The sequence below is a fragment of the Campylobacter sp. RM16190 genome (assembly GCF_012978835.1).
GTDB lineage: Bacteria > Campylobacterota > Campylobacteria > Campylobacterales > Campylobacteraceae > Campylobacter_A.
In genome coordinates, this window is the sequence record NZ_LIWS01000004.1 from 1 (window position 1) to 53,650 (window position 53,650).

General features: G+C 37.6%; 77 protein-coding genes (1 of these 77 cut by a window edge). 37 read left to right on the forward strand and 40 right to left on the reverse strand.

Going from position 1 to position 53,650, the window contains the following annotated elements:
- Positions 1-328: 328 nt before the first annotated feature.
- The 8 genes from CDOM16190_RS05170 to CDOM16190_RS05205 form a co-directional block, all read right to left on the reverse strand.
- Positions 329-667, reverse strand: coding sequence for a M15 family metallopeptidase (locus tag CDOM16190_RS05170; protein ID WP_170019179.1), 339 nt, complete (start codon positions 665-667; stop codon positions 329-331).
- Positions 668-1,078 carry a phage holin family protein gene (locus CDOM16190_RS05175; protein WP_211437418.1) on the reverse strand — a complete coding sequence of 137 codons (411 nt, stop codon included), beginning with the start codon at positions 1,076-1,078 and terminating at the stop codon, positions 668-670.
- A complete protein-coding gene (locus CDOM16190_RS05180; protein ID WP_169976237.1) occupies positions 1,075-1,326 on the reverse strand; it encodes a hypothetical protein in 252 nt (83 codons plus the stop codon). Before CDOM16190_RS05180 ends, CDOM16190_RS05175 begins: the two co-directional genes overlap by 4 nt.
- Positions 1,327-1,442: 116 nt before the next feature.
- The gene (locus CDOM16190_RS05185) at positions 1,443-1,835 is read right to left on the reverse strand and encodes a DUF1353 domain-containing protein (RefSeq protein WP_170019180.1); all 393 of its coding nucleotides are present in this window, start codon (positions 1,833-1,835) and stop codon (positions 1,443-1,445) included.
- Positions 1,828-2,310, reverse strand: a complete 483-nt coding sequence (locus CDOM16190_RS05190) for a hypothetical protein (RefSeq protein ID WP_170019181.1) — start codon at positions 2,308-2,310, stop codon at positions 1,828-1,830. The genes CDOM16190_RS05185 and CDOM16190_RS05190 overlap by 8 nt, the downstream gene beginning before the upstream one ends.
- Positions 2,310-3,845, reverse strand: coding sequence for a hypothetical protein (locus tag CDOM16190_RS05195; protein WP_170019182.1), 1,536 nt, complete (start codon positions 3,843-3,845; stop codon positions 2,310-2,312). The genes CDOM16190_RS05190 and CDOM16190_RS05195 overlap by 1 nt, the downstream gene beginning before the upstream one ends.
- Positions 3,845-4,726, reverse strand: coding sequence for a hypothetical protein (locus CDOM16190_RS05200; RefSeq protein ID WP_170019183.1), 882 nt, complete (start codon positions 4,724-4,726; stop codon positions 3,845-3,847). Before CDOM16190_RS05200 ends, CDOM16190_RS05195 begins: the two co-directional genes overlap by 1 nt.
- Positions 4,726-10,113, reverse strand: coding sequence for a coiled-coil domain-containing protein (locus CDOM16190_RS05205; RefSeq protein ID WP_170019184.1), 5,388 nt, complete (start codon positions 10,111-10,113; stop codon positions 4,726-4,728). Before CDOM16190_RS05205 ends, CDOM16190_RS05200 begins: the two co-directional genes overlap by 1 nt.
- 46 nt (positions 10,114-10,159) lie before the next feature.
- Here CDOM16190_RS05205 and CDOM16190_RS05210 point away from each other — a divergent pair, with 46 nt between their 5' ends.
- A complete protein-coding gene (locus CDOM16190_RS05210; RefSeq protein ID WP_170019185.1) occupies positions 10,160-10,402 on the forward strand; it encodes a hypothetical protein in 243 nt (80 codons plus the stop codon).
- Here CDOM16190_RS05210 and CDOM16190_RS05215 read toward each other — a convergent pair.
- The 3 genes from CDOM16190_RS05215 to CDOM16190_RS05225 are packed head-to-tail and all read right to left on the reverse strand — an operon-like array spanning position 10,389 to position 11,493.
- Positions 10,389-10,697 (reverse strand): phage tail assembly protein T, encoded by a 309-nt coding sequence (locus tag CDOM16190_RS05215; protein WP_170019186.1) that lies wholly within the window; start codon positions 10,695-10,697, stop codon positions 10,389-10,391. The two genes, CDOM16190_RS05210 and CDOM16190_RS05215, sit on opposite strands and share 14 nt — an antisense overlap.
- 2 nt (positions 10,698-10,699) lie before the next feature.
- Positions 10,700-11,017 (reverse strand): hypothetical protein, encoded by a 318-nt coding sequence (locus tag CDOM16190_RS05220; protein ID WP_170019187.1) that lies wholly within the window; start codon positions 11,015-11,017, stop codon positions 10,700-10,702.
- Positions 11,017-11,493 (reverse strand): hypothetical protein, encoded by a 477-nt coding sequence (locus CDOM16190_RS05225; RefSeq protein ID WP_170019188.1) that lies wholly within the window; start codon positions 11,491-11,493, stop codon positions 11,017-11,019. Before CDOM16190_RS05225 ends, CDOM16190_RS05220 begins: the two co-directional genes overlap by 1 nt.
- A gap of 105 nt (positions 11,494-11,598) precedes the next feature.
- Here CDOM16190_RS05225 and CDOM16190_RS05230 point away from each other — a divergent pair, with 105 nt between their 5' ends.
- Both CDOM16190_RS05230 and CDOM16190_RS05235 read left to right on the forward strand, forming a co-directional pair.
- Entirely contained in the window at positions 11,599-12,081 is a 483-nt protein-coding gene (locus tag CDOM16190_RS05230; protein WP_170019189.1) for a hypothetical protein, read from the forward strand.
- 24 nt (positions 12,082-12,105) lie between these two features.
- Complete coding sequence (locus tag CDOM16190_RS05235; protein WP_170019190.1) at positions 12,106-12,573, forward strand: hypothetical protein; 468 nt, start codon at positions 12,106-12,108, stop codon at positions 12,571-12,573.
- Here the strand turns inward: CDOM16190_RS05235 and CDOM16190_RS05240 are convergent, their stop codons facing one another.
- Positions 12,574-12,780, reverse strand: a complete 207-nt coding sequence (locus CDOM16190_RS05240; RefSeq protein ID WP_170019191.1) for a hypothetical protein — start codon at positions 12,778-12,780, stop codon at positions 12,574-12,576.
- A gap of 153 nt (positions 12,781-12,933) precedes the next feature.
- On the opposite strand from CDOM16190_RS05240, the gene CDOM16190_RS05245 reads away from it, so the two are divergent.
- Entirely contained in the window at positions 12,934-13,731 is a 798-nt protein-coding gene (locus tag CDOM16190_RS05245) for a Rha family transcriptional regulator (RefSeq protein ID WP_170019192.1), read from the forward strand.
- A gap of 20 nt (positions 13,732-13,751) precedes the next feature.
- On the opposite strand, the gene CDOM16190_RS05250 is transcribed toward CDOM16190_RS05245, so the two are convergent.
- The 17 genes from CDOM16190_RS05250 to CDOM16190_RS05325 all read right to left on the reverse strand — a co-directional run bounded on the left by CDOM16190_RS05250 (position 13,752) and on the right by CDOM16190_RS05325 (position 23,943).
- Positions 13,752-14,084: a hypothetical protein gene (locus CDOM16190_RS05250; RefSeq protein ID WP_170019193.1), complete on the reverse strand. Its 333-nt coding sequence runs from the start codon at positions 14,082-14,084 to the stop codon at positions 13,752-13,754.
- Positions 14,075-14,626, reverse strand: a complete 552-nt coding sequence (locus CDOM16190_RS05255) for an HK97-gp10 family putative phage morphogenesis protein (RefSeq protein ID WP_170019194.1) — start codon at positions 14,624-14,626, stop codon at positions 14,075-14,077. The genes CDOM16190_RS05250 and CDOM16190_RS05255 overlap by 10 nt, the downstream gene beginning before the upstream one ends.
- The gene (locus CDOM16190_RS05260) at positions 14,610-14,933 is read right to left on the reverse strand and encodes a phage head closure protein (protein WP_170019195.1); all 324 of its coding nucleotides are present in this window, start codon (positions 14,931-14,933) and stop codon (positions 14,610-14,612) included. The genes CDOM16190_RS05255 and CDOM16190_RS05260 overlap by 17 nt, the downstream gene beginning before the upstream one ends.
- On the reverse strand, positions 14,933-15,418 hold the full coding sequence (locus CDOM16190_RS05265; protein ID WP_170019196.1) for a head-tail connector protein: 486 nt from the start codon (positions 15,416-15,418) through the stop codon (positions 14,933-14,935). The genes CDOM16190_RS05260 and CDOM16190_RS05265 overlap by 1 nt, the downstream gene beginning before the upstream one ends.
- On the reverse strand, positions 15,415-15,654 hold the full coding sequence (locus CDOM16190_RS05270) for a hypothetical protein (protein WP_170019197.1): 240 nt from the start codon (positions 15,652-15,654) through the stop codon (positions 15,415-15,417). Before CDOM16190_RS05270 ends, CDOM16190_RS05265 begins: the two co-directional genes overlap by 4 nt.
- 8 nt (positions 15,655-15,662) lie before the next feature.
- A complete protein-coding gene (locus CDOM16190_RS05275) occupies positions 15,663-16,811 on the reverse strand; it encodes a phage major capsid protein (RefSeq protein ID WP_170019198.1) in 1,149 nt (382 codons plus the stop codon).
- On the reverse strand, positions 16,808-17,368 hold the full coding sequence (locus CDOM16190_RS05280) for an HK97 family phage prohead protease (protein WP_170019199.1): 561 nt from the start codon (positions 17,366-17,368) through the stop codon (positions 16,808-16,810). The genes CDOM16190_RS05275 and CDOM16190_RS05280 overlap by 4 nt, the downstream gene beginning before the upstream one ends.
- Positions 17,349-18,530, reverse strand: a complete 1,182-nt coding sequence (locus CDOM16190_RS05285) for a phage portal protein (protein ID WP_249934120.1) — start codon at positions 18,528-18,530, stop codon at positions 17,349-17,351. The genes CDOM16190_RS05280 and CDOM16190_RS05285 overlap by 20 nt, the downstream gene beginning before the upstream one ends.
- 56 nt (positions 18,531-18,586) lie before the next feature.
- The gene (locus tag CDOM16190_RS05290; RefSeq protein ID WP_170019200.1) at positions 18,587-20,236 is read right to left on the reverse strand and encodes a terminase large subunit; all 1,650 of its coding nucleotides are present in this window, start codon (positions 20,234-20,236) and stop codon (positions 18,587-18,589) included.
- Positions 20,229-20,969: a hypothetical protein gene (locus tag CDOM16190_RS05295; RefSeq protein WP_170019201.1), complete on the reverse strand. Its 741-nt coding sequence runs from the start codon at positions 20,967-20,969 to the stop codon at positions 20,229-20,231. The genes CDOM16190_RS05290 and CDOM16190_RS05295 overlap by 8 nt, the downstream gene beginning before the upstream one ends.
- Positions 20,970-20,971: 2 nt before the next feature.
- Positions 20,972-21,352 (reverse strand): HNH endonuclease, encoded by a 381-nt coding sequence (locus tag CDOM16190_RS05300; protein ID WP_170019202.1) that lies wholly within the window; start codon positions 21,350-21,352, stop codon positions 20,972-20,974.
- 1 nt (position 21,353) lies between these two features.
- Positions 21,354-21,629, reverse strand: a complete 276-nt coding sequence (locus CDOM16190_RS05305; protein ID WP_170019203.1) for a hypothetical protein — start codon at positions 21,627-21,629, stop codon at positions 21,354-21,356.
- A gap of 15 nt (positions 21,630-21,644) precedes the next feature.
- Positions 21,645-22,037, reverse strand: a complete 393-nt coding sequence (locus CDOM16190_RS05310; protein ID WP_170019204.1) for a VRR-NUC domain-containing protein — start codon at positions 22,035-22,037, stop codon at positions 21,645-21,647.
- 88 nt (positions 22,038-22,125) lie between these two features.
- On the reverse strand, positions 22,126-22,752 hold the full coding sequence (locus tag CDOM16190_RS05315; protein ID WP_170019205.1) for a DUF6475 domain-containing protein: 627 nt from the start codon (positions 22,750-22,752) through the stop codon (positions 22,126-22,128).
- Entirely contained in the window at positions 22,739-23,653 is a 915-nt protein-coding gene (locus CDOM16190_RS05320; RefSeq protein ID WP_502707514.1) for a phage replication initiator YdaU family protein, read from the reverse strand. Before CDOM16190_RS05320 ends, CDOM16190_RS05315 begins: the two co-directional genes overlap by 14 nt.
- Positions 23,646-23,771, reverse strand: a complete 126-nt coding sequence (locus CDOM16190_RS10840) for a hypothetical protein (protein WP_283956940.1) — start codon at positions 23,769-23,771, stop codon at positions 23,646-23,648. Before CDOM16190_RS10840 ends, CDOM16190_RS05320 begins: the two co-directional genes overlap by 8 nt.
- Before the next feature lie 22 nt (positions 23,772-23,793).
- On the reverse strand, positions 23,794-23,943 hold the full coding sequence (locus CDOM16190_RS05325; protein ID WP_170019207.1) for a hypothetical protein: 150 nt from the start codon (positions 23,941-23,943) through the stop codon (positions 23,794-23,796).
- A gap of 86 nt (positions 23,944-24,029) precedes the next feature.
- Between CDOM16190_RS05325 and CDOM16190_RS05330 the strand changes: the two genes are divergently transcribed.
- On the forward strand, positions 24,030-24,431 hold the full coding sequence (locus CDOM16190_RS05330; RefSeq protein WP_170019208.1) for a hypothetical protein: 402 nt from the start codon (positions 24,030-24,032) through the stop codon (positions 24,429-24,431).
- Here CDOM16190_RS05330 and CDOM16190_RS05335 read toward each other — a convergent pair.
- On the reverse strand, positions 24,423-24,728 hold the full coding sequence (locus CDOM16190_RS05335; RefSeq protein WP_170019209.1) for a hypothetical protein: 306 nt from the start codon (positions 24,726-24,728) through the stop codon (positions 24,423-24,425). The genes CDOM16190_RS05330 and CDOM16190_RS05335 overlap by 9 nt on opposite strands.
- Before the next feature lie 326 nt (positions 24,729-25,054).
- On the opposite strand from CDOM16190_RS05335, the gene CDOM16190_RS05340 reads away from it, so the two are divergent.
- From CDOM16190_RS05340 to CDOM16190_RS05360, 5 genes are all read left to right on the forward strand, one after another.
- Complete coding sequence (locus CDOM16190_RS05340; protein WP_170019210.1) at positions 25,055-25,729, forward strand: XRE family transcriptional regulator; 675 nt, start codon at positions 25,055-25,057, stop codon at positions 25,727-25,729.
- Between the two features lie 44 nt (positions 25,730-25,773).
- The gene (locus CDOM16190_RS05345; RefSeq protein ID WP_170019211.1) at positions 25,774-26,034 is read left to right on the forward strand and encodes a hypothetical protein; all 261 of its coding nucleotides are present in this window, start codon (positions 25,774-25,776) and stop codon (positions 26,032-26,034) included.
- A gap of 164 nt (positions 26,035-26,198) precedes the next feature.
- The gene (locus tag CDOM16190_RS05350) at positions 26,199-26,654 is read left to right on the forward strand and encodes a Panacea domain-containing protein (protein ID WP_170019212.1); all 456 of its coding nucleotides are present in this window, start codon (positions 26,199-26,201) and stop codon (positions 26,652-26,654) included.
- Complete coding sequence (locus CDOM16190_RS05355) at positions 26,651-27,562, forward strand: hypothetical protein (RefSeq protein ID WP_170019213.1); 912 nt, start codon at positions 26,651-26,653, stop codon at positions 27,560-27,562. The genes CDOM16190_RS05350 and CDOM16190_RS05355 overlap by 4 nt, the downstream gene beginning before the upstream one ends.
- Positions 27,501-27,962, forward strand: a complete 462-nt coding sequence (locus CDOM16190_RS05360) for a thermonuclease family protein (RefSeq protein ID WP_170019214.1) — start codon at positions 27,501-27,503, stop codon at positions 27,960-27,962. Before CDOM16190_RS05355 ends, CDOM16190_RS05360 begins: the two co-directional genes overlap by 62 nt.
- Here CDOM16190_RS05360 and CDOM16190_RS05365 read toward each other — a convergent pair.
- Positions 27,940-28,425 carry a type VI secretion system-associated protein TagO gene (locus CDOM16190_RS05365; RefSeq protein ID WP_170019215.1) on the reverse strand — a complete coding sequence of 162 codons (486 nt, stop codon included), beginning with the start codon at positions 28,423-28,425 and terminating at the stop codon, positions 27,940-27,942. The genes CDOM16190_RS05360 and CDOM16190_RS05365 overlap by 23 nt on opposite strands.
- Positions 28,426-28,716: 291 nt before the next feature.
- Here CDOM16190_RS05365 and CDOM16190_RS05370 point away from each other — a divergent pair, with 291 nt between their 5' ends.
- The 18 genes from CDOM16190_RS05370 to CDOM16190_RS05455 all read left to right on the forward strand — a co-directional run bounded on the left by CDOM16190_RS05370 (position 28,717) and on the right by CDOM16190_RS05455 (position 38,466).
- Positions 28,717-29,025 carry a hypothetical protein gene (locus CDOM16190_RS05370; RefSeq protein WP_170019216.1) on the forward strand — a complete coding sequence of 103 codons (309 nt, stop codon included), beginning with the start codon at positions 28,717-28,719 and terminating at the stop codon, positions 29,023-29,025.
- A gap of 405 nt (positions 29,026-29,430) precedes the next feature.
- Entirely contained in the window at positions 29,431-29,658 is a 228-nt protein-coding gene (locus CDOM16190_RS05375) for a hypothetical protein (RefSeq protein ID WP_170019217.1), read from the forward strand.
- A 94-nt stretch (positions 29,659-29,752) separates the two neighbouring features.
- Positions 29,753-30,661, forward strand: coding sequence for a DUF1351 domain-containing protein (locus tag CDOM16190_RS05380; RefSeq protein ID WP_170019218.1), 909 nt, complete (start codon positions 29,753-29,755; stop codon positions 30,659-30,661).
- Positions 30,654-31,511, forward strand: a complete 858-nt coding sequence (locus CDOM16190_RS05385; RefSeq protein ID WP_170019219.1) for a PD-(D/E)XK nuclease-like domain-containing protein — start codon at positions 30,654-30,656, stop codon at positions 31,509-31,511. The genes CDOM16190_RS05380 and CDOM16190_RS05385 overlap by 8 nt, the downstream gene beginning before the upstream one ends.
- 10 nt (positions 31,512-31,521) lie before the next feature.
- Entirely contained in the window at positions 31,522-32,586 is a 1,065-nt protein-coding gene (locus tag CDOM16190_RS05390) for a recombinase RecT (RefSeq protein ID WP_170019220.1), read from the forward strand.
- Positions 32,587-32,588: 2 nt separating this feature from the next.
- Entirely contained in the window at positions 32,589-33,053 is a 465-nt protein-coding gene (ssb, locus tag CDOM16190_RS05395) for a single-stranded DNA-binding protein (RefSeq protein ID WP_170019221.1), read from the forward strand.
- An 8-nt stretch (positions 33,054-33,061) separates the two neighbouring features.
- Positions 33,062-33,265 (forward strand): VOC family protein, encoded by a 204-nt coding sequence (locus CDOM16190_RS05400; RefSeq protein WP_170019222.1) that lies wholly within the window; start codon positions 33,062-33,064, stop codon positions 33,263-33,265.
- A gap of 52 nt (positions 33,266-33,317) precedes the next feature.
- Positions 33,318-33,554 (forward strand): transcriptional regulator, encoded by a 237-nt coding sequence (locus tag CDOM16190_RS05405; RefSeq protein WP_170019223.1) that lies wholly within the window; start codon positions 33,318-33,320, stop codon positions 33,552-33,554.
- Between the two features lie 374 nt (positions 33,555-33,928).
- Positions 33,929-34,132, forward strand: coding sequence for a hypothetical protein (locus CDOM16190_RS05410; protein WP_170019224.1), 204 nt, complete (start codon positions 33,929-33,931; stop codon positions 34,130-34,132).
- Position 34,133: 1 nt separating this feature from the next.
- The gene (locus tag CDOM16190_RS05415) at positions 34,134-34,841 is read left to right on the forward strand and encodes an antA/AntB antirepressor family protein (protein WP_170019225.1); all 708 of its coding nucleotides are present in this window, start codon (positions 34,134-34,136) and stop codon (positions 34,839-34,841) included.
- 2 nt (positions 34,842-34,843) lie between these two features.
- Positions 34,844-35,152, forward strand: coding sequence for a hypothetical protein (locus tag CDOM16190_RS05420; RefSeq protein ID WP_170019226.1), 309 nt, complete (start codon positions 34,844-34,846; stop codon positions 35,150-35,152).
- 130 nt (positions 35,153-35,282) lie between these two features.
- Positions 35,283-35,822, forward strand: a complete 540-nt coding sequence (locus CDOM16190_RS05425) for a hypothetical protein (RefSeq protein ID WP_170019227.1) — start codon at positions 35,283-35,285, stop codon at positions 35,820-35,822.
- Positions 35,819-36,274 carry a hypothetical protein gene (locus CDOM16190_RS05430; protein ID WP_170019228.1) on the forward strand — a complete coding sequence of 152 codons (456 nt, stop codon included), beginning with the start codon at positions 35,819-35,821 and terminating at the stop codon, positions 36,272-36,274. Before CDOM16190_RS05425 ends, CDOM16190_RS05430 begins: the two co-directional genes overlap by 4 nt.
- A gap of 9 nt (positions 36,275-36,283) precedes the next feature.
- Positions 36,284-36,679 carry a YopX family phage-derived protein gene (locus CDOM16190_RS05435; protein ID WP_170019229.1) on the forward strand — a complete coding sequence of 132 codons (396 nt, stop codon included), beginning with the start codon at positions 36,284-36,286 and terminating at the stop codon, positions 36,677-36,679.
- Positions 36,672-36,848 (forward strand): hypothetical protein, encoded by a 177-nt coding sequence (locus CDOM16190_RS05440; protein ID WP_170019230.1) that lies wholly within the window; start codon positions 36,672-36,674, stop codon positions 36,846-36,848. Before CDOM16190_RS05435 ends, CDOM16190_RS05440 begins: the two co-directional genes overlap by 8 nt.
- Entirely contained in the window at positions 36,848-37,168 is a 321-nt protein-coding gene (locus tag CDOM16190_RS05445) for a hypothetical protein (protein WP_170019231.1), read from the forward strand. Before CDOM16190_RS05440 ends, CDOM16190_RS05445 begins: the two co-directional genes overlap by 1 nt.
- Positions 37,165-37,467 (forward strand): hypothetical protein, encoded by a 303-nt coding sequence (locus CDOM16190_RS05450; RefSeq protein WP_170019232.1) that lies wholly within the window; start codon positions 37,165-37,167, stop codon positions 37,465-37,467. The genes CDOM16190_RS05445 and CDOM16190_RS05450 overlap by 4 nt, the downstream gene beginning before the upstream one ends.
- Positions 37,468-37,470: 3 nt before the next feature.
- Positions 37,471-38,466: a tyrosine-type recombinase/integrase gene (locus CDOM16190_RS05455; protein WP_170019233.1), complete on the forward strand. Its 996-nt coding sequence runs from the start codon at positions 37,471-37,473 to the stop codon at positions 38,464-38,466.
- A 112-nt stretch (positions 38,467-38,578) separates the two neighbouring features.
- Here CDOM16190_RS05455 and murD read toward each other — a convergent pair whose 3' ends face one another.
- The gene (gene murD / locus CDOM16190_RS05460; RefSeq protein ID WP_170019234.1) at positions 38,579-39,823 is read right to left on the reverse strand and encodes a UDP-N-acetylmuramoyl-L-alanine--D-glutamate ligase; all 1,245 of its coding nucleotides are present in this window, start codon (positions 39,821-39,823) and stop codon (positions 38,579-38,581) included.
- A complete protein-coding gene (mraY, locus tag CDOM16190_RS05465; protein ID WP_169939839.1) occupies positions 39,823-40,887 on the reverse strand; it encodes a phospho-N-acetylmuramoyl-pentapeptide-transferase in 1,065 nt (354 codons plus the stop codon). The genes murD and mraY overlap by 1 nt, the downstream gene beginning before the upstream one ends.
- 74 nt (positions 40,888-40,961) lie before the next feature.
- Here mraY and gpmI point away from each other — a divergent pair, with 74 nt between their 5' ends.
- The 8 genes from gpmI (at position 40,962) to CDOM16190_RS05505 (ending at position 48,967) form a co-directional block, all read left to right on the forward strand.
- Positions 40,962-42,422, forward strand: a complete 1,461-nt coding sequence (gpmI, locus tag CDOM16190_RS05470) for a 2,3-bisphosphoglycerate-independent phosphoglycerate mutase (RefSeq protein ID WP_170019235.1) — start codon at positions 40,962-40,964, stop codon at positions 42,420-42,422.
- Positions 42,423-42,645: 223 nt separating this feature from the next.
- On the forward strand, positions 42,646-43,389 hold the full coding sequence (gene fabG, locus CDOM16190_RS05475) for a 3-oxoacyl-ACP reductase FabG (RefSeq protein ID WP_170019236.1): 744 nt from the start codon (positions 42,646-42,648) through the stop codon (positions 43,387-43,389).
- 52 nt (positions 43,390-43,441) lie between these two features.
- A complete protein-coding gene (gene acpP / locus CDOM16190_RS05480) occupies positions 43,442-43,675 on the forward strand; it encodes an acyl carrier protein (protein ID WP_170019237.1) in 234 nt (77 codons plus the stop codon).
- A gap of 25 nt (positions 43,676-43,700) precedes the next feature.
- Entirely contained in the window at positions 43,701-44,912 is a 1,212-nt protein-coding gene (locus CDOM16190_RS05485; RefSeq protein ID WP_170019238.1) for a beta-ketoacyl-ACP synthase II, read from the forward strand.
- A gap of 1 nt (position 44,913) precedes the next feature.
- Positions 44,914-45,855, forward strand: a complete 942-nt coding sequence (accA, locus tag CDOM16190_RS05490; RefSeq protein ID WP_170019239.1) for an acetyl-CoA carboxylase carboxyl transferase subunit alpha — start codon at positions 44,914-44,916, stop codon at positions 45,853-45,855.
- Positions 45,856-46,071: 216 nt separating this feature from the next.
- Positions 46,072-46,677, forward strand: a complete 606-nt coding sequence (locus CDOM16190_RS05495; protein WP_170019240.1) for a TonB-dependent receptor plug domain-containing protein — start codon at positions 46,072-46,074, stop codon at positions 46,675-46,677.
- Positions 46,601-48,055 (forward strand): TonB-dependent receptor, encoded by a 1,455-nt coding sequence (locus CDOM16190_RS05500; protein ID WP_170019241.1) that lies wholly within the window; start codon positions 46,601-46,603, stop codon positions 48,053-48,055. Before CDOM16190_RS05495 ends, CDOM16190_RS05500 begins: the two co-directional genes overlap by 77 nt.
- Positions 48,056-48,070: 15 nt before the next feature.
- A complete protein-coding gene (locus CDOM16190_RS05505; protein ID WP_170019242.1) occupies positions 48,071-48,967 on the forward strand; it encodes a DUF4198 domain-containing protein in 897 nt (298 codons plus the stop codon).
- A gap of 38 nt (positions 48,968-49,005) precedes the next feature.
- On the opposite strand, the gene CDOM16190_RS05510 is transcribed toward CDOM16190_RS05505, so the two are convergent.
- The 7 genes from CDOM16190_RS05510 to CDOM16190_RS10845 form a co-directional block, all read right to left on the reverse strand.
- Positions 49,006-49,335 carry a YnfA family protein gene (locus CDOM16190_RS05510; protein WP_349644378.1) on the reverse strand — a complete coding sequence of 110 codons (330 nt, stop codon included), beginning with the start codon at positions 49,333-49,335 and terminating at the stop codon, positions 49,006-49,008.
- Positions 49,336-49,457: 122 nt separating this feature from the next.
- Positions 49,458-50,486, reverse strand: coding sequence for a c-type cytochrome (locus tag CDOM16190_RS05515; protein ID WP_170019243.1), 1,029 nt, complete (start codon positions 50,484-50,486; stop codon positions 49,458-49,460).
- Complete coding sequence (locus CDOM16190_RS05520) at positions 50,483-51,748, reverse strand: cytochrome b (protein ID WP_170019244.1); 1,266 nt, start codon at positions 51,746-51,748, stop codon at positions 50,483-50,485. Before CDOM16190_RS05520 ends, CDOM16190_RS05515 begins: the two co-directional genes overlap by 4 nt.
- Positions 51,749-51,757: 9 nt before the next feature.
- Entirely contained in the window at positions 51,758-52,261 is a 504-nt protein-coding gene (petA, locus tag CDOM16190_RS05525; protein WP_170019245.1) for a ubiquinol-cytochrome c reductase iron-sulfur subunit, read from the reverse strand.
- Between the two features lie 106 nt (positions 52,262-52,367).
- The gene (locus CDOM16190_RS05530) at positions 52,368-52,709 is read right to left on the reverse strand and encodes a helix-turn-helix domain-containing protein (RefSeq protein ID WP_170019246.1); all 342 of its coding nucleotides are present in this window, start codon (positions 52,707-52,709) and stop codon (positions 52,368-52,370) included.
- A gap of 76 nt (positions 52,710-52,785) precedes the next feature.
- On the reverse strand, positions 52,786-53,097 hold the full coding sequence (locus CDOM16190_RS05535; RefSeq protein WP_170019247.1) for a hypothetical protein: 312 nt from the start codon (positions 53,095-53,097) through the stop codon (positions 52,786-52,788).
- The gene (locus tag CDOM16190_RS10845) at positions 53,088-53,219 is read right to left on the reverse strand and encodes a hypothetical protein (RefSeq protein WP_283956941.1); all 132 of its coding nucleotides are present in this window, start codon (positions 53,217-53,219) and stop codon (positions 53,088-53,090) included. The genes CDOM16190_RS05535 and CDOM16190_RS10845 overlap by 10 nt, the downstream gene beginning before the upstream one ends.
- 355 nt (positions 53,220-53,574) lie before the next feature.
- Between CDOM16190_RS10845 and CDOM16190_RS10700 the strand changes: the two genes are divergently transcribed.
- Positions 53,575-53,650, forward strand: the start of a protein-coding gene (locus CDOM16190_RS10700) for a hypothetical protein (protein WP_249934121.1). The gene runs 155 nt beyond the window's last position; only the first 76 of its 231 coding nucleotides appear in the window; its start codon is at positions 53,575-53,577; the stop codon falls past the right edge of the window.

Consider the following 53,650-nt stretch of genomic DNA (forward strand, 5'->3'; position numbering starts at 1 on the left):
AGAATCGAACTGCCGACACGCAGATTTTCAGTCTGCTGCTCTACCGACTGAGCTATCCAACCACCTAAAAAAGAAATGTGATTATACACTTTTAAATTTTAAAATTAGGTTAAAAACGTAGTATTATAAGAAAATATGTTTATTATATACTAACAACTACAAACTAGCAAGGTGTCGGTGTTTGATAAAAAATAGTATATCAAAGTATATAAAAATAAAACTACTTTTATATACTGCTCTTGGCACACTTTTGGCACACTTAAAGTTTTACATATCAACCTATTATAGGGTTAATATGCAAGACTTTAAAATTCTTTTTGGCACACTTTTATACATTTCTTTCAAAGTGTGGTGTATCGATAAAAGATTTGAAATTGCCACCCCATCTGTTTTCAGGACTTAAACTCTCCCAAAAATCGCCGACTTCTTGTAGGTCGGCTTTTGCTGTTAGCCAATTTCCATTTTGGAAAATATGCAAATCTACCGCACACCTTTTTAGATGATTGGAATTCATTGTCTTGGTTTTGCCCTCTTTGAAATAAATCTCTTGTTGGGCTTTAGTTCTTTCAAGCTCTCCGCATCTTACTTCGTATCCGTTATCGTGTAGATGATTAAGCAGCTTAGCAAAATCTCTACTGAATGCTTCTTGATGTTGTCCTAGTGTCATTTATTCCTCCAATTTCTTTTTAGCTTCTTCTTGTTGATCGTATGTCGGTGGCTCTCTAAGAGTAAAATCAGGTAAAAATTTCTTGATAGTTTTTTCAAGTGCAACACAAATCCACGCTGAAAATATCCTCTCAAATAGCGATAATGCTCTTGTACCCATATGTGAAGCTACACCGACATAAACAGCCATTAGCATATTATCTACGCCTGCATATCTACACAAATGAAACGTAAGAACTCCAATGAGAGAGCTAATAACAATATCGCCTACCCACTCACGTATTGAAAAATGAGGGATTTCTCTTTGTCTTATGCGTCTTATTGTGTGAGCGGTGCCAGCCCAAACAGATAAAAACACAACATAGATCGGAATGCTCCAGCCTATAAGAAAATCCCAAACTTTATCACTCACTTTTTTATTTCCCTTATCTCTTTCTTTGCTTGATCTATGCGCTCAAGAGATTTAGCAAGTTCGGTTAAATTTACATCTTGTGGATTTTTAAGAGCAAATTTAACCCTATCTATACTCTCGCCACTAAAACTGGCTATTTTTAAAATTTCATCATCGGTATATTGATGTCCCGTAATCGCACCTTGACATCCGCTCAATAATATGCCTGCTGCTAGTGATACCGCTACTATTATCATCAACTCTTTCACAACTTTTCCTTTCATAAAATCTGTAAACAAACCCCAGCCCATAAAAGGCGACTTTACCCATTTTGTAAGCTTCCTCATAAGTGTAGTCATGTTTTGTTACGATGCCTACACAACCGCTAAGCAGGAAGACTAACAGCAAGCTTATTAGCTTCATCTTTTTTAACCTTATTCCATGCACTCCAGCCAAACATACGCACCGCTCTATAAATCGTCCTGCGTGTTATCGTTCCTACTCCGTCAGCTTTCATAGCTTCTAGAAAGAGGTCGTCAGCCTCTTTTCTTGTAGTGGTCTGTGTTGCATAGAGCCAATCGTGCAGGCAAGCCGCCCTGTCATACCTTGCGCCACTCTTAGGAAACAAATTTGTAAAGAGCTGTGGCACACTCGCGCCGTCAAATATAAAGCCCTCTGGTATCACTACAAGATCAGAGCCTGCATAAATCAAAGCTTCTTTTAAGCGATACGAGCCGGTGCCGACTAAGTGAGTGACCACTAAATCGTTTCTAAACACTTGGCACCTCGATACTGATAGCGTTTAAGGCTTCTTCATTTTCAGCCGCCTTGATAGCATCTCTTGTCACCACTCCCCACTTTTCAAGAGCGGCGTTTTCAATTACTTTTTCAAATACCTGCCCGGCTAGGATGTTTCTTTCTTCTATCGTTCCGTTTGCCGTAAGCTTACAAAGCAAAGGGGTGTCTATGCAAGGAGTATTCGGGTCTTTTTTGACAAGAAAGCTCTCTTTGGCTTTTTCTTCAAATGTCCGGACTTCTACGTCCGGGTATTTCTCTAGATAGGCTTTGTAAACTGCATTGATATTCTCGTTTAAATCTCCTATTTTTAGCTTCTTTAATTCTTGCAACCGCTGTGCCTCTAGTTTTGCGACAATTTGTTCGGCTTCCATTTTCGTGCATAGGTGGATTGTGTTGTAATCCCTGCCAAAAATTCGGTATTGTCCGTTTTGTATTTTCTCATATTGATAGTTCATTATTCTACTCCATAGTATTTGAAGAAACGAGGGTTAAATTGGACTATTTTGTTATAGCCAATCCATACCCACCTGCCATCATCAAGCCTAAGCCCTCTACCCATTTTATGGTCAAAAGCGCTTATGTTTAGTGCAATATCTAGGTTAAAAAGTCCCTTCTTTGTCTTTATTTTTGTCTCACTCATTTTTATACTATTTAAGCTAAAAAGAAGCATGCCGCTAAGATCCGGGTCGCCACTTATGCCGTCATAAAGAGCGGAAGTTGATTGTCCGTAAGAAACATAACCATAACCGACATCATAATAAGGCTCGGTGCGTGTCAAATAGCCGTCTGGTCTATGATTTTGCCCACTAATAGTGTAAATACTTGTTCCGCCAGGGCGAGTAGCTCTAGCTTTTTTCTCCCAACTCCCGTCAGGGTTAAGAATGCATGGGTGGTATCCTGTATTATTTATATCAGCTATAATGCCAACCAGTCCATTAAATGACAAGCTGTCATACTTAAAGCAGACCGGTTGTCCATCTACTGTGTTATTTATCTGTTGCCAAGTCTTAGTAATACCGTCATCTAGCGAAACCAATTTAAACAGAATATCAAAATTTGTGCCGCCTATTGCAAAAATCTCTATCTCACTGCCGTTTATACCTCTCTTAACTTTTTTTGTATTTATCGGTAGAGATAGACTAGAAATTTCTAGGGTTTGCGTTACTACTGCCAAATTTATGTTGCCTTGATTATTTTGAAAAAATACCATATCACCATTTGGGAATTTTTTGTAACTAGGCGAATACGTTAATGGAAATGTTTTAATGGTTTCATATGAAAAAGATAAAGCTTCAAAAACAAAATCCTCTTTCATCATATCCTTTAGGGTGTCCGCATAGAGCTTGTTTATATCCACAACATTAAAGGCTTCACTAGAATTAGCCCTAAAAAGAATTTCAGAATTTGAATTTGCTGGAGTTATGTTTTTTTCTTTTGAGATTTTAAGGTTGTTAATTGTCACAGTATCGTCTGCAATACCTACTTTAGCGTCAAATTTGTTCTGCAAATTCTCACTACTCCATGTGGAAACGGCAGAGGTTTTCATATCGTTTATAACATTGTTCTGCTCGTTGATATACGATTTTGCCGTAGCAAGGTCTGTATCAATCTGATTTTTTCTCTCATCGATGTGTGTTTTTATCGCATCAATTTCGCCTTTTCGAGTCTCTACGTGAGAAGTATTGTTTTCTATTTCTGTGTGCATAGTCTCTATTTGACCGTGCTTGGTTACCGCATCTTTGTATTTCGGGATGAAGTCGGCGTGCTTTTCGACTATCTCGTCGTATTTGCTATCAATATCCGCCGCTCTTGTATTTAGCTCTGCGATTACTTGATTTGTTTGCTCCACTACTTCGTTTTGTTCTGTTACGTGCGTGTGAAGATGTTTTACCGTAGCGTCCGCCCTTTGATTAAATGTTGCAGGCTCAAGGCTATCCGGTGCCGGTCCAAACTGCGTCAATTCTTGTGTTATTTGTGAAATGTCCGCCATTAAATTACTCCTTCTAAATTTATATCTAACTCGCTCATATCTGCATTGGGTATAACCATTTCCATATCTTTATAAAGTCCGAAAATCGATAGGCTCTCAAATCCCTTATCTCTCTCGTCGCCTATAAATAAGCACAATTTACCTGCATTTCTAGCTAAGATTTTTTGATTGCTATCTACTTGCCCCGTAGGCATCACAACTCTTACGCTTGCGTATTTGGCGGTTTTACCTTCTCTTATTCTTATATTGCCCCAATCGTCTATAATCTTTTTAGAATAATCAAGGATTGAAATACTAGGCTCATATAAGGTATGCCCTAAAAAGCGTTTTTTACCTACGACAAGATGTCCTAAATTTGCCCCCTTTTCATTCGGCTCTATTACCATTTTTATCTCTCCGCTTAAATCTAGGTCGGAGAGATGCCAAACATCGTTTATAAACGTAAACGCCCCGCCGAAGAAATACTGCCACCAAGTGTTTACTACGTCTCTTGTGGTTAGTGATTTTTCATATAATAAAATGCTGTTTCTATCGTAAATTGACACTTTTTTGCCGTCCATATTAAAAAATGCAATTGCGTTTACGAAATTGTTATCGATGTTAATCTTGATCTCTAAATTGTCCTGTCCGTTTTCAGTCTGCGTATTTACTATGTCGTCTTGAAATTTAGTAGGGTTTGTATTTCCCGTCTCAGCCCACTCGTTTATACTTTTATCGGGCGAAGTTGTGCCCGAATTAGCTACGGCACAAGTGTAAATTTTGTTGTTATAGATTACTTTTTGCCCCCAAACGTAAGCGGTTCCGCTTTGCCAAGTAGGCGTATTGTCGAGCTTGGCGTTGTTGGAAACTATTGTATAGGGCACTTTTTCAACTAATGTCATTACATGGCCTTTGTAAATAGCTTATCGCCATCGGTTACGTTTTGGAAGCTCAAATTTAGTTCTTTCATATCTTTGCCTTGTGTTTTTAATAGATAAACAATTTCTCTTAGAAGTCTTTCCAGCTCTTTGTTGTCGGTATCTACCTTAAGCGTTCGGCCGTCAAGTGGCAAAACGGCTTCAGGATAGCCTGCTTCGCCTATAAGTGCCGCCGTAGGTCTTGTAACTATGCCACCATCAGCAAACGGTTTAAAGCCTTTGGATTTATACCACTCAATCCAATCCGATTTATTGTTTGACCCTGTAATTGCAATAGCGCTTTTAATCAGTTCGCCCGCTAGTTGGGTAATAGACATTTGCCCTGCATTTATCTTGTTTCGCCAAAACTCTAAGCCTGATTGCTCTACGCTTCTGCCTAGTGAAGACAAGTATGTTTGATTGATTTGCTTGTCAAGATCACTCAGTAATAAAGCCCCGTTTGCAGTAGTTATTCTATTATCTACTTGAGATTTGCCCGATGAATAATCAGGCAGTTTAGGCGTATTGCCGTTAGCGTCTTTGCTTAGTGATGTCAAAACATCTCTTAAATATCTAACCATAGGGCTTGAATTACCTAACAATCTATCAAGCTCGCTAATCTCATTTTTAGAGTTTTGGATTAATTGTTGTCGTTGAGCTTCAAGCGCCGCTAGTTGATTTTCAATCGTCTTGTTACCGATATTTAATAAGTCTTCTAGTTTTTTAATTGACTTATTAATATCATCAAGCGTTGTGCGATCCGATATTGCTTCTATCTCGCCCGCCATTTTTAACATATTGAGCTTGTATTCTTCGTATGTCTTGGCTGTATCTTTAAAGTATTGCTGTTGATGATTGGCGGCATTTGATAGATTATCAAAGGCTTTAGAGCTGTAGTCTTTATTATTCCAAGCTACACGCGCACGCTCTAAGGCGAATTGATAGTTTATTCCGCTTGTTTTATGGTCAATCACGTTATCTCTTATGCGTTGCGCTATACCGCCTAGCTTTTCGATTACGTTTTTTTGTAAATTTAAGACGTTTAATTGCTCTCTTTGTAGTTGCAGAGTCTTCTCGGCTTGTTCGGCAAGCTTTAACCCTGCAATCTGCTTGTTAAGAGCTTCTAATTCGACTAAAGACTTAATCCAACCCTCTTTGCCACCACTTGCATCTATGGCTTGTTTATGCTCGGTTAAGACTTTTACAAGCTCTTGTCTTAGTTCGGTATTGCCCTCACTTAAAAACACTTGCATTTGATCCGAGCTTAGACTTAGTAGATATTTGCTCCAGCTGTGAATATCGGTAGCACTTCCAAATTTAGCTACTTCTTTTCTTTGGTTATCGCTTATGTCGTAGTTTAGTCCGCCAAGTAGGGTATTAAATCTTCTGTAGATTGATTGAAGCCCTAAGAAAGTTGTATCTATCTTATTAGCTCCATAAAAACCCGCTTGAATACCCGCTATCTGCTGAGTGAATGATATAACCGCTTTCGTATAGTCTTCTTGGGCTTTTCTAGCCGCATCAAATGCTATTTTAGCGGCATTCCACTTATCAACATTTTCTTTTGTGAAATCGCTTCTTAGGGCTTCTAGGTATTTATTTTTGAAACTCTCGGCTGAAACCTGAAGAATATCACCTATCTCGCCAAATGAATTGTCGGTCGCTAAACTAAATGCATCAATCGCTTTTTCAACTGATACTGCCGCTTTTAAGATAGGGTTTTTTAAATCACTCAACTCTATGTCTATTACTGATTGATTGACAGTATTTAGGCTCTCAACTATTACCTCTAATACTTGTTTTTTCTGCTCTTTAGCGTAAGCCTCAAAGCTTTTTCGCATTTCAACTAAGCGAGCATTTTCGGCTTCAATTTGCGCTGGAGTTTTGGCTATATCATCGGTTTTGTTAATTAGCCCTAGTTGTGGAGCCATTCCATAGCCACCAATCAAAGCACCTTTTCTTAGAAGTTTTTCGGCTTTGTCTCCAAGCGTGTTTGATATTAGTTTGCCAGCCTTGTCAAATATTTTTTTTGAGCCGGGACCCACAAAAATATTAGATAAATTCCATTTTTTAATAGTAGCTCTATGAGAGTCTTCCAATGCAATATTTCTAGCTAGACCCGTAAAACTGCTTAGAGCCCCTAGTGCCAAGTTCTCGTTTAAGAAAGAATTTGCGCTAAAGTGTCCTGCGCTTAAGACTAGTCCGTTGGTAGCACTTATGCCACGTAATGACATTTGCACCGCTTTTGTACTTTGTTCTAATAGTGCGGCTGTTTTTGCATCTAAGGCATCATACTCCCAGCTTACTTTTTTTCGCCACCAGTTCTTTTTTGTTTTTTCGGTGTATTTTTGAATATCGCCTGTGTCTATCTTCTCATCAAGTGCTGCACCTATCGCTGCTCTTAAAAACAATCCCGCGTCAGTTTGTTTAGCTTTTGATATAAATGATCCTATGACAAGACCAACCGCAGCTATTACCCAGCCTACAGGATTACTTATTAGCCCAGCTGAAGCAAGACCGCCACCTATACCGCCACCGATTGCCCCGCCTAAGCCCGCTTTGGTTTGTGTGCCTGTAAGCCAGTCTCCTAAAGTTCCAGCGGCATAGCCTATACCCGCACCAGCGAAAGCACCGCCTGCCACATATGATGGACTTACGGTTCCACCTGTAGAAAAGTATGCGGGCATAGAGCTATTAGTTAGCACGCCTTGTGCTCCTGCTCCAAAATCATATACAGCGGTGCCTAGTTTAGAATATCCCAAACCATTTAGCCAGCCTTTAGCGGCTAGAGCCGGGTTTGAAGTGAGGTTGGATACAAACCCTGAGTATCCGCCCTCAAATAGTCCAGTAAATGCAGAGTATGCGGTTTTTAAATTCGAGATAGAGCCTAATAAATTTGTTGTGCCCTTATCTAAAGCGTCCGCACCGCGTAAAATTTGCCCAGTGGATGAAAGCTCAACCGTAGTGCCGCTGACCGATCCTATCCAGCCACCGCTATCGTTTTTGGCTAAGCCGAGATTTGATGCGATGCTAGCGAGATTCGACCCACCGCCAAGCAATGCACCAAAACTGCCCGATAAGCCTTGCGATAGACTTCTGGCATAAGGACTTATCATATCCCTAAATAGCCCTTGTCCTATGTCTTTTAACGCACTCTTTAGGTCTTTTGTTTTTCTCATAAAGAGGTTAAAGAAGCCATCCTCTACGGTCTTTGACATAGTAGAAACGGTATCAGCCCAAGAGCCTTTTATGTCTTTAAATGCTGAGTTTGCATTTTTTACAAAAGGGGCTAGAAATTTCTTTTTTTCTATTTCAAGTAATTTTTTAAACTGCTCTGTTGTTAGCTTTTCGCCATTTTCAAATATTAATTTTTGATATTTTTCTTCAAGTTTGGCTTTTTCTATTTGCCAAGCCTCTTCATACTCTCCTATGGTTTTATAGTATTCGCTTCTTAAATCAAGTTGTTTATTGATAATCTCTTTTTCGTTTTCTTCTGCTCTTTTTAAATGTTCTTGTGAAATTTTGCTTAAGTTTGCATCTAAGAATTTTTGTGCTTCTTTTTTAGAAATGCCCAAATCTATCATTTTGTTATATTTATCTATAACGGTTTGCGTGTTTTTTTCGATTTCCGCAAAATACACCTCATTAATTTCTTTAAGGGCGCTTTTTATCTCATCCAATCCTTTAACATATTCCTTGTTAAAGTTATTGATTTTTTTCGTAATCTCTTCTCTGGCTTTTAATAATCGTTGTCTAGTTTCTTCTTGTTGTAGCTCTTCTTGTGTATTTTTTGCTTTTTCTTTGTTAAGATTTTCTAAATCTGCATTGACATCTGCAAGCTCTTTTTTTAAATCTGCCAATATTGTTGTATTTTTATATTTATCGTTTAAATTTGCTATTAGGTCGCCAAATTTATTAGCAGTTTCTTTTGATGAGTTAAGCGCATCTTCGTTGATTTTTTCAATACGTCTTATTTCTGCATCAAGTTCTAAACGCTTACGTTCAATAGCCTTTATGTCGCCTAGGATAGCAGTTCTTTCTTTGCCTTGTGGAGGAAAAGGCGAGAAAAAAGAACCTGTCTTTAACTTTGTAGTCAATTCTCTTTCTTTGGCATCCAGCTCTCTACGTCGATCATTAATGTCATTAATCATTCTGTTGCGTTCGTGCTGACTTAATTTCGACAACTCTTCATTAGTCTTTTTTATGGACTCCGTTAAGGCATCCGCCCCTTTTTTGCTGTCATCAAAGAACCTAAGAAGTATCTCAAACCCACCAAAAACTAAGGCAGTTGGTAAAAATGTCTTAAAAGTTGCGCTAGTTCCTTTTAAAGCTACATTTAAAGCGCTCAAAGACGTGATGTTGGCTTTTGTTATTAGACCGAAGCCCTCACTTATTAACTTAGCCCCTCCCATAGCGGCGCTGTAAGCCAATGTTGATGCTTTTACCGCTACAAAAGCCCCGGCTAAAAACCCTAAATGTTTTCCTGCTTCAATTGAAAAATTAGCAACTTTGGCTATTGCTTCTCTGTTTTCTTCTAATAGCTTGGTTGTGGTATTAAGGCTGTCTTTTAACCCTTCAAACATTGGAGCCCCGACAACCTTAGCCAGCTCATTAAATTCATTTTTTAATCTTGCTACTGATGCTTCGTAAGTATTTGCGCTAAATTTAGATATTTCGTTAAATTCTTTTAGTTTGTCCATCAAGAGCTCGTAGTATTTACCACTCTTAATAGCCTCTTGAGCTAATTCTTTTGTAAGCCCTAAGTTACCCTCTAAAAATCTTGTTAATTCGCTTGAAGTCCATTTGCCAGCGCCTACTCCGTCAAGTGTTCGGATCATCTGCTCTACATTTATGCCAACAACAGACGCCATGTTTGCCAGCCCCTCAAAGGCTTCTATGCTTTGTTTTAAGCTTAGATTGCCGCTTGCAGTGGAGTAAAAAGCCTTAAACATTTGTGAAGTTTGATCTAGACTAAATGATGTTTTGCTGGCTATTTTATTTAGGCTTTGTAGTGTTTCTTCCGCTTTTTTAGTAGATAAGACCCATTTTTGTTGGACATTGAGCATCTTGCCCATACTGGAAACGTTTGAATGGCTTACGCTTATTAGTCCTGTTAGTGATGTTTTTAGCTGCTCGATCTCTGAATTTGCTTTTATAACAGCATTTGCTACATTTGAAAACCTATCAACTCCGAAGTTTATAGCACTAAAGACCCCTGTTAAAGCCTGTGCTGAGTGAGCTAGAGTATCAATAGTTTTTCGTGTGCTATCCGATGCTTTGCCGAAAGCTTGGAATTTTTGCATAAGCCTATCAAGACTTAATATACCGTCTCTTGCATCAAATTCATATTTTTGTTTTACACTTCTAGCCATAACTTCTCTCTAAATTTGGTATAATTAAATAAAAAAAGGAGACAAAATGCTTTATGCTGATTTTAGTTCTAGCACTATAAGTTTTATATTGGCTCTTTTTATTTGTTATTTCTTGTTCTTTCGCCCATTTCTTAAGGCAAACAAAGCACAAAAACTTTGTGAAAATAAAATTAACGAGCTTAAATGGGTTATGAAGCAAAAAGAAAAGGGTAAAACCCTTTATGTTGAGGACTTGAAATATCTTACAAAAGATGATTTGAAAAAATATCTTAACGCTAGATTTTATTAAGTCCAAAAGCACTTCTTAGCTTCTCCTCAAACTCTTCTTTTTTACTTTTCTTTTTTCTTGAAGTGATCATAAAATCCTCATAGCGCAAAGGCTCTTTAGCGAAGATGTTATGCACTTTTGAAATAAGCAGTGCAAGCTGAAGCTCTGCTCTGTCTGCGAGCAAAGGCTCTACTCTGAGGTAGTCAGCCCAAGCTCTAAAATCGCTTTCTGTTAGGATATGATCAAGCAAAAAAGGGTTTGGAATACCAAGATGTGAGGCCAGTTTAAATCTAAACCTCACATCATCATCCCCCATATCTACTTTTTTGCGTTAAGCTTCTCCACCTCTTCGGAAATTTGCCTAATCCCTGCGTATGCTTCTTCTGGCAACTCTTTAATTTCCGCTATACTAAGTTTTGGCTCCACCAAAGCAAAGTGAGCTGTCAGTATTTGCGCCTCAAGAACATCAACTATCTTTACGTTAGTTGTTTCACTTGATTGTTGAAATACTTCTGTCGCCTTAATTCTCTCTGCTATGGTTAGAGGGCGAATTTTGACCTCCCCGCCCCAAGCTTTTATTTTTACTACTTTTTCGTCAGTGCAAACAGACTGCTTTATGCTTTCAAGATTTAACATTATGCAGCCTCCTTGACGGTTGGATTGCCGATAACCTCAGCCGTAAATTCTGCTTGTGCCTTGCCGTCTTTTTCGCCTTTGATTACGAATTTAGATAGCCTTACAGTAAATAAGTATGTAGTGCCATTTGCACCCTTTGAATTATTTAACTCTATGACTAGCCCTATGTTTTCATTAGCATTAAATGCTTTTTGCAACTCATTAACCCCTTCTGCGCCTGATGGATCATAAAGCACTGTTGCACTCATTGCGCCATATTCAATACTTCCTGTCGATACAATTTGTGAAAAATCTTTGTCGTTGATAGGCTTGTATTTTTTAACCTCTCTTGTAGCTTCTACTACTGTTGGGTAGTCTTCTAAATGTCCTACTGCCTTTGATGTAGTAACCGTTGTTGGAAAACTTGAGTTTTCGCTTAGCTTGGCGACTTTAACGCTTAACCCTGTATAGTCAGGGCTTGTTGAAACTGCTGGCATTGCCACTCCTTAAAAGTAAATTTGAGACAATACTAGCTGTTTTAATTTGGGAATTGGGTCAAAAAGGTAATAATAAATATGGTAAAATTAAATAAAGGAGTTGTTATGAAAAAGTTTTTATTGTTGTGCGCAATCATAAGCCTATCGTTTGGGGATTGCGAGCTTGTTTCTCAAAAAACCGATAGAATGACAGACGCTGTTATAAGTGACGTTGAGTGTAGTAGTAACGGCAATAAAATTCTTTTTGAGTTATCAAAAGTCGGATCAGAAAACAACATTAAATTTGCCCAAGACAAATCCATAATGCTAGACAAAGTCGAAAAACCAGCCTATTCACCAAGAGAAATGAGAGGTTATGTTGATATAAGAATAGATAAAAACCCAAAAATACAGTTTCACGCAATTATATACAGAACAGAAAAAGATATTGATTTGTTAAACTTAGACTTTGATCAAGAAAAGATATTGAGCGATCAACTATCCAACTCTCCGACCACTCTTTTAATTCAATACGGGGCTGTTTTTGGCGATGATTATAAAAAACACATTATAGAATTTGACATATCTAGCTTAAAGAATTTTTATTAATTTTAGCATTTTTTGGGAGTTGTTATGAAAAAAATATTATTGTTAGCCTTAATGGCTGGGTTGGTATTTGGCGAGTGCAGGAAGCATGAAATTATAGACAAAATGACAGATGAAAAACATATCACTTTTTCGTGCGAAGATAAAGACAACGGAAGTATTATTTTTTATATCGATAAAGACGGTAAGCCAGACTATACAATAAAAAAAGCTGCCGATGTTGATATGACACTATCGTCAATAAGTTTTCTTGCCACAGAAAATCTTCATCGCAATGAAAGCGGGATGCAAACTATTGTGATAAGAGTGGATAAAAATAAAGCTTATTTTTCACAAATGGAAGTAGCTGATGACTTTGGTTGGCTATTTGACTTAACACAAGAACAACTACAAGAAATAAAATCAGGCAATACTCTTTTAATTCAGTATAAGTCGGCTGTTGGTAAACAAAAAATTGCAGAGATAGATATTTCAGGAATGAAAAAATACCAATAGTTACTTGTCATACTTCTTAATTATCGTCAGTATCTCATCTAAATTTTTGCCCTTTTCGTAGTGATACAGAAAGGGCTCCACCCAACTAGGAATGCCTTTTGCTTTCCAATTTGCAACGGAGTTGTAGCTCATACCGACCATTTTTGCAAAATCATCTCTAGTTAAACTTAATTCTTTTAATCTGTTTGAAAAATCATCATAATCCATTTTTGCCCTTTTTTAACTCTTAGTGTATTTTATCTAAAAAAAATTAACTTAATATTAAGAATACTATTGACATATTTTAACTTTTAGTGTAAAATTACATCAAGTTTTTAATGAATAGTTAAAAACCAATTCACCACAAGCAAAGGATCAAACATGTGTAACTTAGTTGTTATCAACGAAGTAGAAGTAGAGTTTGAGGTGGTCGCCGACCAAGCACACACCACCTCTTTAAAAATTAGTGAAGTTTTTGATAAACATCACAAGAATATTTTAGCACAAATTCGGGCTTTGCCGCAAGATGATTTTAATCGGCTTAATTTTCAGCCGATTACATACATAGACGAAAGAAACAGGCAGCAGAAAGCTTACCATATTACTAAAGACGGCTTCGTTTTACTCGCTATGGGTTTCACAGGCGAAAAGGCTTATAAATTCAAAGTTGAGTATATAAAAGCTTTCAATGCTATGGCGGAAGAGATAAAAAGGCTCAAGTTTGAAAAATATGTGAGTGAAGTAGCAAATCTTAACGCTTGCTTGATTGATAAAGCGAAAAGACATCGAAGAGAAATAGCGGGTTATAAAGGGCAGATTACGCAACATAATGCTTTGATAGCATCTTTACGCCGTGATTTGGCTATCGCTAAAGCCCAGCCTAAATCTTATCAAGAGTTGCAAAGAGATTATGACAGGCTAAAAAGAGATTGGGACGGACTAGCTAAAGACTGGAACGGACTAACAAGCGAGTATATGGCAGTATGCAAAGAAAGAAATGAGCTTAAAAAAGAGATTGACAAACGCAAATACAATCAAGACAAAATTACAGAAACAATCTTAGCTCTTGACAAGATACGAAAACACTTAGACCCTGTATATACAGCTCTTGGTGCCGTTATGGCTTACGCTAGCGATGATGATCGTTTCTTTATGGATAGAAATGAGATATTGAGATGATAATAGCCCCTTAATCGGGGCTAAATAAATATCTCAAACTCAATCATTGTTCGGTAGTATTCTTCGTCTTTGGTTTGTGTAATTTGCAGTGTTGTGATCGGGCGATTGAAGGAGTATAAAGCCTCTTTAAATTTCTCTTTTAACTCTTGAGCCTGTTTGTAGCTTTTTGAATAAATATCTACCTGAATTAAAAAATCTGTCTGATAGCCGCCTGCATTAAGGCTTATTCTATCAAGCTCACTAACTACTTGATAGACCATACAAGGATATTCGCCATCATTGGGTACAACATGAGGGTAAATCTCTAAATTCATATTTGCTTTTAAAAAGTCTATTAGCTCTATTAAGACCACCCTTGCTCCTTTAATAAATCATCTACGTAAGTTTGCATAATTTCGCCCATTTTAGGTTCTACTGCTTTTAGAGCAGGTCTTAAAAAAGGTTGCGCGGCTTGTTTGATTGTGCCATACTCTATAAAATGAGCGTAATATACGTGGGCTTTCTTTTGTTGCTCGCTATCTTTAAATTTGTCAGTGAGATATAATTGCTTAGCCCTCAAAACCTTTTTTTGTTGTTGCTTTGAGAGCTTTTTAAATTCTTTTGCCCTAGTCCCCTTAAGCTTTAGAAGCCTATAATAATTTTTTTCAGTTAGTTTTTTGTCTTTTCTCACAATAGTCGCAGTTCTTAAGACACCTTTTACCTTGCTTTTTGAGCCTACCGCCTCTATGCGGCTTTTTAAATTGCCGGTTTTAACAGGCACTCTAGCCTTAGCTTCATCTCTTACAGCTTTGGCAATTTCAAGAAGCCCTTTGCGAGCGGCTTTCTTTTGAATTTGTTTTGGAAGCTCAGATATTGCATCGACAATATCATATATTCCATCAACTTCTAACTTCATTCTCAACCGCCATAATTATTAATTTTTCATTCTTTTCTCGAGGGTTAATGACCTGTTTGATGTCAAATACTCTATCGTTAAATTCAATTTGCATAGAGGTATTGATTTCTATAAACCTAATCTCTATCTTGTGAGTTATTTCGGCTTGCTCTTTAGCTTGTAAATACTTCTCGTTAGCGCTTATTGGATCTATACTAGCCCAAGCTGTAGCGACTTCTACTTTTTGTTTCTCTTTTTCGCCATATTCGTTTCGAACAAGGTCAAATTTGAATATTTTAATAAGCTTGTTAAGTCTGCCAGCTCTCATTAAAATCGCCTTACTTTGAATTGATCTAGCACAATATCAATATGGCTTCTTGGTAAATCTTGGGCTATTGTGCCGATAACTACATTTTCTCTGTTTTCAAACCAAGAGCATATTTTGTTAAGCGCCCAAGTCTTAATAATTTCAGGTATCTTTGTATATCCTGCTTCAAATTCAACCTCTAGGCTATTAACGCCGACTATCTCTAATGTTTGATAGTCCCATTTTAAAGCCGCCCCGTTTGGAAGCTCTGATATTACCTTAATCACAGGACTTTTTGGCAATACAATAGGCTCATTTTTAAACTCACATTTGAAAGTAGTATTGATTAGCACTCTGCCTGTATAGACTTCAAAGAAATCAACACTTGCGGTTATTAATGAGCTTAAAATTAAATCTTCTTCATTGCCTGTAACCCTACACCAGTTTTTTACTTCATCAAGAGTTAAAAAGGGGTCGTCGCCCCTTTTAATTATTTCAAGCTTCATAGGTCAAACTCTGCTTTTATTCTTTGAATTTCGGCTTTTAACTTGTTTAGCTTGTCTTGATTTTGCTCTAGATCACGAATAAGCACACGCGTTTCGGTGAAATTTATATTGAACATACTAAATAAAATTTTGTTGTTCAATGCTTCGCCTAAAACACGTGCTTTTGCTTCACACTCTGTCAAATCATTTTCAAGCTCAACTAATTCGCCTCGAGCATAAGTTTTTCTATTAAACATTACGTTCCTTATTTCATCTTGAAAGATTTAACCGCATCAGCAAGTGTTAGTTTGCCGTCTGTGCGCTTATAAATTCTAAAGCCTACTTGACCATTGCCAGCGTAAAGCTCATTTAGTCTTTGTAGCCCCATTGCTCCTCTATCTGCAATTTGATAGTATTTCAAATCACCGAATATCGCAGGCTGTTTGCCCGCTGAAAGTTCATTATCCATAAACTCACTTACATAAACAGGTCTACCTAAAATAGTGTTTGGAGCACCTACCGTAAGCCCTTCCTCCCAAAGGTATCTATTGTTTTTGTCTTTGAGTTTTCTTAGCTCTTTTTCAAAAACATCAGACACTAGCCATGTAGCCTGATTTCTATATCCGACAGCTAGACTGTAGAACATATCAATTACTTCATCGGCTGTAAATTTGTCAGAAGCCCCGGTGGTTATACCGGCAGTAATTCCTGTAATAAGCCCTTTTGGTTTGTTGTTACCATCACCTTTGATAAAGGCTTCTTCTTCAAGAAGAGCTAATCCATCAACCATCTTGCCTTTTACATAAGCTTCGATGTTGATAGCACTATCATTGAGCAACTCTTCGCTGATCTTGATAATACCGCCTGCCTTATGCGCTCCGATTTGGATTTGGGCAAATGTTAAACCTGTTTCTTGGTATGCTGCTGCTTCTTGTATCCATCCGAATTGAGGGCGAGAAGCCTCTACAGGGATTAAGTTTGTATTTGCGGTTGTCATAACAGAGCAAAGCTTACGCATTAAGCACTCTTTGTTTAAGAGTTCTATTACGGAGGTTTGAAATGTTTTCGGCACTGTGTATCCACCGTTAGCATCTGTGGTTGATAGTGCGTTTCTCTCAAACTCTGCACCCCTAATGTATCTCCAAAAGTTCTCAGTGTAAGCATCGTCGCTTTTAACACTGCCTTTTTGCGCTTCAAATTCAGGTGCAGATGCCATAAATTTATCAGCTTTTTCTAGCGCTTCAAATCTTTGTATCTCAGCTTTTTTAGCATCGAAATCACGCTCCATAGCATCATATTTTGCATTTTCTTCTTGCGTAGTAGATCTGTTTTCTTTTTCCGCAGTAGCCAAAATGCCCCTCATGTCAGCAAGTAATTTGCTTGCTTCCTCTCTAAGTTGTTGTAGCTTGTTCATAAAACAATCTCCTTTTCTTTTAAATTTAATTTTCTTTTTTGTGTTTCATAATAAGCAGATTGCTTCATCTGCGCCATTTGCTCTTCTTCACGTTTTTTCGCACCCTTGTCGGCTCCTTTCCATACAGCACTCAGCTCAAGAATTGAAAAATCAGTCACTAAAACCTCGTCTATGCTATCCTCTCCCTTCTCTCGTTTTTGTTCTTTTATGCTGTATCCTATGGAAACATCACTAAGCACACCATCAATATATTTTTTGTAAATCTTTTGGCTATCATCATCGCTTGCAAACACTGCATCGCACAAGAGTTCGCCATCTTCTTCTCGTATGTTTTCAACTCTTGCTATTGCATTATCTACGCTTGGTTCGTGGTCTTTAAACATGGTTTTTAACTCATCAAACCTTGCCCCATTGATGTCTAGTGTTTCGTTGTAGTATCTACCATTATTCCAATCAAATCTTTTACAAGTGTTTTCACGACTAATCATCACAAAAGTTAAAGATTTTGTCTCTTCATTGCTTGCTCTAATAGTCGCTTTACGCGTCATTTTGTCCATTATCTCCCTTTCCAGCCTCACTCATATTTAAAGGCTGTAAATAAATATCCCCATTCTTGATAGGGTTTAAATCTTCTAACTCTCTTATGTCGTTTGCACTATAAACTCCCATATTGCGACCTAGGTTATAGGCTTCAAATCTTGACTTCATATCGCCCCTAGTAATTGCATTAATGTTGAATTTAAAGTAGAAATTACCCCACTCATTAGGTTTTAGTAACCTATGATTTAGAGCTTTTTCTATCTTCACAACTAGTGGTAAAATGGTAAATTCCGCAAATTCCTTACTTTGCTGTTCGATATTTGAAAAAGTCGCTTTTGTAAGGTCTGCTATCATGTGAGGCGGCACTCTAAACATTCTTGCGATGTCTGTAGTTTGGAATGCCCTCAGCTCTAAAAATTGTGCATCTTTGTTTGGTATTGAGATACCTTTATAAGCCGCTCCGCCCTCTAATACTGCTGTTTTATAAGCATTTTCGCCACTATAAGCCTTTTGCCAGCTGTTTTTCATCCTGTCGTAAGCTTCTTGATTAAGCTCTGTTGGTACTTCAATCACACCTGATGGGAATGCCCCGTTTGAAAAGAAGCTTTTGCCGTGATTTTCAGCAATTTGTGTTAGTTCTAAGCCGTTTCTGCACTTGGCGATAGGGCTTAAGCCTGTTATACCGTCTAGTGTGAAATATGGGATATTTACTATCTCGTCAAGTCCAAAGTTATATGTGCCGTCTTTACCCGTATATTGAAAATAGACATCATTGCTTCGCTCTTGCAGACTTACTTGCGAAGCATCTAAAATATCAAGTTGTAGCACTTGTCCATTGCGAGCTCTTATCGGTCTTATATAGCCGTTACCTCTTAAAAGCATAGAAGTAAGCAACGCTTCTAAGAATTGAGCAATATTCATTTTAGGGTTTGGTGCAACTTTAATCAATGGTCTTATTGGATGATTTTGCGCTATTACTCTTTGCTTCCCGTCTGTTTGATAAATTTCAAATGGCAAAGTTGAGATGGTTTCTGAGATAGCTCTAACACAGGCATAAACGGCGCTTATTTTCAGTGCATTTTCATTGCTGACACTTACTCCGTTTGTTGTAGCTGTAAAAATATCATCTGCTTCGCCCCTTGTTTTTGGGGGAGTAAAGAAGTTTTTAAAAAATTTCAACAAACACCAATCCTTGATTTTTTTTAAATACTAGCTGTTTTAATTTGGGAATTGGGTCAAAAACTTTTAATTTCGCCTTTTAAATATGGGCTTACATTAGGTTTTTGTGCTTCGTTGATAGTTTTTATAGCATAAGCCATGACTAGAGCTACTACTCCGTCTATTCTCTCTCTGCTTTTAGATTTGTCGGCTTTAATATTTTCGGCACTATCTCTTATAATTTCAACATTTGAAATCATCCATCTTAAAATCGGGTTGCCAAAATGGTTTATTTTGCCCGCTAATGCGAGAGTTTGTATTGCTTTTGTCGGTGCAGACATCGAGGCATAACCTTGCCCAAAAGGGCTTAAATTTAGCCCCTCATTAGTTAGGTTTGTGATTATCTTCGTGGAATTCCATCTGTCGTAGGCTGTTTCTTTGATGTTAAATTTTTCGTTAATTTGTAAAATATCACGCTCTACAAAGTCATAATCCACTACATTGCCCGGTGTTTGTTTTATTAGTCCTTTGTTAATCCAATCAATATAAGGCACTCTATCTCTGCGGCTTCTCTCTCTTGCATTGTCTTCAGGTATCCAGAAATGAGGGAATATGTGTAAGAACCCTCCTAGTTCGCAGATTACCACATAAGCTGTTATGTCTGTTGTGCTGGATAGGTCAAGCCCTGCGTAGCAATTTACACCCCTAAAATCACTATCGTTAAACCCTTGATGAATATTGTTTTGCCAAACAGCATCATTAATCCAGCTAGTGGATGAGTTGCACCAGATATTCAAATGCTTTGTCTTAAACGCCATCTCTTCTTCGCCGCTACTAAGCGCTTTTTTATAGCGTATGCGTAAATTTTCAAGCTTTACGCCGTATCCTAAGGCTGGGTTTGCCTTTACCCACTCGTTTTCATCCTGCCATTTTCCGGGGTCTGCTTCAAAAATCATACTATAAAAGCTATCATCCTCTATAATGCCCGCCTTAGCTTGCTTTGCGTAGTCGTATTTTTGTTTCATAACTCCTTGTAGGTTATACCCCGCAGTAGAAATAATAAATGCGAGCGGGCTATCTCTATTGATTTGTCCTTCTTCTAATACTCGCCATAATTCGCCATCTTTTGCTGCGTGTAGTTCGTCATAAACGAATACATAGGGTTTTAGTCCGTCTTTTGTATCTGCATTAGCGGTTAGAACTTTTACAAAATCTAAAAATTCGCCGTTTTTTTCTATCGTCTTTGTGCTTTTAAAGATTTTTGATTTTTTGATTAGCGATATGTTTTGTTTTAACATTGTTATAGTTGCGTTAAAGATTATTTTGGCTTGCTCCGTTTCGTTTGCCGCGCAATAAATTTCCTTGCCTTGCTCTGCATCAATAAATAGAAAAAATAGTAAAATAGCGGCTATTAGCTCCGTTTTGCCGTTTTTGCGAGGTAAAAATAAAAGTGCGGTTTGATAGCGTCTTGTTTTTGTATCTTTGCGATAGGTGGCTATCACATCAATAATAAACTCAATCTGAAACGGCAAGAGCTGAAATTTTACTCCTGCATAACGCCCTGTGGTGTGCTTTAAAAGAGTGATAAAATTTATAGCTTTTAACGCTAGTTTTTCATCAATATAAAAGGGACTACTTGCCAGCTCGTCTTGTTTTTGTTTAATAATATCACCGGCTATTTTTAATATTTCATCACGTGGGATAACGTGAAGTTCTTTTTTAGCCATCTAGTAGTTTATCCATTTCATCAAGTTCTATCATTTCACTTATTTTTAACCCCTTTCGGTTCCCTGCTCCTAGCCCTAATGCACGCGCCAAATCTCTCTTTACCCCTGTTAAAGTGTAATAGACCTTAATTAACGGGTGAGGTATTTCGTTGCCGTTATGATCATAAGTAGTAAAATTATCGCCCATTTGCTCTATAACCCTATCAAGCTTTATATCATTTACGCAGTAAGCATAAACAACCGACAAGTCGCAGTATTCATAAAGTCCTATTTCCTTAAGCTCTTTTATGACGGCATGTTTCTTGGCTTTTAAATTTACATCCATATTCGCTTCTTTTAGTGGAATAAGTGCGGTTTTGGTTTTTGTTTCGGCTATTTTTTCATTCCTGATTTTTTCTTTTTTCTCTTTAAAATTTGCATTGGGCTTTTTGCTTACTCGCTCTTTTTCTCGCTTGTCCTTGAGGGTTAAAATTTCACTTTCATAATAAAAAACATTTTTCCACTTTTTGATTGTGGATAGGTTGTGTTTTTTGGCTAAACGGCTCATAGTTTCAGATGAGCCTATGCCTAAAAGGCTCATCGCTTCTTGCTTTGGTATTTTCTTATCGCTTGACTTATTTATCACTTGACTTTGTTCTCGCTTGACTTTATTAAATTTCCAAAAATCCGCCGTGTAAAAAATGAAATGCACCCGTTCGATGTTCACGCCTGCCGAATGTAGAGATTTGACCACCCCTACCCATCGATTTCCTTTTTAACATTGATAGAAACACGCTCAACTTTATCATTTGCTGTCTTTCTATTGTGACAAGCTCGACACAACCCTTGTAGGTTTGATAGTTCTAGCTTTGCCCCACCATATTCTATTGGTGTGATGTGGTCTATTATTTCTGTTGGCTTCCCACACACTCTACAAAAGGGTTCTTGTTGTTTCTTTAATATTCTTGTCTTTTTCCACTCTTTGCTTTGATAAAACCTATCCGCTTCTTTGTTGCGGTAGAATGTATTATAAACTCTGTTTGTGCTCTCATTGACTGCTTTTCTGCACTTATCGCAAAGCCTTTCGTTGGTCTTGATTTGCACTCCGCACGTGCATCTTTTAAATAATGTTGGCATATTATCCCCTTGCTCTATAAAACCCGATTGTGGTTCTGTTTGTTAGTTTGTAGAAATGATCAAATTCTTTATCTTCTATTCCTCTTGTGGGCATCGCTACATAGTTGCCGCTATTAATAAGCTTTCTTATTCTTTTGGGTGGTTTTATGAATAGCGAAGATCCGAACTGTTTTACTTCAGCGTTGACTTGTCTTGTTGAAATAAAGAAGTTTTTGCTCAATGAAAAATATTTGGTTAAGTCACTCCCCAAATAAAACCCTGCTATTGAGTTAATCATCAACTCTCCACAATCTTATTTTCTCCCTAGCTGACTACTTACAAAATCTATCGCTTCGCCTGAGCCGTAGCACACCCTCGCGGAACCCTCATCAAGCATATTTAAAAACTCTATCCACTCTTTTTGTTCCGGGCTTACCTTGCTTACTTTCTTGTCGGCACGTTTCATCTCGACATATAAAATTCTGTGAGGTAGAAATATCATCAGATCAGGAAAGCCTGCATAAGTGCCGAGAGCTTTTAGTTTCTTTTTGTATTGCACGCTTGCCATTCTTTCATTTGCCACGTGTATATGTCTTATGCGTTGAACTCTTAGCCATTTGACAAAAGCCTTTTGCTCTTGCTCTTCGTATGGTATTTGCCCTATAGCTTGCATGTGAGCTACCGTATTTTTGTAGTTTGGTATCACAATAAGCTCCCTTGCTTGCTATTCAAATTCGCTTCTTTTATTTTCTTGTTGATTTTCTTTAGCCTGATTTCGTCTAGTTCTTTGATCATCAGCTAGCCTTGTTTATGCCTGATAGGAGTTTGTGAGTGCTATTTTCTATGGCTTTATTAGCCAGCTCTTGTTTAAACTCTAGTGCAGTGATAGGCTCTCTGTCTATGCCGATAAAGTGGATTTTGTCATATTTACTAGGTTGGTTGCTAAAGCTGTTTTGTCTTTCGTGTGCGCCGATTAAATAGCTTTTTGCCAAATGCGGAGTTTTAGCATAAGTCTTGTAAAGCTTTTTAAACTCCCATTTTTTGAAGTCATCCCACTCTTTACCCTCTAGTTTTCCTATTCGCTCCCAGCCTCCAGCCGCTTCTACCACACACATAATCGCTTTGTCGGCAAAACAGACGCTTCTATTTGTGCCATAGCGAGTAAGAGCATAAACTAAGTCGTCTAGTGCCAGCTGTGCTTTATCATCTACGCTTCCCTCTAGCACCTCTAAAATCTCAGCTATTGTCGGCATATTTGAGAATTTGCGTGTTTGTCTTAGCGTTCTTAGGGCTTGTCTTAATTCGGCTTCACTAAAACGCTCTAAGTCCTCAAAATAAAGTGCGATCACGGCAGGGCTTAAGTCTGCTTTGTAGTATTCAACTACCGGCATAAATACGCCGTAAAACTCATTTGTTGTCATAATTTCCTCCTACTCTGTGTCCTTGCCCGTTGGCTATTAGTTGGGCTTCAAACTCTCTAAAGGCTCGCATTGTGTTTAACGTGCCTTGATTTAGTCCGTGTGGGTTTGTCGTCGGGTTGTTCGGCACGTTTCGCCCATTGTTGCTCTTGCCAGGTTTTGGTTTGAATACACCCTGCCACTCATTAGCCATCGCTTCTCTTATGCAAGCGTTTACGTCTATGCCCTCGTCTGCCCACTTAGCCCACTCGCTAAACTTCATCTTGATACCTTGCTTGCTTAGTTTTTCTTTTCGCTCTGCTTTGTAGGCTAGATATTCTTGCCATAATTCAGGGTCGATAAAATCAGGCAAACTCATTTTAGGGGGTAAGGGGGTTAGATTAACTGTGTTTGAATTTGTTTTTGCTATTGGTTTGAATTTGTCTTTATAGATTTCCGTATTTGTTTCATCCATTTCCATATTTGTAAAATGGATTTCCGTATTTGTTTCATCCATTTCCATATTTGTAAAATGGATTTCCGTATTTGTTTCATCCATTTCCATATTTGTAAAATGGATTTCCGTATTTGTTTCATCCATTTCCGAACTCACAAGATACATAAACTTATCCGATAGGGCATACCAAGATGACCTATCAAATTTATTCTTGTTATAATTGCCTTTTATTATTGCGCCCATTTTTTCAAGTTTTTCAAGTAGCCCTGAAATTTGGCGTCTCGTCCAATACGGAAACTGCTCTGTGAGAGCTTGAGCTGAATTATAAGTCCAATACCTGCCGTCATAAAAGTTTCTATTGTTGGCACGGTTGTTTTTAACCCAATAGGCGATAAAACCAAGCACGTTAGCTTCATCAAACCCAACCTTTTTAGCCAGTTCTACATCTACGCTATGAGTTTTAATCATCACTTAGCTCCTTTATGTTTTTAAAAAACAAGGCTATTATTTGGTGCATCTTTGTGTCGTACATTTCTTTGTCAAAAATACCGTTCTTTGTTTCATATGCCTTTATTTCATTAATCATTTTTGGTCTTATTTTTTTTAGACTATTTTCTATTGTGTATAAAAAATCTAACTATCTCGTTTCTTGTAAGCCCTTGCGGGTATTGAGATAAAAATTCATAAACTTCTTTGCGTTTGCCACTTAGAAAAGGCTTTATTTCTCGGTATGCTTTTCTTGATGTTTCAGCTATCATTTTGCACCTCTTGTTATATTCACTCTAAAAGCCCCTTTTGGTAAAATAGAAGTCCTCACAAAAATTCACCAAAAGGAGCCGTTACAATGAACGACAAAATAAAAGTAACCCAAAGTATGCAGGATATGATCGACGCCGCCAATAAAATGCATAAAACATATGAGAGCTGGATTGTGTCTGGCAATATTCCGCACAAATTAAAACCACTAGTCGAGAAGCACTGGGAATTTGAGCCCAAATTACCAGCACCCAAAGCTATGAATTTTGAGGAACGATTTAATAAAATCGAAGCCCATCTTGAATTGTTATGCAAGGGCGTGATTACGGTTAGCGAAGCGATAATGGCGTTTAAGCAAATACAAGAAACAACGCTTAGGTGTCTAGCTCCCGACGGCTTTACAAAGGAGTTGTCCGAGCTAAAATCCGAAAACACTTTGCTAAAATCTCGCATTAGAGACTTGGAGTGCAAGTTAGAAAAATCAGAATAACTCGCCATTTTCGGTTCCTTTGACATTCTTGGTCGCTTCTTTTAGTGTCCTCACCGCCTCGTATGTATTTTTAAAGGCGACGCGGGCGTTTTCAAGGGCGTCCATTATTACCGCCGGATACGGCAAATCATCGGCTTCTGTTTTTCCTCGGCGGGCAGTGGTATCGCCGTAGTTATTTTTTTGAATACTCTCCTCAATCCGCACAACGGCGCTTTTTATCTGTGCCAGCTCGTAAATCATATTTTCTTGGCGAAGTTTTAAGATTTTAATCTCAGCCTTGAGTTTTGATTTTTTCATCTACTCTCCTTTGAGTTTTTACTGTTCTTCGAGCCACTGCCTGATGTTTTCCCATGCAGACATAGGTATTCCGTGCTCCTTTTCTATAATCAAGGCTTTGTGGTAAGAAGGGCGTTTTTTGCTGTTTTTCGCAAGCAAATGCTTAGTCCAACTTTTGCTAAAGTATTTCCATAAAATTAACTGTAATTCTTTATAAGTCATGGCATAAGTGTATATTAAGAACACTTAAAAAGATATTAAAAAGTGTTTTTATAGAACATATTTTTTTAGAGCTGTTTTGTTATAATAGTGCTTGCATAGAACACTTTTTACAAAAGGAGCTAACTATGGCTAAGATTTTTAACTACAAAAGACTCAAGGAGTTAATGAGGGAAAAGAAGGTTCAACAAAAACATATTATGTTTTATTTGGCAGAAAAAGGGGTCATATACTCCGATGATGGCATTAAAAATTGGTTCAGAACCGATGAAACTCAAAGAAGAGATCCTGAAATGAACACAATAAAACTTCTTGCAGAATTTTTTATGGTTAGCATAGATGAGCTAATAATAGGTTCTTGGGCTGAAAACATCTTTCCTTTACGACAAATACCGATAGTCGGCTCTGCTAGTTGTGGCATACCCGAAAATAATGCTCTCCAAGAAGCAAATAAATATACTTATTGTAATGAGCAAGACTGGAATGAAGAAGTGTATGCGGTTATTGCCAATGGTGATAGTATGGCGCCAACTATTGAAGAAGGCGATGAAGTGATGTGTGATCCTAGAGCGGAAATATTAGATGGCGATATAGTTCATTATGAGATAAACGGTGAGTGTGCAATAAAAACATACAAAATAGATTCAAAAAATAAAAAAATATTATTTATACCAATAAACAAAAGCTTTAAAACCAAAGAATTTGATGAGAATACAAATATCAGAATGGTAAAAGTAATGGATGTTAGAAAATCACTCAAAAATAACAGAAAAGAAAGATTGATAGCATTGGGCTTTAAATAGCTAGCTACTCCATACTCAAAGAGGTTTTAGGAAAAGGAGAGGACATGCAAGAGAACCTTAAGAAACATTTTTATAATGAATTTAAAAAATATAGGCATTTAAAACTAGAGGAAGTTAACACAGAAACTCACGACATAATATCATTAAATAAGTATATCTCATATGGTAAGTATTTTTTATTAACCGAAGAGGGAAAGCTAAGAGAGCAGGCTTTAGTAGATTATTTAATAGGACAAGACATAAAATTAGTTGCAGTGCCTATTGTAGAAAATGAAAGCTTGGTCTTTATAAAGTCAAATTTATAGTACATTTTGCTGAAATTTGGTAAAATTTCAATATAAAACAGTAAATTTTTGATACAATCTCAAAATTTTTATAATCTAGTTCTTTATAATGAGTGTTTTTTGGACACAAAATGTCTCAAAAAATTTAATATAGTTTCATTAATTTTTATCGAAAGGAGCAAAAAATGAAAGCGATGGATGTGGCAGCACGCATTATAAACCGTTGTATTGATATGAACAACCCTATTAGTAATTTAAAGCTCCAAAAGATTTTATATTTTATCAATATGCACTATCTTGTTAATAGGCAAAGACATCTTATAGATGGCGAGCTTTTTGAAGCGTGGCAGTATGGTCCTGTTATACAAGAAGTTTATAACAAATATGCTATTTTTGTGGCTAACCCAATAAAAGTGAGGGATATTAGGGCAAGCATCGAGCATTTCCCACAAGATGACGCTAATATGCTTTATAATTTTATAGACAAGGCAGCCAATGTTCCATCTTGGCAATTAGTCGAATTTAGTCACGCTAGAGGCGGCGCTTGGGATAGAGTGTATAGAGATGGGGTGGGGGCTCACGAGATAATCCCTAATGTGTTTATTGAAGAGGAAGCACGTAGCATTAGAGAGAGGCAATGAATAACTCTGATAAAGGAATAGACCTCTCTCGTTTTCTAGCTGAAAACAACGAACAAATCAAAACTTCAGTACACACCAGCGACGAGCACTCTGAAGAAACAAGCTTTAAATACTTCTTAATTAAAGCCTCACAATATATATTCAAAGAAAGCGAATACGACACTGTTGTTAAAGAGTTAGAAAAAATATATCAAGAGAATAAAAGACATCAATATTCAGAGATTACTGCATACCTAACAACACAAAGTCGCACAAAAAGAGAGTGCCTAGACACTATAGCTGAAAATATAAGACATATATACGAAAGCAAAAGCTTAAAAAACTATAATGGCGACTGCGATTATTTAAAAGACAATATTTTTAAACTACTAGACCATATATCATTGGAACGAATAAGACTAAATGATATTCTTGATTTTAAAGGGGATTTTGAACGCGCCGAAAAGAATATTAATAGATTTGAACAGAGAATAAATAGTACGAAAGGGGAAATCAACAAGACCAATAAAGAATTGAAAGCGGCCCAAACTAACTACATAACAATCCTTGGTATATTTGCTGCTATTATTCTCGCTTTTGTATCAGGTTTAGTATTTTCATCTTCGGTTTTACAAAACATAGACAAACCAAATACATTTAAACTTGTGTCTATTATATGTTTTTTGGGTGTTTTTATAATAAATATTCTAAATTTACTATTTAACCTTATCCGAGAAATTCACTCTGGGCAAAAACCACAAAATGGATGTTGCTCTAAAATATGGCTATTTAATATTATTATGGTTTTAATCGCTACAATATGCCTTATCAAGTCTTTTAACTACGATGAAAGAGTGAGAGTAGCAAGTGAAAGCAATTCTACTATTAACGTTAATACTGCCAACATTAGCTTTAGCCCTAAGCGGTAAAGTTATCAAAGTATTAGACGGCGATACAATCACAATACTTCAAAACAAACAGCAAGTTAAAGTAAGACTATACGGCATAGACGCACCCGAAAAGAAACAAGCTTACGGCGAAAAATCCCGTAAATTTTTAGCAAATCTTATCGCAGGTCAAATCGTAGAAGTCAAAGAAAAAGGCAAAGATAAATATAAGCGTGTTTTAGGTGTAGTCTTTCATAAAGGACAAGATATAAACGCCCAGATGGTATCAAACGGCTATGCTTGGGCTTTTGTAAAATACTCAAAAGACTATGTAAAGCACCAAGAATACGCAGTGTCAAAGAAATTTGGACTGTGGGCTGACAAAGAGCCTATTGCCCCGTGGGAGTGGAGGAAAAATCCTACCAGTGGCAAGTTTCTCTAAGCTCTTTAATAACCTTGCCTAACCCCTCCGTCTCAAAAACCGCAGTTATAGGGTTCTCTCGATATGGTGTTACTTGCGCTATATATTTTTTTGAATTTAACATCTTTTTAATATACGAAACCGGCGTGCGTTTGAATGAGGCTTTAGAGTCGGTTGAAATATCCCAATAGGAAGTTTCTGCTTTTTTACTATCAATCCTGTCTATAACTTTTATATAATCTAGCCCTAAGTATGCATTCCAATTTATATACATCTCCGTCTTGTTGTTTTGACATCTTATTATAAGTGTTGCAATCTCTCCGTATGTGCCACGTCCTGATGTAGCCTCTAGCCACAAGACTACTGTTTTATTGTCTGTTAATTCGTCTTTTGTAATGTCCTGTATCCATTTGCCGTTTTGCTCCAGCGTGCTTGACGCAAAAATACCAATACAAAACAATCCAAGAAATAACAATTTTTTCACGACATACTCCTTAATAAAAAGTTAATGAAATTATAGCAGAAAACAAAAAACATAAAAAGTGTTTTTATTAAACACTTTTTTAAGTGGTTTTTAAGTGTTCTTAATATACACTTTCACTATCCAAACAAAGGAGACCCACTCCTAGCCTACGTAAGGCAGAAGCTACGGGAGCGCACTATGAAAGCGATATTGTCATAGCCTTATCAGCCCTGATAGCGCACGTTCAGGGGTAGAAAAATCCGTGCAACCTTATTTATGTAAAGTGATATAAATTTAAGGAAAGGATAAAAAATGTTTGAGCTAAAAAATTTTATGCAAGATAAAATTACGGGCTTTTACGGGATAGTGATTGCTAAATGTGAGTACTTAAGCAAAGAAACTGAATATTTAATTCAGCCCCCGCTAAATGAAAACGGTGTATATAAAGAACCTGTTTGGTTTAACGAGGGGAGATTGGCACTAATATCAACCAATATCAACGACGCTATGGGCGCTCAAGGAATAAAAAGAAATTGTCTGTTACCAAGCTTTTTACCACTTGAATTAAGCGCCACCCTTGAGAGTATAGCTGAACCAAAGTTGTTTGTTCGCCATCAATAGCTTCAAATCCTCCACGTGTTTCGCCGTCAATAGGTGGCAGTCTATTGACGCGATACAGTGTGGATTCTTCGTTAGCGAATTTAGGCGCATAAAAAACTTTAATTTCCATCTTTTTGCCTCCTTTCTTAAGAGATGAAAAAATTATACAACCTATTAAATTTATATCACTTTACATTACTCATACAAAAGGATAAACAATGAAATTCCTAAAACTACTACTAGGCTTTAAAGCTAAAAAATACATTATCTCAAACGTCAAATTTCTAAGTTTAAAGGCTTAGTGGATTAATTTTAATACACAAAAACGCTTGTGTATCAAAAATCTCAAAAAAATATACACAAAACAGGCGATAGACAGCCAAAGGCTGGTCTATTTTTATTTAGAGAATTTATAAAGGACACACAATGAGCCACATAGACAGAGTTGATTGCGACTTAATGGAATACAACAAAAGGCAAGCTAGGACAGACGCTAAGTTTGAAGAGTTTAAAGTAAAAGCGGACGAGATAGTCGGGGATATGGTTTTTCATCTCGGACAGCTCAAGAGCGATTATGAAGAATACGTGTCTTACGATGACTTAGACGACTACGTAAGAGATAGTGTGATAGAAGAGTTTAATATAAGGAGGTAGCAATGAGCTGGTTAGAGTTTCAAGCAAAATGGATAAGCAGGGGCTACATAGTAACGGGCAATAAGTTTAATTTTAGAGTTGAAAGGATAAAACAATGAGTAACACAATGGAATTAATCGTATCTTACGAGGCACAAACAGCGGATAGTCAATTGCTAAAAACAAACTTTGAGGATATAAAGACCGAAGTTATAGCACAGGTTGAAAAGTATTCAATCGAAGTTACCGAAGAAAACATACCAGAAGCTAAAAAAGTGATGGCAAATTTTAACAAAGTTAAAGCCGAAATCGGCGAAAGATATAAATTTTATATCGATAAGCTTTCAGCACCCATTAATCAGCTAAAAGACGAAAAGAAAGCTATTGAGGGGATTATAACCGACGGCAGGCAAAAGATAGCCGACGGCGTAGCAGGTTTTGAGAGAGCTAAGCTTGAGGAAATCGAAGCTAAAGTAAAAGAGTATATTAACTCTCTTTGTGCCGAAAAGGAAATCAATCCCGAGCTTATTAATAGCGGCGAATTTGTAAAGCTAACTGCCATTACAAGCACAGGAAGCTTGGCTAAAACTACAAAAGAAGCTATTGAAGCAAAAATCGGGCTTATAGAAAACGAGATTTTAAAAGCCAAATTAGAGGCTGAAGAAAAAGCTAAACGTGATCGTGAGATAGCAGAAGCTGCAAAGCGTGAAGCGGAAGAAAAAGCGGCTAAGGAAAAAGCGGAGCTAGAAGCGAAAGCCGAACGTGAAAAGGCTGAACTACTAGCCAAAGCCGAAAAAGAAAAAGCTGAAGCAATAGAGAGAGCCAAAGCTGAAGCAATAAGAGAAGAGCCTAAACAAGCCCCTGAAATGACAGATGACGGCAAGGCTATCTATACAATAAGAGCAACATTTAAAGTAAGAGCTAATGCTAATGCTCCACACGATAAGCTAACAGAAAAAATTAACGAAATGCTAGTGAAAGCAGGTATAAATAACTGCGTAAAATTAGAGGTGTTAAATGCTTGAGGTTGAGCTTGATGGGTTTAAGGGGTTTAAACATCCCCTTGACACGATGATAAAAGGACTATCAAATAAAGACTACCATGAGGCGGGAGGGCTTAGCTCAACCCGTTTCGATCTGATCAGGAAAAGTGTTCGGGTCTTTAAATTTAGACATATATTTGACACGTGGAAACCTTGCTTTGACGAGGGCACACTTTGCCACGACTGCATTTTAACGCCTGAAAATGTTGAAAAAACCTACATCGAAAGCCCTACTGTCGGACTTGACACAAAAAAAGCTGAGGCGTTACGAGAAGCTAACCCCGATAAAATCGTAGTTGCCAAAGATATGATAGAGCATTACAAAAAAATTGCGACTATAGTAAATAAAATCGTGCCGTTTTTAAAATATGCGGACAAGGAAGTTAGCTTTTTTCACTATCACGAAGACGCGGATTTATTATTACAGGCGCGCCCTGATATTTATATCCGCGAATTCGGAATGCTTTATGATCTCAAAAGCGCCAAGGCAAATAGCCAAGAGGAATTTGAAAAGATCATCGAGCCATATAACTACGATCTGTCGCTAGCTTATTACAATGACGTCTTAAATTTGTGCGGGTATAAAACAAGTTTAGAGCTTATGGGCTGGCTTTGCATACCAAAATCCGCACCGTACGCCCCATTCATAGTAAGAGTGAGCAATGAGTTGCTAGAAAAAGGGCGTAGCAAATATCAAGAGCTTTTAACGCGGTATATGGACTACATTGCCGCCGAAAAAGAGCTAGGCGAAGAAGATATGAATTTAATAATATCCGACCTTGCTAGATATAAGGCGCACAGCTACGAGTATAGAAAAGAAAATTATGTGTAAAGGATAAATAATGAGTAACGCAATAATACCAAGAGAAGAGCAAGCAAGGGCGTTGGTAAGCTCAAAAATGAACCAAATAAACATAATAGTTGGTAACGATAAAGCCAAAGCTTCAGCATTTGGAAGCGCTATTGTAAATATGGCTAACGACTTCAACTTAAGCAGGTGTAGCGTTGATAGTATAGTAAATACTGCAATGCAGATCGTGCAAATAGGACTACACCCTAACAAGCTTTTCGGTCAGGCTTATGTAGTGCCTTATGGTAGCACGGCACAGCTTCAAATAGGCTACAAGGGATTAATCGCCCTTGGTATGCGTAACGGCTGGAAATTTAGAGCGGTAGCAGTGTATAACTGCGATGAGTTTAGTATCGAGTTTAACGGACTTGATGACAAGATCAAATTTAAACCAAACTATGAAGTCCGCAACGATGATGACGGAGCTTGGGTATTTGCAAACTTAACGGGCGTGATAGTCTATGCAAAAGATAGCGGGGAAAATGTATTTAGCGAGTTTGTAAGCAAGAAAAAACTTGAGAAACTAAGGCTAAAAAGCTCAAACCAAACAAAAAGAGTTAAGGACGAAAAAGGGGCAATGGTAAGTGTAAAAAGCGAAGATGCACTGGTTGGTGTTTGGCTTGAATGGGCGGAAGAGATGTATAAGGCTAAGGCTTTAAAATACGTAGCTTCACGCTTGCCTATAAATGACCGCTTAGCCGAAGCCGTAAGTATAGAAGATGAACCTATAAGAGCCGAAGCAAAAATCGAGGCTCCTAAAACAAAAGACCTAAACCAACTACTACAAAGCACAAGTGCAAATTCTTCACATGTGCCTGAAAACACAACTGTAAAAGAAAATTTGACAGTTGAACCGGTAGAAGTTGAAATCGAGAGCGATGATATAACTTTAGGCGGCGATACTCCTCATCAAATTTTAGAAAACGAGCTTATCAAGCGTGGTGCGACACCCGATGAAGCCGAAGATTTGGTAAGCAGATATAACATAGAGGCGGTAAATGAGATTTTACAAGACCCAAACAGTATAGACAATATGATTGAGAATTTAAGAGGTTAAAGATGTTTAACAAAATAATTCTAGTGGGACATCTCTCAAAAAATATCGAGCTAAGATACACACAAGGCGGAAGCGCAATAGGCTCTTCCGCTATTGCCGTAACTCGCAAATATACACTAAACAACGAAAAGCGAGAGGAAACGTGCTTTATTGATATAACCTTTTTCGGTAAATCTGCCGAGATAGCTAATCAATACCTAAGCAAAGGCTCAAAGCTACTAATAGAGGGTAGATTAAGACAAGAGCAGTGGACTGATAATAACGGACAAAACAGAAGCAAACACAGCGTAAGTGTTGAAAATATGGAAATGTTAGGTGGTCCGCAACAGCAAGGAAACAGCAATCAAGGCTACGGCGGAGGGTATGGAAATCAAAATTTTCATAATGCCTCGAAAGAGGTTTATCAAGACAAAAACGCCGATATTGACGTAGATAAATACGATAGCGATGAAACGATACCGTTTTAAGGATAAAGATGAAACAAACCGAATACCTATACGGAGTTTCACTTGATGAAATACCAAACGCTGACGAGCATTTTAAGGCAAAAATCAAAGCTGGCGAAAAGCTAGTTAGAGAGTTGCTTGAAGCGCCTTATCCAGAGCGTGATTTTACAAGGATAGACGACGTTTTAAAAGCGATTGAGTTTAATAGAAAGATGTTAAATAGGGAGATATAACATCTTTTTAATTTGAGTTTTTGTAGAATTTAGCCTTTAAGAAAGGAATAGTATGACAGATGAGAATTTAATAAAACAGACCTGCAAAGAGTTAAATTTAACCTATAAACAGCTCGGCGAGGCGATAGGGTATAGTGAAGCAGCCATTAAGGCGGCTATTGCTAAAAATGAAATTAGCGAACCAATGAGGCGTGCCATTGAACTTTATCAAGAAACACTAAATTTAAAAGAGCAAAACAAGGAGTTTGAAGCGTTTAAAGCATTTTTTAAAAACATACTCAAAGATTGATAGGATATTTAATATCCTATTTTTTACTACAAAAATATACAAAACATCTTAAAACTATTGACAAAAGATTACTAATTAGCTATAATACTCCTATCAAAAGGATATTTAATAACCTTTTGAAATAAACCAAAGGAGTATCAGATGACAAGATTGTTGCAACTTCTGTGTCTGATTTTGCAAATCCTTTACTGGGTTTTGCGAATTTTTGGGTGGATTTAATCCACTCCCCGAAAGGGGACAAAGAAAATCTTTAATCTGATACCCTTTGAAATTATACCATAAGGAGCTTATATGTCAGCAGATGTTTTAGACGTCTTAATGGTTGTAGCTTTTGTAGCTACTTGCATTTGGATATACCGCACAAAGGGGGCAAAATGAAGCCCCTTAGCCCACAAAAAGAGAAATTCGCAAAGTATTTGGAGCTTTATAAGATAGAGCCGACCGACAGCGAACAAGAGATAAGTTATAAGGTGCTTGATTGCGCTTACGATTTGTTTTGCGCTTTAGACGCATTTACAAAAAATCATAACGCTATGAAGGCTAAAATTTTAAACATATTAAACCCAAAAGGAGAATAATATGACGGAATTAATCCCGATTTTACAAACGCAGTTTAATGGCGCTGAAATAAATTCAGTCAATGCAAGAGATTTGCACGCAGTTTTAGAGAGTAAATATCAGTTTGCCGACTGGATAAAAACAAGGCTTGATGAAGTAGATGCTATTGAAAATATCGACTACATCATCGTTTCAGAAAAATCTGAAACGATGAGCGAGGCTGGTAGAAAGGCGAGTATCAAAAAAGAATACATCCTAACCATAGACATAGCCAAAGAAATCGCAATGCTAGAGCGAAACGAAGTCGGCAAGAAAGTAAGGCGATACTTTATAGAGTTTGAGAAACGAGCCAAAAAACCGCTTAATCAGCTAGATTTTTTGCAAATGCAGTTAAATGTAATGAGACAGCACGATGAAAGAATAACGGCTATCGAGGATAAACACAGAAAAGATGAAAGGCGTTTTAGAAATTTAGAAAATACGGCAAAAAGAGACGAGGAATTAAAAGAATACACGACGGCAGTCGGCTTTGGTATCTTAAAAGGGATTAGCTTAGATAAAAAACAATGTCAAAGACTAGGCACTAAGGCTTCTAAGTTAAGTAGAGAAGCCGGAGTGCTGATAGTAACTATTCCCGACCAAAAACACGGCAAAGTCGGCACTTATAGACACGATATTTTAGAAAAAGCGTTTAATGCGCTAAATTTTAACATAGAAATAGGAGTATAAAAATGAAATACTACAAGAAATTTAAAATACTGCAAGCACTAAGAGCGGACGTAGGCGACGAGCCGATATTTTACCCAGATAATGCGACAAAGCTTTACGGCATATCATTTCCCGAACACGGCTTTAAAATGGGGCGTGATTATGATGTATTCAATCAAGCTTTTATCGATAAAGACGGCGCGAAGCCATACGATAAGATCGCACACTTTACGAATAAAGGCGTAAAAAGACTTTTAAAAGTAAGTCCACAAGCACGTGCGAGAATTGATGAAATTTGGAAAGAGTATATCGTTAATGCAGGCGATTACTAAAAATAAAGAAGTAGCCTAATCCGCCAGAAAAAGGCTACAAAAAAACAAGACTTTAATTATACACAACACAACTTAAACTATGCAGTGTCGTTTTGGCACTGCCCTACTTTTTAAGACACAAGGACAAAAAATGACAACAAGAGAAATGATAAAAATAATGGAAGCTTTTGAGAGGGGCGAGGAGATACAATATGCGCGCAAAGGAAGTGAAGACTGGTTTGTGCTTCACATTGGTATGTGGCGTTGGGATGATTACGACTATAGGATTACACCAAAATACAAAAAAAGACATCCAGAGGGGATAAAATTTGTCTACCGATGTGAAGCAGGCATACCTAACCCAAAAATACTAGTTATTACATTTGTCGAAACACCTGTTATAAAAGGAAATAAAAAACCATACGAACAAGATAAGGCAATATACATACTTACAGGCATAAAAACTACCGATAAAAATGCTGTTGTAATAATGGATGAAGACAACTTGGAAAAAGAATTAATAAGAGTAGATGATTGCCTTTGGTATTGGGAAACATTAGACACAGAAGGCGAGTGGTTTCACACTAATCACAGATGCGATAGGCAGAAAGCTTTAGAGTATTATTCCGAAGACACCGAACTAATACCGCTTTACTCTCTAGGCTTTAGATTGCCAAAGGAAAATAAATGACACCAACACAACGTATAACAGAATGGAATAAAACAAGAGGACTGCTAGAGCAAGGCTACAATGCAGAGCGTGAAACGGCTTTTGTTTTAGAGGAGCTTTACGAACTCTTAGGGTTTAAGGGCGATGTTAAAGGGTATGCTAGAGATAAAGCAGAAGAAATACTCAAAGAAAAACAAATCAAGTGGATTTCTAAAATAGAAAAAGGGCTTTGCTACTACAAAACCTTGAAAAGACAAGACCCGACCGATCAAGACATCTTAGATGGCTTGGGCGATTTAATCGTATTTGCCACCGGTGCAATGGCTAAGAAGCTTCACGAAATGGGGTCGCTACTAACTCCTGATGACATCTTAAATCGAGTTATGGATGCGAACGACTTAAAAGGCAGTAAGGTTGATGAAAAAGGAAAAATCATTAAATCTGGTGACTTTGAGCAGTCAAAATTAGTGTAAGGATTGGCGATGAGAGAGATTAAATTTAGAGTCTGGGATAAAGAAAAAAAGAAACTTACGGATGATTTTTACTTTCATGAATTTACGGACGTGAATTGTTTTTTTAGCGAAGGGTGCTGCGCTTTCTCTTTAGATGATGTTATTTTTATGCAATACACAGGATTAAAAGATAAAAACGGAGTTGAAATTTACGAGGGGGATATTATCAAAAAAATAGGAGACATTAAAACCTACTCTATTGTTTTTGATGGTGTGTTAGCCGCCTATCTCATGGATGACGGCACGGGCGGCTACGGGCTAAATCAAATGCTACTGCGGGATTTTGAGGTTATCGGCAACATCTATGAAAACCCTGAATTATTAGAATTTAAAAATCCACAACCAACAAAGAAAACAAATGAGTAGCCCAGATAGAGAAAAAGAGCGCGAGATGTTTAAGCGGATTGATAGCTTTAATCTCAAACAAAAGAAACACGCTGAAAAAGTGGAGTGGATAATCCGTGAAGTATCAAAGCTTGATGATATGAGGCTGAATCGGATAATCCATCAGATAGAGTTGATAAAGGATAATTAGTGAAACAATACCCACGAGATACAACCTACGGCGAGCAAGTATCACTATACAAAGAAAGTATGACAATGAAAAAAGGGGTTGGAGTATCAGAATATCCAGCTCCAAGTTGGAATGCAAGACTGCCTAAACGCAAAACCGTAGTCCGCACCAATGCTAAATTAGGGCTTATTTGGGGTAGTGAGAATTTAACCCTTGAGGAATTTATCGAGCAAGCGAAAATACAAGCTAAAACAGCAAAAGGGCTATGTGAGAACATAATCGGCTCCGTATCTCTTACGGAAGCTAAAGAATATGCCCAGAAATTAAAGGAGGTGTTATGAATGATGAAATAATAGTTTTTAAAAAATCGGATCTTAAAAGCATATTGTCAGAAACTATACAAAGCGAATTGGCAAAAAAGCTAAGCTCATTTGAGGCTCTTATTAAAAAACTAGCTGTAAAAAAGGATTTGCCTGAATGGGTGAAAGGAGACAAGCAAGCAGGTGGATTGATAGGTATTAGTGGGCAAGGTATGGCAAAGAGGCGCAATAGCGGAGTTTATAAAGAAGGGGTTGATTTTACAAAAAAATCAGGTAGAATTCTTTATCGCACCGATGCCTTGCTTAATCTTAAGGAGTAAAAAATGGAAATTAAGATTATAGTCAGGGGCAAGTTCCTTTATTTAGAATATGTCGAATTTGGTAAAAGAGTTAGAAAAAGCACGGGCTTAAAAGATACAAAAGCTAATATCGCATACATACACCGCAATATTATCCCGGAGATAGAGCGAAAACAAAAGCTAGGCATCAATTCAAACCAGACACATAAAATAAGCTATTTTCTTGATAGGGTTATGAAAAAAACCATACAAGAGAAAAAAATAAACACGATAGTAGTTTATGATGTCGCTGTAAGGAGGTTTTTGGAAAAGCTTGGCGATAGGGATGTTGATACTTATACCATAAGTGAAATAGAAAAGTTTGTAAGCGAGCTTGCTCCAAAGACGGCGAGGACTTATCTAGCCCCCGTATCTTTGGCGTTTTCTTTAGCGGTTAAGTATGACATTATACCACGAAACCCTTGCAGTTTTGTTGATATGCCAAAAATCAAACAAAAAGAGAGAATGGCGTTTGATAAAGACAGCGTAAAATCACTCTTGGCACACGCAAAAGGAGAATTAAAAACGTTTCTTTATTTTGCTTTTTATACAGGGGCTAGGGCAAACGAAATTTTGGCTTTAAGGTGGGATGATATAAGTGAATATGACATTCTTATTAGTAAAACTTGTGCAAGGGGAGTTATAAATAGTCCCAAAAATGGCAAACCCAGACGAGTTATATTGCTAGAGCCTTTAAAAGACTATTTAGATACATTATCCAAAAATGGTGATTTAGTGTTCAAATCAGACTATTTAAGCATATCTAGGTTTTTTACAATGTTGCAAATCGAGTTAGGGTTAAAGCCTCAGGGATTACATATAACAAGGCATACTTATGCAAGCTTACTTATAAATGCAAACGTAAAGCCTACTTTAGCTCAAGAGATGCTAGGGCATAGCTCTTTATTGATGACAAATTTATATACTCATTACCTACAAAACAAGAGTGATAAATCAGAGTTAGAAAAAGCACTTTTTTAACCGTTTGGCACAAAATTTGGCACACTACAAAAAACACACTACAAAAAAGCCCTAAAATAGGCGATTTTATAGAGTGTTATATTTAAAATTAGGTTAAAAACAAAATTAAATTTTATAAATTTGCAATAAATTCTTTAAACTTATCTCCTCGCTCGGCGTAGCTATTAAACTGATCAAGGCTTGCAGCAGCAGGACTTAGAAGAGCCATCTCGTCTAAAATTCGAGCTTCTTTTGAATTTGCTTTCTTAGTCGGTTTTTTAAAATTTTTATCTATTTGTATTACGGCTACATCTAAAAATTCGCATTTTAGAGCTGGAATTTGAAATTCCTCAGCCAGCTTCATAATCTTATAGCTATTTGAGCCGATAGCGTAAATTTTAGTATTTGCGCTATTTATAGCCTTAAAAAGCTGCGTCATATCGACACCCTTATCATCTCCACCTAGTATTAGGTGCAGGAATTTATCCTCATATCGCTTTAGAGCTTGAATGGTCGCGTCGATATTGGTAGCTTTTGTGTCATTTACCCAAATCCGCCCGAATTTGTCCTTAAATTCTTCAAGTTTATTGCTCTCTATCACAAATTTGTTTAGTAAATTCGCGTTGCACCTATCAAAGATTATTTTTTGTACCGCCAGCGCTAAAAGAGCGTCCATTAAAAACGGCACTTTGAAATTTATCTCATTTGTGGCAACTCCGCAAAATTTAGCCAAATCCTCTTCGTTTTTGTAGCTTATGACCTTTGCAAGAGTCGGAGTGTTGGCGTAAATTTCAGGCAATATCGCAACCGAGTTTTCTCTCATCATGCCAAGCGGCTTAAGCTTGGCGGCTTCATAAGAGCTCATATCGCCGTGCCAAGTTAGATGATCGGGCGTTATGGGCAAAAGCACGTATATATCAGGCTTTGCAAGGTTTGTGTAGTGAAGCGTGAAGGAGCTCGTTTCCAGTATCCAAATTTTAGCTTTAGTGTCTAGTTCGGCTAGTGGAGTGCCTACGTTTCCGCCCATTACCGAGCCTTTGTCTTCAAGCAGGTGCTGCATCATCTTAGTCGTCGTTGTCTTGCCGTTTGTTCCGCTTATCCATACACTAAAAGGCATTTTGGATGCGAAAAAATCATATTCGCTGATTAAATTTTGCGATTTTTTAATCAGCTCATGATATGGCGGAAAGCCTGGGCTTGGGATCTCAAGTTCGCTTTTGTCTGGATTAAATTCACTTACCGGCAAAAGATTATTTCCAAATTCATCCTTTGAAATTTGGCTAAATTTGTCATCATATACATCCCAAATTCCCTCATCTTGGCAGTTTTTGGCAATAGCCTTGGTCGTGCCGCCGTAACCGAACAAACTTCTTTTCATTATCTTATCTTTAGCGCCGTTAGGGCGATTAGATTTGCTAAAAGCGCGATGATCCAAAATCTAACGATGATTTTGTTTTCAACCCAGCCTTTAATCTCGAAATGATGATGAATAGGCGCCATTAAGAAAATTCTCTTTTTGAAAATTTTAAAGCTTCCAACCTGCAAAATAACGCTTAAAGTCTCAATCACAAAGATAAATCCTATGATAATAAGCAAAATTTCGTTTTTGGTCATAACTCCCATAAGCCCTATGTAAGCGCCTATACTAAGGCTTCCGCTATCACCCATGAAAACTTGTGCGGGATGGCAGTTAAACCACAAAAACCCCATCAAAGAGCCGATTAGAGCAGAAGCGATGATGATAGTTTCGCCCACGCCGATGATCTTTGGAAGTAGCAAATAAGAGCTAAATAGCGCATGTCCGCAGATATAGGCAAAAATTCCTAATGTAACAAGCGAAAGCATTGCGGGAACGGCTGCAAGTCCGTCAAGCCCGTCCGTTAAATTTACCGCATTTGAAGCCGCAACTATAACTAGCGTCCAAAAGACTATAGCAAAAATTTTAAGATCCAGTAACGGGAATTTATAAAACGGCACATAAAATTCAGTTCCTATATCGCCGCTAAGATAAAGCACGGTTGAAACCGCAAACGATACTAAAATTTGAGCTAAAAGCTTGGCTTTAGGGCTTAGTCCCGCGTGGTTGTTTGCGCCTAGAATTTTTGATATGTCGTCTTTAAACCCGATCGCCGTAAAACCTGCAAGACAGAGCAAAGAGGCGATAACGAAGCTGTTATCAAGTCTAGCGCAGATGATAGTTGCCAGTATCGCCGTTACCATAAAGACTATGCCTCCCATGGTCGGGGTTTTTTCTTTTTTTTGGTGTGTTTTTGGAGCAAGCTCGTAAATCGGCTGACTGGCGTTTTTAGCCCTTGCCCAAGCGATAAATTTAGGCATAAGATAAACAGTAAGCGCAAAAGATATGAAAAACGCTATACCTGCGCGAACCGTGATGTATTGAAAGATGTTAAAATTTAGGATTTCATAAAGATAATAAAACATGTGAGCCTTTATTTTTAAAAAGAGTAATTTTAGTATAATGCTCTTAAAATTTATCTAAATTTAAAGAATGAAATATGAAACAAAAAACTATTTTAGTGATAACAGACGGCATAGGATTTAATCCAAACTCGGAATTTAACGCATTTGCAGCGGCGAAAAAGCCGACTTATGATTGGCTATTTAAAAATGTGCCAAATTCGCTTATCAAGACTTCAGGTCTTGCAGTAGGCTTGCCTGAGGGGCAAATGGGAAATAGCGAAGTAGGTCATATGTGCATAGGAAGCGGGCGGGTTTTGTATCAAAATTTGGTAAAAATTTCGCTTGGGTTTAAAGATAGCTCACTCTCTCAAAACGCAAAGCTAAAAGAGCTTTTTACAAAGTGTAAAAATATCCATATAATCGGGCTTTATAGCGATGGAGGCGTGCACTCTCATCTTGAGCATTTTGAGGATATGTGCAAACTTGCTATAAATAACGGTTGTAGTGTCTATGCTCACGCTATAACAGACGGTAGGGACGTGGCACCTACGAGTGCGGCTGAATTTGTAAGGCAGCTTGAAGAGAAATTTAACGTGGCTACGATTTGCGGTAGATTTTACGCTATGGATAGAGATAAGCGCTGGGATAGGGTAAGTGAGGCTTATAAGACTATGATTGAGGGTGCAAATTTACAGAGCCTAAAACCAAGCGAATATATCCAAAATAGCTATAATGATGGCGTTTTAGACGAGTTTATAAAACCTGCCAGTTTTAACGGCTTTAAAGGGATCGGCAAAGATGACGGAGTTGTGTTTATAAATTTTAGAAACGATAGGATGAGGCAGATTGTAGCGGCGTTTGGTGTGAGCGAATTTAGCGAATTTAAGCGACCTTTTGTAACGCAAAATTTAGTAACTATGACGGAATACGACGCGAATTTTAGCTTTCCTGTTTTGTTTGAAAACGACAAGATAACAAATACTTTAGCAGAGGTTATATCTCGTGCCGGACTTCGCCAGCTTCATACGGCAGAGACGGAGAAATACGCTCATGTGACTTTTTTCTTTAACGGCGGAGTTGAGGAACTGCTTGAAAACGAAACTAGAATTTTAGTCCCAAGCCCAAAAGTTAAAACTTATGACGAAAAGCCTGAAATGAGCGCTGAGGGTGTGTGCGATGCGGTTTTAAAAGCGATTGATGACGGGCAGGATTTTATCGTAGTAAATTTCGCAAACGGCGATATGGTAGGACATACTGGCGATTTTAATGCAGGCGTAAAAGCCGTAGAGGCTGTAGATAGCGCGCTTGGTAAGATTGTCGCTAAGGTAAAAGAAAAGGGCTATGCGATGATAATTACGAGTGATCACGGTAACTGCGAAGAGATGCGAGATAAAAGCGGAATGCTCACAAACCACACGACTTACGATGTGTTTTGCTTCGTGCTGGGTGATGGAGTGAAAGAAGTAAAAACCGGTGGGCTAAACAATATCGCAGCAAGCGTTCTTAAGCTAATGGGGCTTGAAAAACCGACCGAGATGGACGAGCCGCTTTTTTAGATGCGATATTTAAGTTGGTTTGAAAATTTAAGTCTAGTTAAGCTTTTTTAACTTTACTTTGCTAAAATTGTCCAAATTTTAATTTATAAACAGAGGCGAATATTTTTGCTTAATCAAAGCGAATTTTAAATTTACGATACGAGCGTATATTGAAGTGCGTGACTGAGGAAATTTGGGATTTACGGAGGCTAAGCAGAAAAAGATAAGCTAAGAAAGGCAATATATGAAATTTAGTGGAAAAAATGTTCTAATTACCGGCGCAAGCCGCGGCATAGGCGCGCAGATAGCTAAAACTCTTGCAAACATGGGGCTAAAAGTATGGATAAACTACCGCTCAAAGCCTGAGATCGCAGATGCTTTGCAAGCTGAGATCGTAGCTGCCGGCGGTCAAGCTGCCGTGATAAAATTTGATGCAACAGACGAAGATGAGTTTATAAAAGGCATAAATTTGATAGTTGATACCGATGGCGAGCTAAGCTATCTCGTAAATAACGCAGGTATCACAAACGACAAGCTTGCACTTCGCATGAAAACAGACGAGTTTATAAACGTGCTAAATGCAAATTTAACATCTGCCTTCATCGGCTCAAGGGAGGCTTTAAAAGTGATGAGCAAAAAGCGCTTTGGATCCGTTGTAAACGTAGCTTCCATAGTAGGCGAGATGGGAAATGCAGGGCAGGTTAATTACTCTGCAAGTAAAGGCGGGATGATAGCGATGACAAAGAGCCTTGCGAAAGAAGGAGCAAGCAGAAACGTTCGCTTTAACTGTGTAACGCCGGGATTTATACAAACAGACATGACCGAGGTTTTAAGCGAGGAAATCAAGCAAAACTATATCAATAACATCCCGCTAAAACGCCTTGGAGATGCAAGCGAAGTAGCCGAAACTATCGCGTTTTTACTAAGCGATCACGCAAGTTATGTGACAGGCGATGTGCTTAAGGTTAACGGCGGACTTTATATGTAGTTTAAGCAAAAATATATTAAAATCTGAAACATTTTTTATAAGGAGACCTGAAATGGCAGTTTTTGATGATGTTAGAGATGTTGTTGTTGAGCAACTTAGCGTAAGCCCTGAGGCTGTTAAGCCTGATTCAAAGATTATCGAAGATCTAGGCGCTGATTCACTTGACGTTGTTGAGCTTGTTATGGCTTTAGAAGAGAAATTTGAAGTTGAAATTCCAGACAGTGAAGCTGAAAAACTAATTAGCATAAATGACGTTGTAACTTACATAGAGAAGCTAAATAAATAATTCTTTTTTAAACTAAGGAGATATATTGAGAAGAGTTGTAGTCACCGGAATCGGTATGATAAATGCTCTTGGACTCGATAAAGAGAGCTCTTTTAAAGCTATCTGCGAGGGCAAGAGCGGAGTAAAGAAGATAACGTCTTTTGATGTTTCTGAATATCCTGTTCAAATCGCCGCTGAAATTACCGACTTTGATCCTCTAACCGTAATGGACGGAAAAGAGGTTAAGAAAGTCGATAGGTTTATACAACTTGGTATCAAAGCAGCTCGCGAAGCTATGCAGGACGCAAATTTCGGCGAATTTGACGCTAGCGAATTTGGCATAAGCTCGGCTGCTGGTATCGGCGGACTGCCAAATATCGAGAAAAACTCAAATATACTGCTCGAAAAAGGTCCTAAAAAAATATCTCCGTTTTTCATCCCTTCTGCGCTAGTAAATATGCTTGGTGGCATAATTTCTATCGAGCATGGGCTTAGAGGACCAAACATTTCAAGCGTTACGGCTTGTGCGGCCTCTACACATGCGATATGTGAAGCTGCTAAGACTATAATGATAGGCGAAGCCGAAAAAATGCTTGTCGTAGGTGCAGAATCAACAATATGCGGTGTAGGTGTCGGCGGATTTGCCGCTATGAAGGCACTTTCAACCAGAAACGATGAGCCTGAGAAAGCCTCTCGTCCGTTTGACGCTGATCGTGACGGCTTTGTCATGGGTGAGGGAAGCGGAGCTTTGGTGCTTGAAGAATTTGAGAGTGCTAAGGCAAGAGGAGCTAAAATTTATGCCGAGATAGTAGGCTTTGGCGAGAGTGGAGATGCTTATCACATCACAGCTCCGACTCTTGAAGGACCGCTAAATGCCATGAAAAAAGCTCTTAAAATGGCAGGAGATGTTAAGATCGACTACATCAACGCTCACGGAACTTCAACTCCAACGAACGATAGAAATGAAACAGCTGCGCTAAAAGAGCTATTTGGCAGCAACTGCCCGCCTGTGAGCTCTACGAAAGGTCAAACTGGACACTGCTTGGGTGCTGCAGGAGCGATAGAAGCTGTAGTATCTATCATGGCTTTGCGTGACGGAATCATACCTCCAACTATAAATCACACAACAAAAGATCCTGAGTGCGACTTGGACTATGTGCCAAATGTCGCTAGAAAAGCCGAGCTTAAAGCTATCATGAGCAACTCGTTTGGCTTTGGCGGAACGAACGGTTCGGTAATATTTAAAAAATTGGACTAAGATGGCTAGTTATTTAGATTTTGAAAAGAGTATTAAGCAGATAGATGATGATATAGCGAATGCTAAAATTCGCGGTGATGAGCATGCTGTTGAAATTTTAAATAAAAATCTAGAAAAAGAGACTGCTAAAATTTACAAAAATTTAAACGAGTATCAAAGGCTAAGCCTTGCTCGTCATCCTGATCGCCCGTATGCGATAGACTATGTGCGCGGGATGATGACTGATTATTACGAAATTCACGGTGATAGGGCATTTCGCGATGATCATGCTATAGTTTGCTATATAGGCTATATCGGCTCAAAAAAAGTAGTCGTTATAGGCGAGCAAAAGGGTCGCGGCACCAAAAACAAGCTAAAAAGAAATTTCGGCATGCCTCATCCTGAAGGGTATAGAAAAGCTCTTCGTGTGGCAAAACTTGCCGAGAAATTTGGCTTACCGATACTATTTTTGATAGACACTCCGGGCGCATATCCGGGAATTGCGGCAGAAGAGCGCGGACAGAGCGAAGCTATAGCTAGAAACCTCTTTGAATTTGCAAATTTAAAAACTCCTATGATAGCCGTTGTGATCGGCGAAGGTGGAAGTGGCGGAGCGCTTGCGATAGGCGTGGCAGATAAGCTTGCGATGATGAGAAACTCGGTATTTTCTGTTATATCTCCTGAGGGTTGTGCTGCGATACTTTGGAACGATCCAAGCAAGCAAGAACAAGCTACCAAGGCTATGAAGATAACTGCCGATGATCTAAAGAGCCTAAATTTGATAGATGACGTTATCGAAGAGCCGATAAACGGTGCTCATAGAGATAAAGAAAGTGCCGTAAAAGCACTTGCGACATATTTTACAGATGAGCTTGCTAAGCTTGAAGATCAAAGTATGGAGCAAATTTTAAGCGCTAGAATGAATAAAATTTTATCTGTCGGAGCTTTCCAAGAGGGCAAGTAAGCTTGTTTATATCTTGCTCTTTAAATTTTTATTTACTTCGAAAATACTTATTTGCACTTAACTAATTAAATTAAACACATATCGCTTTAAAATACAAAAATCTATTTAGAGAGTATTTGATTAAATAGTATATTAATGATTTTTAAAGGAATTTTTAGTATAGTTTGAATATCAATGATTATTGTTATTGAAATATTTTTATTAAAGGAGGACTATATGAGAAATTCGTTTGAAAAAGCCTTTGCTTTTTCTATTCTAACCGCTGCTGCTGTTTTGCAAGTTAATGCTGCAGAAGCAGACACAAAACCTGTCAAAGTAGTCTTAGATAAGGTTACCGTAACTGCTACTAAAACGCCGATAAAGGTTGAAGAAGTTCCGGCTAATGTGAGCATAACCACCAGTGATGATATTAAGGCAAAAGCTTCTGCAACAGATGCATATAAAGCAATAAAACATATGGCAGGAGTTGAGCCTATGGGCGGAGGAATGGCAGAAAGTTTATATATTCGCGGTAAAACCCCATCTGTTCTAAGTAATGGTAGGGATATGAATTTTTTTTCGGACATAGCAAATAATCCTTCTGTGTCTATGAACTCAATTGAGCGAATTGAGGTATTAAAAGGTCCTCAAGCAGCAATTCACGGTGCTAAAGCAACCTCAGGTGTTGTAAATATCATCAGAAAAAAAGGCGATGTTGATAATCCTTTCATAGAAACTGGGGTATTTGCAGGCACAGGAAAACAATTTGGAGCAAATCTTAGCCTTGGTGGAGGCACTAATTTTAATAGTGGGGGGGGGGAATTCGCTCACTTACTTTCTTGACATAGCTTCATCTAAACAAGATAAATACAAAACTCCAAAAGGCACTATTCCTCATACCGAAAAAGATCAAAAAAATATATTTGCACGTGTTGATTATGCCTTTGCCGATAGCCATGAGATAAGCTTTGATTTTACACAAGATAAAAGTGATAAGACACAAGGCTGGTATGGCTCATATTATAATCAAAACGATTGGAGCAATATCTACAACAATATATATGATACCAAAAGCGGATTTTTAACCTATGAGGGTAAATTTAGTGAAATGTTTTCGCTATATTCCAACTTAGGGATCATAAAGCGAACGTTTGATATGACTTACGGTTCCAATACAAAACCCGAAGATTTTTTTGCAAAACAGGTCAATGCTATTTATAAAGAAAAAGCATTACAAGGCGAAATCAGAGGCACAATAAATTGGCTAGAAGATGAAAAACTTAGAAATATAATCGGTTTACAGTATAAAAAAGTCGATATGAATGCAAGAAATTATGAATTTGAAAAACCAAGCCCTAGTATGGATTTTGATAAAAGCGAGAAAAATGTCTCTCCTTTTGCTCAAATAGAGTATAAGCCTATCCCTTACGCTCTTTTTGTGGCCGGAATTCGTCACGATAGCTACGATACTGCAGGTAAAAAGATGAAAGCCACAAGTCCAAATTTTGGCATCTCTATATTCCCTTTTGCAGGCACAGGGTATGATTATACTACTCTTTGGGTAGGATATAGTAAGGCGTTTAATACGCCTAGCGCACCGCAAAGATATCTACCTAAATTCTTGGGAGGGAATCCTGATTTGAAGCCTGAGAAAGCAAAAGGCTATGAAATAGGATTAAAACAACGCCTTAGTGATTGGGGAAATCTGGAAGTAAGTTATTACAATACCGACTATAAAGACCAAATAAGACTTATACTACTTCCTAACAATGAATGGTTATATTTTAACGAAGGAAATTCAAAAGTAAGAGGATTTGAAATTTCAAGTGAATTTTATCCGATCGATTGGCTGATCCTAAATTTAGCATATTCAAACTCAAAAACTAAAAACGCTGAGGGTAAGAGGTTATACGGAACGCCTGATAGAAGCTTAAAATACGGTGCAACTATAGTAGATTTGGCTGGATTTGATTTTTCAATTCAAGCTACAAATGCTTTGGACTTGAAAATTAGCGATGGTTCAAAACATCCTAGCCAAAACAAAACCATCGTCGATGCAAAACTTAGCTATAGATATGAACTTGGTGGATTTACTCTAACTCCATTTGTAGAGGTTGAAAACCTAGCCGATAAGCTTTATTATAGCCTTGGTGGCGAATCATCGATAAACGAAGGTCGAGTTTGGAGAGCGGGTCTTAACCTAAAATATGATTTTAAATGATATTAAAGGAAAACAATGAAAAAGATGATTTTTAGCATAATAGCATTATGTGCTATGGCTTTTGGTTTAAAAGCTCATGATTTTTTTATAAATTTAAGTGAATCAATGGAACATAAGCCCGGAAGCATAGGTGTAAATATAGGCTGGGGTCATGCCTTGCCTTTTGATGATTTCTTTATGGGAAACAGTTTAGAGAAATATGAAATTTATGATCCGAATATGAAAAAGACGGAGTTTAAATTTGATAAAACTGCCAACGAAGGTATTGAAACAAGAGTTTATCAAGAAAAACCTAGTAAAGATTTTCCTGAAGCTTTGGTTTTTAACGGAGATATGCTTGCAAATAAAGTTTATTTTACAGATACTTCAGCAAAAGGTGTATATCAAGTAGCTGCAGCAACAAGAAACGTTCAATTCTCTACTTGGAAAGATGAAAAAGGTAGAGAAAAATGGGGCAGAATTTATCTAAATGAGATAAAGGGCGCAAAAGAAATTTCAATGTCTTTGAATTTTCAAAGTTTTGCTAAGGCTTATGTAAGTGTAAGCGAATGGAAAAAACCAAAACCAATAGGGCATGATCTTGAAATAATCCCTATTAGTGACTTAAGCAATTTAAAAGTAGGTGATGAAGTAGAGTTTGAGGTTTTGTTTATGGGCGAACTTTTAAATGAAAAAATAAACGGTATGCCGATCACAATTAAAGCTTATGGCGAGCAAAGCGGAGCAGGATTTATAGGTTCTTACGTCAATAGTAGTGGTAAAACTAAATTTCGCGTAACCTCTAGTGGTAGATGGCTTACAGTAGTAAATCTGAGAAAAGACATAAATAAAAAAATAGCCCCTGAGCTAGTCGGGAAAGCTCTGCATAAAGGTTACAATGCAAGCGCTACCTTTTTCGTAAAAGAGAGGTAAAACTAAAAGCAAAATTTGAGCGCGATGAAAATTTGCGCTCAAGCTAGCTTGTTGCCAAAATATATAATTCCCACTCCAAAGATCACAAAGGCTAGTCCTATGATGTCAAATTTGTTCATCATCTCCTTTTCCACAAATATCATCCACAAAAACGAAGATAGTATATAGATGCCGCCGTATATGGCGTAAATTCTACCTGCGGCTTCAAGGTCGATTTTGGTTAGGATGTAAGCAAACAGTATGAGTGAGATTAGTCCTGCTCCAAGCCAAGCAGGAGATTTAGCAAGTCTAAAATATAGCCAAAATGAAAAGCAGCCAAAAATTTCAAAAAACGATGCGGCTAAAAATAGATAGATGTTTGTTATCACGGGTTGCCTTTGTCTAAAATTTGGGCGAATTATATCAGAAATTTGGATAAATTTTGATAGTTAAAATCATATAATGAAGTTGATTTAAAAAGAGAAAAGAGCCTAAAATAGGCTCTTAAATTTTAGTGAAGCTCGCTCCAAACTTTGCGTTTCCATAGCCAGCCAAAGATTCCAAAGATTAGGAAGTATATCATTATGTAAATTCCCAAACTCTCTCTTTCGGCTTTTTTCTCATCGCCCGCTTTTTGCATATAAGCTACGACTTGCTCTTCGGCTTTTTTGTTTAGACCGACTCTTGGCATAGCTGTGCCAGAAAGCATTTTTTGTGTGTCGTTGATAAATTTATGCAAATAATCAGCACCCTTTGAGCGTATCATCATAGATAGATCAGGTGGGTTTGACCCCATGTATTCGGCTAAATTCGCGCGGTTTGTAAAGACGTATTGTTTTTCGTATTTCATGTCGTGACATCTTTGGCAAGAGTCTGCAAATACTTTCTCATCACTTACTTCTTTTGGTGCAACTGACTTAAGATAAGCTACCATATCGGCAAGTTCTTGGTTTATGTCTTCACCGCCCGCTCCGAAAAATGCAGGCATCGGGTAAGGATTTTCGTCATTAAATTTATGCTTTAGTTTTAGCGCTATGTTTGGATTTTTTATGACCGCTGCAAGGAAAGCGTCATCATATAGATATCCCGCAGTGCTTAGATCAGGCGGAACTACCTTATAAGCTTCGCTTGCACTTGCATTATCCATAGGAGCAGGCATGCCTGCAACCTCAAGTCCGTGACAACCCGCACAGCCTGCGTTCATAAACACCTCTGCACCTTTTTGTGCGTTGCCTTTTTTGAAGTCTATAGCACCTATTTCAGCCCAGAAAGTTTTATACTCTTCAAGAGAGTCTTTCGCCTCTTGCAGGTCTTTTTCCGCATTTTTTATCTTAGCTGCTTCTCCAAGCTTTTTTGCGCTCTCTAAATCAGCCTCTCTTTTGCTAGCTACTACTTCAGCTTGCTTTACGTCGCCCTCGGCAAAGTTGTAATTAACAGGATCTACCTTAGGGTGCATGATAGAGTGAGCGTAAGGCTCGATGCCCCAGTATGTTATCAACGATAGAACAACAACAACCATAAGAATTTTTAGCTCTCTCATTTGCCACCTCTTTTCTTTTCAAGCGTAGTTATGATAGGCAGTACCACAAGAAGCAAGATAAAGAATGTAATCGTTGAGTAAAATCCTATCCATGAATTTGAAATTCCCATTGTAACTCCGTCTGCAGGAAGCTTTCCAAATATCGTAAGAACTATCATGTCAATCACTAGTAGCCAGAACCATACGAAAAAGCCCTTTCTCTCGTGCGCAGGAGCAACAACATCGCTTCTATCGTATATCGGCATGAAAAATAGCGCGATACCCGCAAATGCAAACGCGATAAGACCGATATTGTAAGCAGAGAAGCCAAATATATCAAAGAAAAATCCGCGTAAAATTTCATACTGCCACAAGAAATACCACTCAGGATAGATGTGCGGTGGAGTTTTAAGCGGGTTGCCCGGCTCAAAGTTGATCGGATCCATCGCGAAGTTGAAGTGAAAGCACACAAGATAGAAGAAAAAGATCATGAAAAATCCGATATACATGAAGTCTTTTGCTAAAAATCCCGGCCAGAAAGGTATAACCTTCGCGTTTGCCTTGTCGCCTTTTAGATATTTTTCAGCTTCTATGTCAAAGTCTATTTCCTCGCCTGTTTCATTGTTTACGTGAGGAATTCTAAGCGTATAGAAGTGAAGTGCGATAACAGCTATTAAAACAAGCGGAAGCAAGCATACGTGAAGCATGAAAAAGCGTGTTAGGGTTGAGTCGCTAACCGCATAGTCGCCTCTGATCCACTCAACTACCGCATCTCCTATCACAGGAATTCCGCCAAATAAGTTTGTGATAACCATCGCCGCCCAGTAGCTCATTTGACCCCATGGAAGCATATATCCGCTAAAAGCTTCAGCCGAAAATAGTATGAAAAGCAGCATACCGCTTACCCAGATAAGCTCTCTGCCTTTTTTATACGAGCCGTAATAAATCGCAGTAAATGTGTGAATGTATATGATCAAAAAGATCACAGATGCGGCAACTGCGTGTATATGTCGCCATAGCCAGCCGTACTCAACCTCTTTCATGATAGTGTAGTTTACGCTGTCAAAGGCTAAATTTATATCAGGTTTATAATACATCATAAGCAAAAAGCCCGTTATCAAAAGCAATACAAAAAGCGTCGTAAGGATAACGCCCATAGCCCACAAGAAATTTATGTTTTTCGGTATCCAGTACTCGCTAACTAGCACTTTCATCATTTTATTAAGCGCTATTCTTTGATCCAGCCAGTCTATTATCCCCGTTGATTTACGAATTTGTGACATATTTTCCTCCTATGCCTGAGCTACAAGTTTTTCATACTCAGGACCCGTTTCGCCAAGTACTAGCTTGGTCCCGTCTATCTTAAACGGCGGTATATCAAGAGGTCTTGGAGGAGGACCGAAGGTATTGATACCGTCTACGTTAAATTCTCCCGCGTGACAGGCGCAGATAAAGACTTGCTTGCTTGCTCTCCACTCAGGAATACAGCCAAGATGGGTGCAAAGTGCTATAGCTACTATATATCTTGAATCCCCGACTACTACGTCTCTTTTGTCGTTAGCAGGCATATTTGCATCTTTTTTTAGAATAAAGATAGGTTTTTTACGCCATTCGATTTGGCGCATTTCACCGTCTTTCATAGGACTAAGATCTACGGTAGTAAATCCTGCCGCTTTTACGCTTGGAAGCGGATCCCAAGTTTTTTTGACGGCTACAAGCGAAAAAGCACCGCCTACGGCAGCAACCGCACCGAATGCCAATCCGATAAAATTCCGTCTGTCTTGTTTTACGGACATTAGTTTCCTTTCTTATAATAATTTTTAACTATTATATCTTTGTAAAGTTTAAAATCTCATTTTATTGGCTAAAAATATAAAATTTTAAGTTATATTAAATGGTTTATTAGTAATAATATTCTCTTGTTTTCATTATATCTTTTGGCGAAATATTATAGTGCCTCTTGAAAGCTTTGGCGAAATAACCTTGATTTTTAAATCCTACGGCTGCTGATATTTCCGATATATTCATTTCCGAATTTTTTGCTAAATTAAAGGCGTGTTTTATCCTTTCTTTATGTAAAAATTCATAAGGAGTTTGATTAAATAGCTTTTTAAAACCAAATTTTAACTTAAATTCATTTAGTTTGATCTTTCTTGCAAGCTCTTTTATACTAGGTGGATTTTGGATATTGGATGCTAAAATTTCTTTTGCTTTTATTATTGCTGCTTTGTTAGATTCACTCAAGATGACATGATTATTTTGTTTTTTATATTTCTTAAGGCTAATAAATTCATTATGTATTGCTCCAAAACCTTACTCTCTAATTGGTTTTTGACTGTTGTAAAACTTTGTTTTCAAAAGGGTTTATAATATCTGAAAAATTATTTTTTATAAAGTTGTTGCTTATAAAAATTCCTGCATTTATATTATTTTTCCCTTGTTCGGCTTGTAAATCTGCCAGTAGATTGTTTGCGGTTGATATGGTAGTTAAATTATTGCAATATTTTATTTTTGAATTAAACGTTTTTAAAGTAGCCCCTCCTTCAATAGTAAAATTTATAAAAAATCTATTAACGGGATAAAGATCGTTTATGATTTTAGTATCGTTTTTAAAACTAAATTTTATATCCAAAAATCCATATCATCATTGATTTGGACTCTTTTTGTAGATATCCTCATCTCTTTTTCGTCAATGTCTCCACCATCATAACGATGCAGTTTTTGAAAAATTTCATCCACTTTAATTTTTTTCACAAAAATTCCTAAAATCGTAAAAATAAATTCTTTGAGTACAAAAATATTATTGATACCAAAACTCAAAATGATTATACTACTATTTGATAATTTTTTTACTTAAAGGGCTTATTGTGATAAAAATATAGTTTAATATTAAGCATTGCTGTTTGCGTAAGTTGCTATGGGGCTGATAGTCTAAAACTTGACGAGGTAACCATAACCGAACAAAAAACTGATGAAATAGCTATAGATGTTCCTTTATCTATCGGAATTTTAAGCGGAAATGATTTAGATGATAAGCAGATAAATAAATTTAGAAAATATAACTAACTTGACCTCAAATTTATCGATATTTAACGCAAGTGGAATAGTTGTGGGAAGTTTTGCGGGGCAATATCTAGCTATCACAAACATAATGCCTATAAATTTAAGCTTTTGGCTTGGGCATC

Coding starts and splice junctions, on each gene's coding strand:
- CDOM16190_RS05170 (WP_170019179.1), bottom strand. CDS start 667: ATGACACTAGGACAACATCAAGAAGCATTCAGTAGAGATTTTGCTAAG.
- CDOM16190_RS05190 (WP_170019181.1), bottom strand. CDS start 2,310: ATGAACTATCAATATGAGAAAATACAAAACGGACAATACCGAATTTTT.
- CDOM16190_RS05195 (WP_170019182.1), bottom strand. CDS start 3,845: ATGGCGGACATTTCACAAATAACACAAGAATTGACGCAGTTTGGACCG.
- CDOM16190_RS05200 (WP_170019183.1), bottom strand. CDS start 4,726: ATGACATTAGTTGAAAAAGTGCCCTATACAATAGTTTCCAACAACGCC.
- CDOM16190_RS05205 (WP_170019184.1), bottom strand. CDS start 10,113: ATGGCTAGAAGTGTAAAACAAAAATATGAATTTGATGCAAGAGACGGT.
- CDOM16190_RS05210 (WP_170019185.1), top strand. CDS start 10,160: ATGCTTTATGCTGATTTTAGTTCTAGCACTATAAGTTTTATATTGGCT.
- CDOM16190_RS05215 (WP_170019186.1), bottom strand. CDS start 10,697: ATGGGGGATGATGATGTGAGGTTTAGATTTAAACTGGCCTCACATCTT.
- CDOM16190_RS05220 (WP_170019187.1), bottom strand. CDS start 11,017: ATGTTAAATCTTGAAAGCATAAAGCAGTCTGTTTGCACTGACGAAAAA.
- CDOM16190_RS05225 (WP_170019188.1), bottom strand. CDS start 11,493: ATGCCAGCAGTTTCAACAAGCCCTGACTATACAGGGTTAAGCGTTAAA.
- CDOM16190_RS05230 (WP_170019189.1), top strand. CDS start 11,599: ATGAAAAAGTTTTTATTGTTGTGCGCAATCATAAGCCTATCGTTTGGG.
- CDOM16190_RS05235 (WP_170019190.1), top strand. CDS start 12,106: ATGAAAAAAATATTATTGTTAGCCTTAATGGCTGGGTTGGTATTTGGC.
- CDOM16190_RS05240 (WP_170019191.1), bottom strand. CDS start 12,780: ATGGATTATGATGATTTTTCAAACAGATTAAAAGAATTAAGTTTAACT.
- CDOM16190_RS05245 (WP_170019192.1), top strand. CDS start 12,934: ATGTGTAACTTAGTTGTTATCAACGAAGTAGAAGTAGAGTTTGAGGTG.
- CDOM16190_RS05255 (WP_170019194.1), bottom strand. CDS start 14,626: ATGAAGTTAGAAGTTGATGGAATATATGATATTGTCGATGCAATATCT.
- CDOM16190_RS05260 (WP_170019195.1), bottom strand. CDS start 14,933: ATGAGAGCTGGCAGACTTAACAAGCTTATTAAAATATTCAAATTTGAC.
- CDOM16190_RS05265 (WP_170019196.1), bottom strand. CDS start 15,418: ATGAAGCTTGAAATAATTAAAAGGGGCGACGACCCCTTTTTAACTCTT.
- CDOM16190_RS05270 (WP_170019197.1), bottom strand. CDS start 15,654: ATGTTTAATAGAAAAACTTATGCTCGAGGCGAATTAGTTGAGCTTGAA.
- CDOM16190_RS05275 (WP_170019198.1), bottom strand. CDS start 16,811: ATGAACAAGCTACAACAACTTAGAGAGGAAGCAAGCAAATTACTTGCT.
- CDOM16190_RS05280 (WP_170019199.1), bottom strand. CDS start 17,368: ATGGACAAAATGACGCGTAAAGCGACTATTAGAGCAAGCAATGAAGAG.
- CDOM16190_RS05290 (WP_170019200.1), bottom strand. CDS start 20,236: ATGGCTAAAAAAGAACTTCACGTTATCCCACGTGATGAAATATTAAAA.
- CDOM16190_RS05300 (WP_170019202.1), bottom strand. CDS start 21,352: ATGCCAACATTATTTAAAAGATGCACGTGCGGAGTGCAAATCAAGACC.
- CDOM16190_RS05305 (WP_170019203.1), bottom strand. CDS start 21,629: ATGATTAACTCAATAGCAGGGTTTTATTTGGGGAGTGACTTAACCAAA.
- CDOM16190_RS05315 (WP_170019205.1), bottom strand. CDS start 22,752: ATGACAACAAATGAGTTTTACGGCGTATTTATGCCGGTAGTTGAATAC.
- CDOM16190_RS05320 (WP_502707514.1), bottom strand. CDS start 23,653: ATGATTAAAACTCATAGCGTAGATGTAGAACTGGCTAAAAAGGTTGGG.
- CDOM16190_RS10840 (WP_283956940.1), bottom strand. CDS start 23,771: ATGATTAATGAAATAAAGGCATATGAAACAAAGAACGGTATTTTTGAC.
- CDOM16190_RS05325 (WP_170019207.1), bottom strand. CDS start 23,943: ATGATAGCTGAAACATCAAGAAAAGCATACCGAGAAATAAAGCCTTTT.
- CDOM16190_RS05330 (WP_170019208.1), top strand. CDS start 24,030: ATGAACGACAAAATAAAAGTAACCCAAAGTATGCAGGATATGATCGAC.
- CDOM16190_RS05335 (WP_170019209.1), bottom strand. CDS start 24,728: ATGAAAAAATCAAAACTCAAGGCTGAGATTAAAATCTTAAAACTTCGC.
- CDOM16190_RS05340 (WP_170019210.1), top strand. CDS start 25,055: ATGGCTAAGATTTTTAACTACAAAAGACTCAAGGAGTTAATGAGGGAA.
- CDOM16190_RS05345 (WP_170019211.1), top strand. CDS start 25,774: ATGCAAGAGAACCTTAAGAAACATTTTTATAATGAATTTAAAAAATAT.
- CDOM16190_RS05350 (WP_170019212.1), top strand. CDS start 26,199: ATGAAAGCGATGGATGTGGCAGCACGCATTATAAACCGTTGTATTGAT.
- CDOM16190_RS05355 (WP_170019213.1), top strand. CDS start 26,651: ATGAATAACTCTGATAAAGGAATAGACCTCTCTCGTTTTCTAGCTGAA.
- CDOM16190_RS05370 (WP_170019216.1), top strand. CDS start 28,717: ATGTTTGAGCTAAAAAATTTTATGCAAGATAAAATTACGGGCTTTTAC.
- CDOM16190_RS05375 (WP_170019217.1), top strand. CDS start 29,431: ATGAGCCACATAGACAGAGTTGATTGCGACTTAATGGAATACAACAAA.
- CDOM16190_RS05380 (WP_170019218.1), top strand. CDS start 29,753: ATGAGTAACACAATGGAATTAATCGTATCTTACGAGGCACAAACAGCG.
- CDOM16190_RS05385 (WP_170019219.1), top strand. CDS start 30,654: ATGCTTGAGGTTGAGCTTGATGGGTTTAAGGGGTTTAAACATCCCCTT.
- CDOM16190_RS05390 (WP_170019220.1), top strand. CDS start 31,522: ATGAGTAACGCAATAATACCAAGAGAAGAGCAAGCAAGGGCGTTGGTA.
- ssb (WP_170019221.1), top strand. CDS start 32,589: ATGTTTAACAAAATAATTCTAGTGGGACATCTCTCAAAAAATATCGAG.
- CDOM16190_RS05400 (WP_170019222.1), top strand. CDS start 33,062: ATGAAACAAACCGAATACCTATACGGAGTTTCACTTGATGAAATACCA.
- CDOM16190_RS05405 (WP_170019223.1), top strand. CDS start 33,318: ATGACAGATGAGAATTTAATAAAACAGACCTGCAAAGAGTTAAATTTA.
- CDOM16190_RS05410 (WP_170019224.1), top strand. CDS start 33,929: ATGAAGCCCCTTAGCCCACAAAAAGAGAAATTCGCAAAGTATTTGGAG.
- CDOM16190_RS05415 (WP_170019225.1), top strand. CDS start 34,134: ATGACGGAATTAATCCCGATTTTACAAACGCAGTTTAATGGCGCTGAA.
- CDOM16190_RS05420 (WP_170019226.1), top strand. CDS start 34,844: ATGAAATACTACAAGAAATTTAAAATACTGCAAGCACTAAGAGCGGAC.
- CDOM16190_RS05425 (WP_170019227.1), top strand. CDS start 35,283: ATGACAACAAGAGAAATGATAAAAATAATGGAAGCTTTTGAGAGGGGC.
- CDOM16190_RS05430 (WP_170019228.1), top strand. CDS start 35,819: ATGACACCAACACAACGTATAACAGAATGGAATAAAACAAGAGGACTG.
- CDOM16190_RS05435 (WP_170019229.1), top strand. CDS start 36,284: ATGAGAGAGATTAAATTTAGAGTCTGGGATAAAGAAAAAAAGAAACTT.
- CDOM16190_RS05440 (WP_170019230.1), top strand. CDS start 36,672: ATGAGTAGCCCAGATAGAGAAAAAGAGCGCGAGATGTTTAAGCGGATT.
- CDOM16190_RS05450 (WP_170019232.1), top strand. CDS start 37,165: ATGAATGATGAAATAATAGTTTTTAAAAAATCGGATCTTAAAAGCATA.
- CDOM16190_RS05455 (WP_170019233.1), top strand. CDS start 37,471: ATGGAAATTAAGATTATAGTCAGGGGCAAGTTCCTTTATTTAGAATAT.
- murD (WP_170019234.1), bottom strand. CDS start 39,823: ATGAAAAGAAGTTTGTTCGGTTACGGCGGCACGACCAAGGCTATTGCC.
- mraY (WP_169939839.1), bottom strand. CDS start 40,887: ATGTTTTATTATCTTTATGAAATCCTAAATTTTAACATCTTTCAATAC.
- gpmI (WP_170019235.1), top strand. CDS start 40,962: ATGAAACAAAAAACTATTTTAGTGATAACAGACGGCATAGGATTTAAT.
- fabG (WP_170019236.1), top strand. CDS start 42,646: ATGAAATTTAGTGGAAAAAATGTTCTAATTACCGGCGCAAGCCGCGGC.
- acpP (WP_170019237.1), top strand. CDS start 43,442: ATGGCAGTTTTTGATGATGTTAGAGATGTTGTTGTTGAGCAACTTAGC.
- accA (WP_170019239.1), top strand. CDS start 44,914: ATGGCTAGTTATTTAGATTTTGAAAAGAGTATTAAGCAGATAGATGAT.
- CDOM16190_RS05495 (WP_170019240.1), top strand. CDS start 46,072: ATGAGAAATTCGTTTGAAAAAGCCTTTGCTTTTTCTATTCTAACCGCT.
- CDOM16190_RS05505 (WP_170019242.1), top strand. CDS start 48,071: ATGAAAAAGATGATTTTTAGCATAATAGCATTATGTGCTATGGCTTTT.
- CDOM16190_RS05515 (WP_170019243.1), bottom strand. CDS start 50,486: ATGAGAGAGCTAAAAATTCTTATGGTTGTTGTTGTTCTATCGTTGATA.
- CDOM16190_RS05520 (WP_170019244.1), bottom strand. CDS start 51,748: ATGTCACAAATTCGTAAATCAACGGGGATAATAGACTGGCTGGATCAA.
- petA (WP_170019245.1), bottom strand. CDS start 52,261: ATGTCCGTAAAACAAGACAGACGGAATTTTATCGGATTGGCATTCGGT.